Raw genomic sequence first — 56,822 nt, forward strand, 5'->3', positions numbered from 1 at the left:
GCGGCGGCCTATTCGGCACACCATCAGCACCGACAGCGTGCCCAGGACCGCCGTCATGAAGCGCCAGCCGAACGGGTTGAGGCCGAACATCCACTCGCCGAGGGCGATCACCCACTTGCCCGTCGGCGGGTGCACGACGAAGGACCCGGTGTCGGAGAGCGGAATCACCTGGGGGTCGGCCAGGATCTGCGGGTCGGCGATCTTGCGGTCCGGCCAGCTGCCTTCGTAACCGAGCCGCAGCAGGGCCCAGGCGTCCTTGGCGTAGTAGGTCTCGTCGAAGACGATGTCCAGCGGGCTGCCCAGACGCCAAAAGCGCGGCAGTCCGGCAAGGAGTGCCACCAGGAGCGGCCCGCCCCACCCCGACCAGCGCGCCAGTCGGCCCGCCGCTACCGGGGACAGCCCGAGCGTGCGCCACAGCCGTGACCCGGGTTCGGGAAACGGCACCACCAGGCGGTCGCGCACGGACGCACGCGGCCGCTCTGCGTACCCGAAGTGGCGCAACCGCCGCTCCCAGGAGGTCGGCCGGCGAGTCGCCGCCTTCTGCGGCACGTCGACGGACGCGGGCGCGTTCTCACGGATCACGTGGTGAGCTTTCAACTCGTGGAGAGCGGGACAAGCGGGGGATCAGCTGCCCGGCGGTCGGTGGTGGTCACGTCGGCTCAGGCAGCCCTGGCCCATCAGGCCCGCTTGAACCAGGCCAAGGCGCTACCTGGTGGTTGAGGTTCGCGTCGGCATCGGGACCGTCTCGGGAGTTGAGGGGCGGTACGGCATCGGCGCCGGCCTGGTAGTTGACGTGCAGGTCGGCATCGGCACCTCCTTGGTGGTGGAGGCGGAGCGGGCCGTCGACGGCATCGGCACCGGCCCGGTGGTTGACGTGCAGGTCGGCATCGGCACCTCCTTGGCGGTGGAGGCGGGGCGGGCCGTCGACGGCACCGAGGCCGACTCGGCAGAGGTGACGGGGCGGGGCTGAGGGCCGGCAGGCCCGCCCTGAGCGAAAGAGCTCGGCAGGACCACCAGTCCGACTCCAAGTCCGGCAACGGTCAGCACGGATCCGGTGGCCATCCAGGCCGCCCGGGCTCGCCGTCGGGCGCGAACGCCGGCTTGCAGTCGGTGTCGGTGCCGGTCCTCATAAGGCGTGTCCTCTTGGCTGTCACGCATCATCCGTGCCAGCTCCTGCTCGAAGTGATCCATGGCTCCCTTCTTCACTCCACCGGCTCGACTGCCTCAGTCAGAAGCTGCCGCAACCGTGCAACGCCGCGTGCCGTCAGCGAACGGGCGGTACCCACCGGACACCCCAGCACCTCCGCGACGTGCCGCTCGGGCAGGTCCTGGTAGTAACGCAGCACCACCGCAGCCCGCTGCCGCGCCGGCAGCAACGCCAACATGGTCTCCAACCGGGTCCGTTCATCCACGGCGGCGGTCTCGTCCCCCACCTCCGGCGGGTCGGGCAGCTGGTCCACGGGGAGCTCGCCCCACCAGCGACGCCGTGCCGAGCGAGCCGCGCCACGGACCAGGACCCTGCGCAGATACGCCTCGGGCGCCTGCTCGGCCACCTTCGGCCAGGCAAACCACAGCTTGACCAGCGCCTCCTGCAGCAGATCCTCGGCCCGGTGCCGGTCTCCGCCGGTGAGCAGCCGCGCCAGGTGAAGCAATGCCGACCACCGAGCCGCCACGAACCGGTCGAACTCATCGGCCGGCAACTGCCCCATCAGCGTTGCCCCTTACCCCCGTACGCCCCTACACCCTAAATAAAGGCACCGGCCCCTGCCCCGCTATGCACCCCCGGCATGTGGTCTGGCTCACATAGCCTTGGTCTCGCCATTGCCACGGCGCGCCCGCGAATGACCGGTGCCCTGCTCAAACGCGGCCCGCGCGTCCGCCTGAACGGGGGGCCTTTCCCCAACCCCACCCCTTCCCGAAACGGGGGCTTCGCCCCCAGGCCCCCACAACGGGGCCCACAAGGGGGTGGGGGTGACATGTCGTGTCGCGGCTGCGGGTTCGTCGTGGCTCGTCGCGCCCCGCGGCGGAGCCGCCCGCCCCGCCCGCAGTCTCCCACCGGCGGGAGAGGACGTGGGCCAGTGCGTCGTATGACGAACCGGTCGCGCTCAGGCGGTGGTGCCACCGTCGGCCAGGAGGGTGCTGCCGGTCATGAACATCGACAGGTCGCTGACGCAGAAGAACACCACGCGGGCGATGTCGTCGGGCGTCGCGATGCGGCCGATCGGGCTGGTCATCATGAGCGGCAAGCTGTCCTCCTGGACGGGCACGCCGGCGGCGGCCAGTTGATTCCCCTCGGTCGGGACATAGCTGGGAGCCACCCCGAGCACGCGGATTCCGTGCGGGGCCAGCTCCATGGCGCTCTGGCGGGTGATGCCGCGTACCGCGTGCTTCGACCCGACGTAGGCGGCGAGGCCCGGAGCGCTGCCCCGGAAGCCCGCGGTGGAGCAGATGTTGACGATCACGCCACCGTGCCCGCCGGCGCTCATGACCCGGGAGGCCTCACGGGTGCCCGCGAGGACACCTCGGGCGTTCACCGCGAACACCTTGTCCCACGTCGCGTCGTCCATCTCTGCGATCGGGACGCTGGGGAAGACCCCCGCGTTGTTGACCCACGCGTCCAGCCGGGCCCACCGATCCATGGCGAAGTCCGCCGAGCCGTGCACGCTGCCCGCATCCGTCACATCCATCTCGACGCCCACGACGTCGGCGCCGTACCGGTCGCCGAGCTCGGTGGCCGCGGCCTTCGCCAGCTCGGCATCCACGTCCCCGACGAGCACGCGGGCGCCCGCCTCGGCCAGCCGGGCGGCGATCGCTCTGCCGAGACCGCGCCCGCCACCGGTCACCACGACGCTGCGGTCGTTGAGGTTGGTGAGCTCGGCGATGGGACGGGCGGAGACATCAGGCATGGGCATGGGGCACTTCTTTCGGTGTCGGGTTCGTGTGCGTGCGAGTCGGTGAGAACGGCGCCTGGGCGAGAAGGCGGTCATGGAACGGGCAGCCCCCGTGAGGAAGGGACGGGGCACTCGGCGCGCACAGGTCCGGGGCCGGCGGGTATGGCCGTACCGTCCGGGAGGACGACGGTCGCCGTCGATCCGGGGGGTACGTCGACGTCGATCCGGAACGTGCCGTCGTCGAGCGCCCAATTCACGGCGATGGTGCCTTGAGGGCTCTCGAACGATCCGGACGCCCATGTGATGCCGGGGCCCGGGACGGGTGCGACGACGAACGAACTCCACGCCACCGATCCCGGTGTCTGGCGCAGACCGAGCGTGTGGGTGTGCAGGAACCGGACGACGGCGCCCTTGCTGTAGTGATTCAGCGATGCGGTGGCGTTGCCGTCGGCGTCGATGCCGTCCCAGTCCTCCCAGATCGTCGTCGCGCCCCGGTCCAGCATGGCGAGCCAGGACGGTTCCGTACGCCGGGTCAGGACGGCGTAGGCGACGTCGACATGACCGGTGTCGGCCAGTACGGGGAGCAGGTCGGCCGTGGACAGGAAGCCTGTGGTGAGGTGATCGCCCGCCTCACGGATCAGTGTCACCAGATGCGCCGCCGCCGCGTCCCGAAGCCGGGGAGGCACCAGGTCGAAGGCGAGGGCCCGCACATAGCCGGCCTGCGTTCCCGCGGTGGTACGCCCCTCGCCGTCCAGGAACTCGGTCTGCCAAGCGTCGCGGATGCGTTCCGCGAGCCTGCGGTACCGGCGTGCGTCGTCGTCCTTGCCGAGTACGCCGGCGATCCTGGCGAGGGTGCTCACCGAGCGGTACAGGTATGCGGTGCCGACCTCCCCCTTGTCGGTCATGAACCACGCCACGGGATCGCTCCCCACGGGGTCGATGAGCGATCCGTCCGCGGCGCGCTGCTTCGGCTCGCTCCACTCTCCCCAGTGGAAGGTGCCGTCCCACAGATACGCCTCGTGCGGCTGTGCGGACGGCGAGCGCTCGACGCGTGACGGGTGCCGCTTCGAGCGCGCGGCCCTCAGCGCGAACTCCACCCAGCGGACCATCGCGTCCCAGTTCTCAGTGAGCGCGACGTCGTCGCCGTAGGTCTCGTACAGCACCCACGGGACGTGGACGATGGCGTCCCCCCACCCGGCCGAGCCCGTGATGTGGTCGACCATCGCGTCGGGGTGCTTCTTGAGGTGGTTGGGGTCGGGGGAGGCGTTGACGATCCGGCCGTCGGGCAACTGGTCGTCCCGCACCGAGCGCAGCCACTTGCGTGAGAATCCGTCGATGTCGAACAGCCGCACGGCCGTCGAGACGAAGATCTGGTAGTCGCCGGTCCAGCCGAGCCGCTCCCGCGTGGGGCAGTCCGTCGGGACGTCCACGGCATTGCCGCGGAAGCTCCACCGCGCGACGTCGTGCAGTCGCGTCAGATCCGGATCGCTGCAGGCAAAGGTCCCGGTGGAGCGCAGGTCGGTGTGCACGACCTGCATGGAGATCGCCGAAGGGGCCGGCTCCGCGCCGTCGTCTCGCTGGACCTTGGCGTACCGGAATCCGTGGATGGTGTGCCGCGGTTCGAAGCAGCCGGCCGCCGCCCCGTCGGAGACGACCACGTCGCGCTGCACGAACGGGACGGGCGGCTCGTCCGGGCGGGCGCTGTCCAGGTGACTGGTCGTCAGGTCGCCCGAGGCGTCGACGTGTTCCCCGTGGTCGATCACCGTTCGGGTGCCGGCCGGGCCGAGGTCGGTGAGGGCGATCCAGCCGGACGCGTTCTGCCCGAAGTCGACGACGCAGGCGCCGGGCGAGGTCCGGGTCACGCCGGTCGGTTCGAGCCGCTCGATGCGTCGTACCGGGGGCGCGGGCGACCACTCGACCGGCGGCGCGTCCACGGCGTCGACCACGACGGGAGCCGGATCCCGCCGGACCGTGCCGAGGTCGGTCGTCTGCCCGTCCATGAGGTCGGCGCGGACGATGGCGCTGGGCCGGGACGACCACCGAGGCCCGGTGCCCGCGGTTGTCCAGGTGCCGTCGGGGTGCTCGATGTGCACCTCCAGGCGCGCGGCCGTCCGGGTGCCCCACCGGGCGGGCTTGCGCCACGCCCCTGACTTGCCCCGGTACCAGCCGTCCGAGAGCACGATCTCGATCTCGTTGCGTCCCCAGCGGACGTCGTCGGTGATGTCCTCGGCCTGTGCGTAGAGCGTCTCGGCGTACGAGGTCGACCCGGGCGCGAGTTCGGTGTCGCCGACGCGGCGGCCGTTGAGGTACACCTCGTAGACCCCCAGAGCGGTGGCGTAGAGCCGGGCCCTGGTGCAGGGGCGATCGAGGACGAAGGAGCCCTCCAGCGTGTACGCGGGCCTGTTCGCCTCGGTGGAGTCGGCCTCGGGCTCCGGCGGCGAGATCCAGGCGGCCGTCCAGTCCGGCGCCAGAAGGCCCACTTCGAACTCGTGCTGAGCCGACCACGGCGATGTGTCGTCACCCCGGCGACTGCGTACACGCCAGCTGACTCTGTCCCGGCTCGCCGGCGCCTGCCACGGCCAGGGAACGAACAGATGCCGGGGCGATGAGGCTGCTACAGAGGCCTGATCGATGCCGTTGATACGCGCTTCGAGCACGTATCCGTCCTGCTCCGGCCAGCCCGTGGGCAGCTGCCACGACAGGTGGGGTCGAGCACCGCAGACGACGAGTCGGCCGCCTCCGCTGTCGATCCTCAGGTTTACCGGTGCGTGATCGGACATGGTTCTCCGTATCGTTCCCATGCGTGTTTGCAGATGCCTGACAAGGGGCGGATCTCAGCGGACGGACCGTACGCGCGTGAAGATCAGCAGGCCGCCGACCAGGGCGAACACGGCACCTGTGAGATACAGGGCGGTGTAGTTCTTGACGTCGCCCGCAGTGCCGAAGGTGATGATGAACGGGGCGATCAGCGGGGCCAGCGCGCTCGGAATCTTCTGCGAGAACGCGACCACCGCCATGTACCGGCCCGCCTCGGTGCGGTTCGGTAGTACCGCCATGGCGATCGCCGAGTCCACGGCGGCGAACGCCGCGATGGCGAGCTGCATGAGCAGCGAGCCGACGAAGAGCATGGGGAAGGAGTGGGCGAACGCTTCCACGACGGCACCGCAGACGAACAGGAGCGCGCCGATGAGCGTGAAAAGCCTCCGGCGGCCGAGTTTGTCCGACAGGAACCCTCCGCCGACCGCGCCGAGGATGGCCGCGACGACGCCGACCGCGCCGACGACGGCGACGGCTCCCGCGACCTCCTTCACCGGAAGGTCGAGGCGCTGGGCGTAGAAGAAGGTGCTGAAGGTCGTGTTGAAGTACAGCCCCATGAAGAAGACGAACCGGCCCAGCCAGTTCCACCCGAAGTCGGGATACCGGCGCGGGTTGAAGACATAGCTGGCCAGGATCTCTTTGACGGACACCGGTCCGGTGAGGGCCAGGGGGCGCGAGTCGGGCTCCGACCCGCGGACCGCGAACACCACCGCGAGGACGATGCCGAGCACCCCCGGAATCACGAAGACCAGGAAGTGGCTGCTCAGGGCCGAGGCCAGCGCGACGCCGATGATGGGCCCCACCTGACCCGTGACCCCGGTCAGTCCGGAGACCTTGCCGCGCTGTTCCTCCGGGATGCGGTCGGCCTGGACGGTGAGGATCGCCTGGGACGCCGTCGCCCACCCCAGCATCGCGAGCACCCACCCGACCCCGATGAGCAGGAGGCCGGGCGCCACGGAGATGCCCGCCAGTGCCAGCAGGCCGAGGATGCTGCCGCCGAGCAGGAACGGACGCCGGCGCCCTAAGCGGCTGCGCGTCCGGTCGCTCCAGACGCCGATGAGCGGGCTGGCGATGAGGAAGACCACCTGGGCGGTCCCGGTGACGTAGCCCAGTACCTCCTCCCGGCCGGGAGCGAGCTCATCGATACGTAAGGTCAGCGTGTACGACAGGGGCAGGATGTAGGCCATGGCGACGCCGAAGTTGGCGGCCATCATCCAGAAGAGGTAGCTGGTGCTGACCGGCTCCAGCGCTGGGCCGGGCTCCTCGGGGCGTTGCTCGACGGGGGCGGTGGGCGGCTGAGATGCCGCAGATGTGTCCGGGTGACTGCCGGACAGGGGCTCGTCCTGCACGGTGACTCCATTGTCAAGGCGGCTCTAGAGCGTGCGGTGCCGGCGCGAGGGCTGCGGTGCCGTGCGACGCGGCGTCAGGTTGGGGACTTGTGGTTGCCGACGTGGGTCCGAAGCGTCCGCGTCGGCGTACCCACGGCGTTGAAGCGCGCGATCGTGGAGTCGCTCAGGGCCGGCCACGCCGGGCGACGTCACCGAGCCAGGCCAGGCTCGGCTTGGGGTGGCGCTCGAAGGTTTCCCGGTCGACGGCGATCAGCCCGAATGTGGGCTCCCAGTGCCCCCACTCGAAGTTGTCCAGGGCGCTCCAGTGCAGATAGCCCCGTACGTCGATGCCGTCGTCGGCGGCGGTGAACAGGTGGCGCAAGGCCTCCTGCGTGTACGCGATGCGACGCGTGTCGTCGCCGGTGGCGATGCCGTTCTCGGTCACCAGGATCGGAATCCCGCCCGTGACGTCCCAGGTGTGACGGACCGCCATGGCGAGAGCGTCGGGGCGGTACGCCGTCCCGACCAGCGTGTTGTCGGGGTGCGGCGGGTGCGGCTCGATGCCGTCCGGGCCGACCCACTGGCTGGAGTACGACTGGACCCCGACGAAGTCGTCACCCTGTGCGGCATCGAGGTAGAGGTCCTCCCAGATGTACTCGAGCTCGCGGAGCTTCTCCTCGGCGCCGGGCCGTGCGGCGAAGGCCCGGTTCGCCACCGTCCAGCCCACCGCCGCGTCGGTGTTCGCACGCACGATCTCGCGCGCCGCGTGGTGCGCCTTGACGAGGACGCCGCCGATCGCCGGGTCCGGGGCAGGCAGCGTCGGACGCGTGTCGTTGTCCACGGTCGGGCTCTGCCAGTCGTCCGCGGGACGCGACTGCATCTGGCGCTGGATGGTCATCATCATCGCCAGCATGTTGGGTTCGTTCATGGTGACGATCCAGGGAACGTCGCCCAGGATCCCCGTGACGGTCTCGACGTAGCGCGTGAACCGGTCGACCGCCCGTTCGCCGAGCCAGCCACCCTCCTCGGTGAACCAGTGCGGGTTGGTGAAGTGGTGCAGGGTGACCACAGGTGTCAGCCCGAGACCTCGCGCGGTGTCGATCATCCGCCGGTAGTGCGCGAGTTCGGCCCGTGAGAACTCTCCGGGGACCGGTTCGATGCGTGCCCATTCGACGCCGAACCGGTAGGCGTTGAGCCCGGCGTCCGCGAGCAGACGCATGTCCTCCTCGAAGCGGTGGTAGCTGTCGACGGCATCCCCGCTGCGCTCCATGCCGGGCATCTGTCCCTCGAGGACCCACCAGTCGCTGTTGATGTTGTTGCCCTCGATCTGGTGCGGGGCCGTCGAGGCTCCCCAGAGGAAAGTCTTCTTGCTGTCCATGGGCGGTCCTTGAGGTGTGGGCGTGTCGTATGCCGACAGCTGGGCTGGTCAGGCCGACGGGTACTTCAACTGCCGTACGAAAAGGGCGAATTGAAGGCCGTGGACGATCCGCGGCGCGGCTGCCGACGTCGGGTAGCCGTCCCGAGGGCCAGAATGTAACCACAGTGGATACATTTCGCGCTAGATTAAAATCCCGGGCAGCAGCGGAAGGCAAGCCCCCGTCCGGCGGCGAGCCACGGCGCAGGAGGCAGCATGAGTTCCCCCACCGGCACCCGTCGCCGAGGGCCGTACGCGACGACGCCGGCTCGGAGGCTGCAGATCGTTCGTGCGGCTCTGGCGGGCTTCGCCGAGCACGGGTACGAGCGCGCATCCCTGCGGGACATCGCCGCGCGGGCGGGCGTGACCCACGCGGCGCTGCTTCGGCATTTCTCGGGCAAGGAGGAGCTCCTCCTTGCCGCTCTGGCCCAGCGCGAAGCGGATGAGGAGGAGCAGGCCGCGCGGATCATCGCAGCGGGGACGGCGGGACCGGCGGTGCTCGGCGCGGTGCTGGCCGACGAGTTCGCGGACCCCGACTACCAGCGCAACTGGCTTGCCCTGGCGATCGCCGCGACCAGTCCGACCCACCCGGCGCACGAATTCTTCGCCGGACGGCGTGAGCGGATGCGTACGAGATTCCGCAGCGGCTCGCTGAACACGGCGTACGACAGCCCCGATCTGTCCGCCGACGACAAGGTCGTCATGGTGCTCGCGATGATGGACGGACTCCGGATCCAGACTCTCCTCGACCCGTCACGCGACTCGCTGCGCCTGCTGGAGATCTTCATGCAGTCGGTCATCGGCCCCGAGGGCGACGAGCAGCCTTCGAAGTGACAGTGCCGACGCGTCGCGCCGCGCATCAGCTCTGCGGTCTTCTGATGACGCCGCATCAAGTAACGCTGTGATTACGAATCCGAGCTGCACTCTTCCCGCCTCTTGCTGTGGCGGCTTACCTTCCGAGAGAAAACCAACCGCTTGGTAAGAGTTGGCGGTGTCGCGGCTTCGGCGGGCCGCATGCTCCAAGAGCACCCCGTTGTCCTGAACCCCAGCACGGTCACCGCGCCACCCCCCACAGGAGAGAAACCCGATGCTGAAACCCCGTTCCACCGCCACCCGCGAGTTGGTGAACCTCGACGGCCTGTGGAGGTTCGCCACCGCGACCGCCGTCGGTGAGCGCCCGTGGGCCGGACCGCTCGACACCCCACTCGAAGCCGCCGTACCCGCCAGCTACAACGACCTGTTCACCGACAGTGCGATCCGCGACCACGTCGGCTGGGTCTGGTACCAGCGCCTTGTCCGCGTACCGCGCGGCTGGTCCGAAGAGCGGGTGATCCTGCGCGTCGACGGCGCCACGCACCAGGGGCAGGTGTACGTCGACGACTCACTGGTCGCGGAACACGTCGGCGGCTACACCCCGTTCGAGGCCGACATCACCCAGTACGTCAGTGCCGGACAGGAGTTCCGGCTGACGATCGGCGTGAACAACGAACTGACCAACACCACCATCCCGCCCGGCAGGATCACCGTCACCCAGGACGGCCGCCGCAAACAGACGTACCTGCACGACTTCTACAACTACGCCGGGCTCGCCCGCTCGGTGTGGCTGTACAGCGTGCCGTCCGTCCACATCGAGGACATCAGCATCGTGACCGGGCTCGACGGCACCAGCGGCACGGTCGAGTACGAGGTCGAGACCAGCGCGCCTGCCACGGTCCGCGTCCGCGTCCTCGATTCCTCCGGGGCCGAGGTCGCCGCGTCCGAGGGGACGAGTGGCAGCGTGCGCCTGGAGGACGTGACGCTGTGGCAGCCCGGTGCGGCGTACCTCTACGAACTTGTCGCCGAGATCGTGGACGGCGACGGCGAAACGGTCGGCGACACGTACGCCCAGCCGTTCGGCGTGCGCACCGTCGAGGTCCGGGGGATGCAGTTCCTCATCAACGGCGAGCCGTTCTACTTCACCGGCTTCGGCAAGCACGAGGACACCGCCGTGCGCGGCAAGGGGCATGACGACGCGTACCTCGTCCACGACTTCCAGCTGATGGAGTGGACCGGCGCCAACTCCTTCCGCACCTCGCACTATCCCTACGCGGAAGAGGTGATGGACTTCGCCGACCGGCACGGCATCGTCGTCATCGACGAGACGGCGGCCGTGGGCCTCAACCTGGCCGTCGAGGCCGGCCTCACCGGAGCCCCGCAGCGCCCCACCTTCTCGCCCGACACGTTCAACGACGAGACCCGTGCCGCCCACGCCCAGGCGATCCGGGAGCTGATCACCCGCGACAAGAACCACCCCAGTGTCGTGATGTGGTGCATCGCCAACGAGCCGTCCTCCAACGAGGAAGGCGCACGTGAATACTTCGAGCCGCTCGTCGAACTCACCCGCAAGCTCGACCCCACCCGCCCGGTCACCTACGCCGCCGTCATGTTCGCGACGTCCGACAACGATCGCATCGCCGAACTCTTCGACGTCCTGTGCATCAACCGGTACTACGGCTGGTACATCGCGACGGGCGACCTCGCGACGGCCGAGACGTACATGGAGGGCGATCTGCGCGGCTGGGCCGAGAAGTTCGGCAAGCCCCTCATCATGAGCGAGTACGGGGCGGACACCATGCCCGGTCTGCACTCCGTGTGGGACCAGCCGTGGACGGAGGAGTACCAGGCGGCCTATCTCGCCGCGAGTCACCGCGCGTTCGACCGGATCGAGGCGGTCGTCGGCGAACACGTCTGGAACTTCGCCGACTTCCAGACCTCCCACGGCATCCACCGGGTCGACGGCAACAAGAAGGGCGTCTTCACGCGCGACCGGCGGCCCAAGGCGGCCGCGCACTCGCTGCGGCAGCGGTGGCGGGAGCTGGGCGGTCGCAAGCCGTCGGGGGAGGGGAGCTGAACATGCGTCACCGCCCGGAGGCCCGGCGCCGAGTTGGGCGACTATTCGCTCACTTGTCGGCGTCGGCGTCGGCGTCGTCAATGAGCAGGCGTACGAAATCGCTGACGGGTCCGACGATGTCGAGTTCCTGGTCGAGCACCCACTGGAGTTGGAGCCCGTTGAGCACGGCATGGAAGAGGACTGCGGCGTTCTCGGGGCTGACGCCTTCGCGCAGCCTGCTGCGGTCCGCCCTGTCGTGGAATCCCTCGACGAACTGCGCGCGCCCGCGTTCGTAGCGCTCGACGAAGTGGGAGTGGGCGGGATGATCCGGCCGTGAGGCCGCGGCGGCGAGCTCGATCCACAGGCGCATCAGTTCTGGCGCCTTCTGGTGGTGGCGGATGAGCTCGCCCAGGTAGGGGGCGAGCTGATCCAGGCTGTCCACCTCTTCCAGGCCCTGCCGCCATTCCTCCGTATCGCGTTCGGCGAGTACCTCGGCGAGGAGCTCGTCCTTGTTGCGGAAGTGATGCAGGAGGCCGGCGTGGGTGATGCCGGCTCGTTCCGCGATGTCGCGCAAGGAGGCTTTGATGTAGCCGTTCTCGGCGAAACTGTCGCGTGCCGCCCGTACGATCTCCGCCTTGCGGGCCGGTGTCTTGGCGTACGGCCCACGCGCCTTTGCCTGACCCACGGTGCGTTCACTCTCCTCGACGAAGCCGGTCCGGGACGGTCCTGCGCAGCAGCTGAGTCCTCAAAACTTACCACTGGTTGGGATTTGCGAGTTCGTCGCGCCCCGACAGCGGGCGGTCGAAAGGTAGCGCCGGAGGAGTGCCCATTCTGATCACCGCGCCGTCGACCGGGAGACCTTCGAGCGGCGCCCCAAGCCGAGTCTGGCCTGGATCGGCGAGGTCGCGCGCCGCGGACACCTCTGACGCATGCCGGCCCGACTGCACCCGCAGTCGGGTTAGGGCCCTGGGGTCACGTCAGCGCACCAGGCGGACTTCGCGCAGCCGGATGGTGGTTGCGGGGCCGGCCGCTTCGAACCGAACCTTGACGGGTCCGGAGGGACGGTCCGTGTCGAGCGGGAACACCTGGGAGATTTCCTCGCCCTCGCCCTCGCCCTCGCGATCTGGCGAGGGCGTGATCGTGCCCAGCGCTTGTCCGTCGACCAGCACGCGGGTCGGCCCCGCGCTTCCGCCTGAGAGGTGGACCGCCTGAAGCCCGGTGGCGGCGCCGTCCGGGTCTGCCAGGCGGTAGGACCACCATCCGGTGGCGGCCCGCCACCTCAGCCCGTCGGTGAGGCCCGACCACGTGTCGTTCCCCAGGAACCGGTGGTCGCTTTCGGGCTGTTGCTCGCCGGCGGCAACAGCGTCAATGGTGCGATCTTGCAGCGCGAGTGCCGCGTCGTCGGCCGCGCGCAGCTCAGCCCGCCGCTCCTGGAGGCGTTCTGGTTCTGCCAGGGGGAAGTAGAGGTGGTAGCGGGAGTCGTGGATGCCGGCGAACGGGACCAGCGTGACGGACTCACCCGGTCGCGCGTCCACGTGATCCAGGGCGAACTCCAAGCGGTCCGGGGCGAGTCGGCGCACGCCGGCCGTCAGATCGGAGGTGCCCTGGGCGAGCACGACGGGCAGGTGCTCCAGGGGGCGCAACGGGCCGCCGGCGACATGACCCATCCGGGAGTCGTCGGCGAAGAGCCCGACCAGGTCGCCCCGGTCGCCCTCGGCCGCGAGGACGGTGGGCCCGAAGCGGTACGACACCCACGGTGAGCCGTCGGGGAGCAGTTCGGCGCTGATGCGCGGGCGAAGGCGCACGGTGACCGTGTCCCCTTCGCGCCACTGCCGCTCCAGACGCACGTATGTCAGGGGCTGTCCGCCTGTTCCGAGGCGCGTCGTGAGCGGGGCCGGACCACCCTCGGGTGGTGCGCCGTTGATGCGGACCTGCGCCACCCCCTCGTGCCAGCCGGGCACGCGTAGGTGGATCGCCACAGGGCCGGCGGGAGCCCCGCGCACCACGAGTCTCACCTCATCGTCGTAGGGGGCCGTCCCGGTCTGCTCCAGCACCAGGTTCTGTTCGGGCCATCTGACTCGGGAGGCGATGAAGAGGTTGACGAACAGGTTGCCGCCCTCGGCGGTGTACACCAACTCGCCGTACTTGGCGTGGTTTTCCAGCCCGGTGCCGACGCAGCACCAGAAGCAGTTGTGGGGCGTCGACACCACGCGGTAGTGGCCCGGCCGCACCGGTGTGAAGTACACCAGCCCGCCCTTGGGATGCAGGGAGGAGAGGATGTGGTTGACCGTCGCGCGCTCGTAGTGGTCGAGCACCTCGGCGTCCGGTCGTTCGAGGAACAGCGCGCGGCTGAGCTTGAGCATGTTGTAGGTGTTGCAGGTCTCGGGGCCCTCCGGCGACTGGAGCGCGGAGCTGAAGTCGTCGCGGGGGTGCAGGTGCTCGCGTACGGAGTTGCCGCCGAAGGAGAACGTGCGGTGCCGGGTCATGGTCTGCCAGAAGAACCGTGCGGCGTCCCGCAGGCCGGGGTCGTCGCCGACCTCGCCGAGCCGCTGGTATCCGACGGCTTTGGCGATCTGCGTGTTGGCGTGCATCCCGTCGAGGACGTCACGGTGCTCGCGCAACGGGCCGAGCAGTGACTGGTCGAGGAACCGCCGAGCCAGGGCGGCGTACCGGTCCGTGCTGGTGACATCGGCGAGGTCCGCCAGCACCTCGCACATTCCCCCGAACTCCGTACGGAGCATGGCTTCGTGGGTGTCGTCGTCCATCCCGGCCGCCACCTGGTCCCACCAGTCGGCCAGCCGTCGGACGGCGGTCAGCGCCGGCTCCGAACCGGTGTGGCGGTGGGCGTCCAGCAGGCCGGCGAAGAGCTTGTGCAGGTTGTACCACGGCACCCAGGCACCACCGAGCTCGAACGAGTCCCGCTCCACCTGCCCCGCGGCGACCCGCTGCCACAGCCGCACACCGTCGGGGATGCCCCCGACGTAGCCGGTGCCCAGGGCGTCCTGGCACTCGACAACGCCCTGAACCAGACGCTCGACCATGGCTCTTGGCCGGGGATCGTCCGTCACCGCACTCATGAGAGCGGCGCCCGACAATGCGTGCCCGACGGTGTGGCCGTCGAGACCGGAGCTCTCCCAGTTGCCGTAGGACTCGGCAACCGGCGGCAGGCCTGCCTCGCGCCGCAAGGGCGCGAGGAGCCGGTCGGCGTCGAGGGACAGCAGGTAGTCCAGGGCGGTGGTCTGCGCGTCCAGGAACGGGCCGGGGAGAAGGCGCACCGCGTCGCGGGGGAGTGGCTGCATGACTGCTTGTTTCCTTCGTTCGAACACTTCGGCCCTGCGGGGAAGCGGCGTCGTGGTGCCGGCGATCGGCAGTCAGGGCGGGAACCGCCAGGCCTCCCGTGTCACCGGTCAGGCCCTTCGAGAGGGAGGATGGGGGCCTCAAGGGTTTCGTCGCGGTCGCACACGAGGGTGTCTCCGCTCACCCGCAGGCGGGCGACCTGGATCGAGCTCCGGCGGCCGTTGTGGTCGTTGTGAGGTCCGGGGGCGTCGTCGGATCGCCTGGGGTGCGAGAAATAGAAGATGAACGCGCCGAGTTCGCTGGTGACGACATCGGCGTGGTAGCCGTACCCCCCGTCGTCCGGGCCCTGCCCCGGACGATCGAGGATGAGTCCTCGCGGTTCCCATGTCTCCAGGTCCCGTGAGTGAAGAACCCGCTGTCCATGCCATTCGTCGACGAGCATCCAGTAGCTGCCGCCGAGCTCGAAGACGTTCGGGCCTTCGTGCTTCGAGCACTCGACGGCGGGCCCCCGGACGGTCCACCACGCCAGGTCGTCGCTGTCCGCCGCGTAGGTGTGCGCGTGATCGGCCTCGTCCTTGTACCACATGCGGTAGCCGCCTGTGGGGAGCCGAAGGACGCAGGCGTCGATCACTCTCTCGGACGAGAGCGACAAGGTGGAACGGTAGGTCCAGGAGAAGAGGTCGTGGCTCGTGTAGTGACGGATCACGCGTGCATGGCCCTCCCACTGGGTCGGCACACCGCGGATCACGCTGACGAACATGTGGTAGTCGGTTCCGTCGTCGACGATCTCAGGCGCCCAGTAGGTATGCCGCCCGGGCTCGATGTCCAGCCCCTCGGCGATTCCCCGGTACAGCCAGGTGGCTCCGCCGTCCGCGGAGGAGGCGATTCCGATGTCGGTCCCGTGTATCCAGCTCACGTCGTCCATCGGCGGCGCGTCGGCGCGCCGGCTCGTGTAGAACATCCACCACTCGCCGGCCTGCCGGTTCCAGATGACAGTGGGGTCGGTCGCACCGTCGTGCATGGGGTCTCGGAACAGGGGGCGGGCAACGGTTGTCATCGGTTCTTCCCAGGCGTGAGTGTGATGGTGCCGCATGACACCAGGTGGCCTTGGCCGTGGCCGGCAGGCCCATGAGCCGGTGCCCGCGACGTGGACGACGGCGGTGGCAGCGGCCCATGGGCAGCCGGGACGTCGGGCGTGGTCAGTCCTGCCGGTTCGTCAGCCGGATCATGTTCCAGGAGAGCGGCTCGAGTTCGGCGTGGAGGACACCGTCGGTGACGGTGGTGCCGGTGGCGGGGTGCGGGGTGACCCGGTCGGGCTGGTCCGCGGTGTTCGTTGCCTCCGGGTCGCTGTCGGCCAGGACCAGGTGCTCCGCCAGGGCGTGGGCGCCGACGCCGCGCAGGTCGATGCTCAGCGGCAGAGTGTCCGTCTGGCTGCGGTTGACCGCGAAGACGGTGACGGCTCCGGTCTCGTCGTCGACCACGGCGGTGGCGTGCAGCAGCGGTACGTCACCGAAGCGGGCGGTGGGGTACGTCGGGCTGTCCACGTCGACGCGCAGCACCCGGCCCCGCCCGTACGTCGACGCCTGGGCGAAGGGGAAGAACGTGGTCTGCCGCCAGGCCGGGCCGCCCGGCTCGGTCATGATCGGCGCGATGACGTTGACGAGCTGGGCCAGGGAGGCGGCGGTCACCCGGTCGGCGTGCCGCAGCAGGGCGATGAGCAGCGAGCCGAACACCACGGCGTCGGTGACGGTGTAGACGTCCTCCAGCAGGCGCGGGGCCTGCTGCCAGTCCTCGACCTGGTGGGGGTTGGGCCGCTTCTGGTACCAGACGTTCCATTCGTCGAAGGAGAGGTTGATCCGCTTCTTCTCCTTGAGCCGCGCCCGGACGTGGTCGCAGGTGGCGACGACCGACTCGATGAAGTGCTCCATGTCGACGGCGGAGGCCAGGAAGGAGTCGCGGTCGCCGTCGATCTCCTCGTAGTAGGCGTGCAGCGAGATGTGGTCGACCTGGTCGTACGCGGCTTCCAGGACGGTCGCCTCCCAGGAGCCGAAGGTCGGCATGGAGGACGCCGAACTGCCGCAGGCGACCAGTTCCAGGCCGGGATCGATCATTCTCATGGCGCGGGCGGTCTCGGCGGCGAGCCGCCCGTACTCCTCCGCCGTCTTGTGCCCGGTCTGCCAGGGCCCGTCCATCTCGTTGCCCAGGCACCACATCTTGATGCCGTACGGCTCCTTGTGGCCGTGGGCGGCACGGCGGTCGGACAGCTCGGTGCCGCTCGGGTGGTTGCTGTACTCCAGCAGCCGCAGGGCGTCCTCCACCCCGCGGGTGCCGAGGTTGACGGCCATCATGGGTTCCATGCCGGTCTTGGCACAGAAGTCCATGAACTCCCCGAGGCCGAACTCGTTGGTCTCGGTGGACTTCCAGGCCAGATCCAGCCGGACCGGGCGCTCCTCGCGCGGTCCCACGGAGTCCTCCCAGCGGTAACCGGAGACGAAGTTGCCGCCCGGGTAGCGCACGGTGGTGACGCCCAGTTCCCGGATCAGCTCCAGAACGTCCCGGCGCAGGCCGTCGGTGTCGGCCTGCGGGTGGCCGGGTTCGTAGATGCCGGTGTAGACGCAGCGGCCCAGGTGCTCGACGAACGATCCGTACAGCCGGGGGTGGACTGCGCCGATGCCGAACGCCGAGTCGAGGGTGAAGCGGGCGGGGGTGGGGCGGGACATGACTGCCTTTCGTTGGCTGTTCTGAGGCTGTCCGGCGTTTGCGGACGAGGTGTTCGGGGCGAAGCGGGTGTCAGAGGACGAGCGCGCAGACCACCGACGGAACGGACAGCGCCGGGCCCGCCTGCCGCAGCGCCCCGTCGTCCAGGACACGCAGCGCGACGAGCGTCCCGCTGTGCTGGTTGGCGACCAGCAGGTGATCGTCCGCGTGGGTCAGGCCGCGCGGCCAGGTGCCGCCGGCGGGCATCTCGTCGATCGGTTCCAGTGTTGTGCCGGTGACCCGGAACGCGGCCACCGTGTCCGCGCCCCGATTGGTCACCCACACGAAACGGCCGCAGGGCGAGGTGACGATGCCGCCCGGCTGGTTGGTGACGTCCTGGACCGCCGTGGCGGGCACTGAGGAGAGTCCCGTCAGGGTGCCCGAACCGGCGTCGTATCGGTGGCAGGTGACCGTCGAGGACAGTTCGTCCGCGCTGAACACCAGCTCACCCCCGGGAGCGAAGGCGAGGTGGCGAGGACCGGAGCCGGGGCGCAGCCGGTTCACCGCGACCCGCTCCAGGGTGCCGGTCCGGCTGTCGAGCCGGTAGGTGAAGACCGCGTCGGCGCCCAGGTCGGTGGCGAGGACGTAACGGCCCGCCGGGTCGACGAGCACCTGGTGGGCGTGGCTGCCCTCCTGCCGCCCGACGACCGGGCCCGCCCCTTCGTGGACGGCGACGTCGGTCAGCTCCACCGGGCGTCCGTCCGCGTCGAGGCGGTGCACGGCCACGCTGCCGGGCGCCTTGTCGCTGCCGTAGTTCGCGGTCAGCAGCCAGCCCCCGTCCGGGTGGACGGTGAGGTGGCACGGGTTGGTGCCGCCGCTGCTCGACGGGTCGCCCAGCGGGGACAGTTGGCCGTCGCCGTGCCGGACCAGGGCGCTGACGGTGCCAGGATCGGTCTCGTTCGTGCTGTAGACGACGCCGAGCGAGGGATGTGCCGCCAGGAAGGACGCCCCGCTGACGCGCAGCGGCGGCACTTTGGTGTCGTGCGCCAGGCGGCCGGTGGCCGGGGCGAGTTTCAGGGCTGCGATCCCGGCACCGTCCCCGCCGGAGTCGGGTGTGTAGGAGCCGATGAGGACGGCGACCTCATCGGTGGAGGAAGGCGTGGGCATGGGTGGTCCCTGGAAGTTCCTTGAGCGGGTGGGTACTTGCGCGGATGCGGCGCAGGGAAGGGATCAGCGCACGATGTCGTCGTAGTGGTCCAGCAGATCCAGTTCGTTGCGCCTGGGCAGGCCTTCCCAGTCGCCGGTGGTGCTGACGGCGAAGGCGCCGAGCAGGGCCGCCGTCCGCAGGCGCTTCTCCGGCGGTTCACCCGCGAGCAGTTCGGCGAGGTATCCGGCGGCGAACGCGTCTCCCGCGCCCACGGAGTCGTGCAGGGTGACGGGCACGGCGGGCTGCCGGTGTTCCCGGCCGTCGAGGAGGGCGTACGCGCCCTCGGCGCCCAGTTTGATGACGGCTCCGGCGGGGCCGAGATCGCAGATGCGCTTGGCGAGCTCCTCCGGGCCGTCGGCGTCCGGCACCATGAGACGGGCCTCGTGCGGTCCCGCGAAGACCAGGTCGCTTCTGCGTAGCAGCGGCAGCAGCGTGCGCCCGGCCTCCTGCTCGTGCCACAGCAGCGACCGGAAGTTGATGTCCAGTGAGACCGGTACGCCGGCGTCGACGGCGATGTCCACCGCCCGGGTGACGGCACGCGCCGGACCTTCGCCCAGCGCCGGGGTGATCCCGGTGATGTGCAGGACCGCCGCGCCGGCGACCAGGTCCTCGGGGATGTCGCCGGGGGACAGCCGGGCACCCGCCGTGTGGGTGCGGTAGTAGCGCGTACGGCTGTGCGTGGCCGTACGGCGTTCGCGCAGCAACAGCGAGGTGGGGGCTCGGTCGCGTGCGGCGACCGTGGTGACGCCTTCCGCGCGCAGCTCGCGGAGGATGAGGTCGCCGAGTGCGTCGTCGCTGACACGGCCGATCCAGGTGGCGGACCCGCCGAGCCGGCTGACGCCCACGGCGACGTTCGACTCGGCTCCGGCGAGCCCGAGACGCAGGTCGGAGCCGAGGGCCAGTGGGCCGGTGTCCGACGCGGCCAGGACCGCGAGGACCTCGCCGACGGTCACCAAGTAGCCTTGCTGGGAAGGGTCGTTCACAGGCCGATCTCCTGATGACTGGATGTGGCCCGGATCGCGTCGAGCAGCGTGCGAGTCCTCGCCGTGAGGGCGTCCAGGGTCTCCGGTGCCGGGTTCCGGTCCGCTCCGCGCAGCAGCGGGGAGCCGATGCCGACGGCGAGGGCGCCCGCGTCGAGGTAGTCGCGGGCCTGGTCGATGCCGACTCCGCCGACGGCGACGAGCGGGATGTCCGGCAGCGGCGCCCGCAGCTGCCGCAGGTGGTCGGGGCCTCCGGTGCTCGCGGGGAAGAGCTTGACGGCGGCGGCACCCGCCCGCCAGGCGGTGGACACCTCGGTGGGTGTCCAGGCGCCCGGGTAGAAGGGGATGCCCCTGCCGGCGGCGTCGCGGATCACGTCGGTGTCCACGGCCGGGGCCACCAGGAACTCGGCCCCGGCCGCGAGCGCTTCCCGGGCCTGCTCGGTGGTGATCACCGTGCCGGCGCCGACCGTCACCTCGGGCCCGAGCTCGTCCCGGATGGCGGCCAGCGCGTCGAGGGCACCCGATGTGGTGAGGGTGACCTCCAGGCAGGTGATGCCACCGGCCGCGAGGGCCCGGGCCACGGCGGGCAGTCCCGTCGCGTCGGCCGACCGCAGGATGGCCATGACCCGGGTCCGGCCCAACTGCGGGGTGAGAGCGGGACGTTCCGTCATGACCTCGCCGCCGCAGGGGAGTTGCCGGTGCCCAGGGTGTTGGTCATGGGAAGTTCCTTTGCAAGATGGTGCGTCGGTAAACGGCGTTACCTGAGTCCGGACGTGGAGATCCCGGAGATGAAGCCTCGCTGCATGATCAGGAAGAGCACCAGCACGGGTACGACGTACATCACCGCGCCGGAGGCGACCACGTTGCCGAGCTGGGCACCGTGCTCGTTTACATAGCCGGTGGCGAGCTTGACCGCGAGAGTGGTGCGGGCGTCGTCCAGCAGCAGGGCCGGGGCGATGTAGTCGCCCCAGGTCCAGGAGAAGGACAGGATCAGGCTGGTGGCGATGACCGGCCAGGACTGCGGCAGGAAGATCCGCCAGAAGATGCGGATCTGCCCGCAGCCGTCGACGATCGCCGCCTCCTCCAGTTCCTTGGGCATGTTGCTGAAGAACTGCCGGAACAGGAAGACGAGGTACGGCGCGCCGGACAGACCCCACAGCACCCACGGCATGTAGGTGTTGAGGAGGTGGAGCTTGGCGAACATCAGATAGGTCGGGATGAGAGTGATCACGCTCGGCAGCATCATCGTCGACAGCAGCACGGCGAAGATGGCCTTCTTGCCCGGGGCGTCCAGCCGGGCGAAGCCGTAGCCCGCCCAGGCCGAGGCGAGGGTGACCAGCACCGCGTAGACGGTGGCGATCGTCAGGGAGTTGCGGGCGTAGCCGATGTAGTCGAAGAGGGTCAGAGCCTGGTGGAAGTTGCCGAGGTTCGGTTCGTGGGGCCACCAGTGGATGGGGAAGGCGCGCAGCTCGGACGCGTCCTTGAGCGCGGTGATCGCGAGCCAGCCGAAGGGGCTGAGCATCAGCGCGAGGATCGCGATCAGGAGCATGTAGACGGTGCTGCGCCGGGAGAGCACGCTCATCGGCTGCCTCCGATCGTGCGGGCCTTGGGCTTCGCCTGCTCCGGCTCCACCGAGTAGAAGACCGCGCCCTTGCTGAGCTTGAAGATGAGGAAGGTGACGACGCAGATGATCGCGAAGAGCACCCACAGCAGGGCGGAGGCGTAACCGTAGCGGCCGTTGGCGAAGTACTGGGCGAAGACGTTGATCATGTAGAAGTAGTTGCTCTCGGGCACGGACGAGACGCCCTTGGGCGTGGGGTCGAGCGCGATGAGCAGCGGCATGAAGGTCTGCAGCGAGCCGATGATGCCGGTGACGACCTGGAAGAAGATCACCGGGGAGAGGAGCGGCAGGGTGATGCGGGAGAAGGACTGCCAGGGACTCGCGCCGTCCACCCTGGCCGCTTCGTTCAGCTCCTTGGGGATGTCCTGCAGCCCCGCCAGCGAGATGATCATGCCGTTGCCCACGCCCCACAGCGTCAGGACGATCAGCACCCAGCGGGCGTAGGGGTCGACCAGCCAGGTGACGCCGTTGATACCGGCGAGGTCCAGGGCGCCGTTGGCCGCTCCCGAGTCACGGTCGAAGATCAGCTTGAAGGTGAGGGCGGCGCCGACCGGGGGCACCACGGCGGGCAGGTACAGCAGGGTGCGGAACAGTCCGCGGGCGCGTATCGGCTGGTTCACCAGCACCGCCAGGAGCAGTCCCGCCACGATCGTCAGCGGCACCGTCACCGCGGTGAAGACTCCGGTGCGCCACAGGGAGGACATCGTCTCCGGGTCGGAGAAGACCTCCCGGTAGTTGTCCAGCCCCACGAAGCGGGAGTTCTGTGACAGCCCGTCGGCGTTGGTGAAGCTGAGCCACAGCGCGTACCCCAGCGGGAAGGCCGTCAGGGCGAGGAAGCCCAGCACCCAGGGCACGGTGAACACATAGAACGCGCGTGCCCGGCGGGCCCGCAGCGAAGCGGGCCGGCGAGCGGGGCCGGCCGGCCGGGACGGGGACGACGACGCCCCCGCCCCGGGGGCCTGCTCAGTGAGCTGGCTGGTGCTCACCCCACCAGCTCCTTGCCCTTGGCGATCTGCTCGTTCATGAGCTTGTTGAGCTCGTCGGCGACCTTGCCCGCGGACGTCTTGCCCTTGATGGCCTTCGGCAGCACCTTGCTGATCACACCGTCCAGGGCGGCCAGCTGGGCGTACGGCGTGAACGTCAGCACCGAGAAGTGCTCCAGCTCCTGCTCCTGCACCTTGAACGCCTGCTTCTGGTACGGCTGGCCCTGCGGCATCTTCGAGCGCAGCGACTTCAGGCTGGGGATGCCCCAGCCGCCCGCGGCCCGCTCCTCGGCGGCCTTGCCGCCGAAGAAGTACTCGAAGAACTTCCAGGCCGCATCCTTGTTCTTGGCGTCCTTGGGGATCCAGTAGCCGGTGGCGCCGAAGCAGGGGCTGATGCGGTTGCTGCCGAGCTGGGGGGCGGGTGCGAAGCGCGACACCTCGGCGACCTTCGGGTCACCGCCGATCGCCCCGCCGAACCAGTAGCCGTCGGAGGCGATCGCCATGCGTCCGGCCTGGTAGGTGGGCCAGTCCCAGCCGTCCGGGTTGGGGTTGGCGACGTTCGGGCCGATGTCGGCCCGCGCGTACTGCAGGTACCACTCCAGCGCCTTGAGCGCCTCGGGGGACGAGAAGTCGACCGAGGCCAGGTCTTCGGCGAACACGCTCCCGCCGGTCGAGGCGGTCATGCCCATGAGCTGCGAGAAGGTGCCGAGACCCGAGGCGCTCAGCCCGTAGACCTTGACCTTGCCGAGCCTGCGCTTGGTCAGCTTCTTGCCCAGTTCCAGCAACTCGTCGTACGACAGCGGCTCGGTCTCGCTGAGCAGATCCAGCTTCGCCGCCTCGAACAGGTCCGTGCGGTACCAGAGCATCTGGTCCTGCGAGTAGTCCTTGGCCAGGCCGTAGCGAGGTCCCGCGCCCTGCTTCTTGCCGTCGTAGCGCCAGACGTCGTTGACCGGGTCGATGTCGGAGACCTTGAGCGCCGAGCTCTTGGCGAAGTACGGGTCCAGGTCGGTCATCAGCCCGCGTGCGGCGAAGTACGGCGTCTCCACCGCGCCCAGGCCGCGCACCACGTCCGGCGGGTTCTTCGCCGCCAGCATCGCGTTGAGCTTGGTCTCGTCCCGGGCGACGAAGTTGATCTTTATGCCCAGCGCCTTCCCGACCGCCTGGAGCTCTTTCTTCTCGTCTTCGCTGGACATGACGGTGAGCGTCTTCGAGCCGGTCTTCGTATCGCCGTCGCTCGAACCGTCGTCGACGGAAGCGGCACAGCCGGGCAGGGCTGTCGCGGCGAACGCGGCGCCGGCGGAGACGGTGAGGAAACGGCGTCTGTCGAAGGACCCTGTGGTCGAGACGGACATGCTGGTGAGCCTTTCGTGCGGGGACACAAGGGCGTGCGGACGTATGCGGCGTTGCCGCGAGGAGGAGTGACAAAGGGGGCCATGGGGGGTGCGGAGCCGGGCTGGGGAGGAGCACCGGGCCCGCTCGGCCGTCGTGCGGGATCTCCCGAACCGAGCGCGCACACGTCTGTCGTAGACGTGTGCAGGCACCGGCATCGCCCCGTCGGATTGCGACGGTGGTCGCGTTCGTGGTGGGCCTTTCGGGGCGCCTCGAGGCACACCCCACCCATGGCTGACTGTGGCTGGATTGCTGTCGTGGAGGTTGCGACCGGTTTCTCTGGCTCTGCCCAGACGTATCGCTTATTTCCGCCTGAGGAAACCGGTTGACTGAAACTTCGGCGAACGTTAAGTTGCGGCGCCAGAGGGTGTCAAGAGTTCTTACAAGAGTCGGAATGCGCCACCGAAAGACACACCCGAGCGGTCGGAGGCGCCCAGCGGAAAGAGGGAACACACGTGCCGGAACAGCCCGTCAGGGCAAGGCTGGTCGACGTGGCGGAGATGGCCAAAGTCTCCAAGGCCACCGTGTCCAAGGTGCTCAACGGCCGGCAGGACCTGTCCGTCCGGCCGGAGACCCGGCAGCGCGTTCAGGAGGCCGCCGCAGCGCTGGGCTACCGTCCCCACTCCGGAGCCCGGGCCCTGGCCGGTGCCCGCACGCACGCCCTGGCGCTGCTGGTTCCCGCCCTGGACAACCCCACGTACGTCACCATCGCCCGAGGCGCCTACCAGCGCGCCCGCGAGCTGGGCTATCTCTCCCTGCTGGCCGAGGACTTCGACGGGCAGGAGGCCGACGAGTCCTTCAACGACCTGGTCCAGGAGGGCCGGGTCGACGGGCTGCTCATCGCCTCCGCGCGCCCCGGCCACCCACTGCTGGACGCCCTGAGCCGCACCCCGGTCCCCCATGTCTTCCTCAACCGCTCGGTGGAGGACTCCGGCCGGAACGTCACCATGGACGTGGCCCGTTCGAGCATCACCGCCCTCGACCACCTCTACGGTCTCGGCCACCGCGCGGTCGGCCACATCGCGGGCCCGCCCGGCATCACCCCCAGTGAGGACCGCAAGAAGGCGTTCCTGCGACACGCCGGGGAACTCGGGCTGTCCGCCTCCCCCGTGGCGTCCGGGGATTTCACCGAGGACGGCGGCGTGTCCGCGGCGCTGCAACTGCTGCGTCCGGCCGACGGTAATACGCGTCCGCCGGTCACCGCGCTCTACACCAGCTCCCTCGCCCAGGCGATGGGCGCCATGACAGCCGTCCGGGACCTCGGCCTGCGGATCCCCGAGGACGTCTCCGTGGTCGGGAACGACGACCTGCCCGTCGCCGGTCACCTCTCCCCGCCGCTGACCACCGTGGCGATGCCCCTGTACGAGCTGGGCACCGCGGCCGTGGAGGCCTTGGTGGCCGCCATCCAGGGGGCACCCGTGGGAGACGTCGTCGTACCCACCGAGCCGCGCCTGGTGCTGCGCGGTTCCACGGCAGGTCCAGGAGCGACACCATGAGTCGTGCCGGTCTCACGCGCTTCACGGGCTGTACGGCCCTGCTCACCGCGGCCGCCTCCGGCATCGGTGAGGCGACCGCCCACCGCCTCGCCGCGGAGGGGGCGTCGGTCCTCGTCACCGACGTGGACGCCGAGGGCGCCCGCCGGGTGGCCGAGGAGATCGGCGCCCAGGGCGGACGGGCCCGGCACCGCGCACTCGACGTCACCTCGGTCGACGCGTGGACCGAGGCCGTCGAGGCGGTGACGTCCTGGACCGGGCACCTCGACGTCCTGCACCTCAACGCCGGCCAGAACTTGCCCGGAGCGGCACACGAACTGGACGACGCCGCCTGGCACGACCAGCTGCGGCTCTGCCTCGACTCCGTCTTCTACGGTGTCCGGGCCGCCGTGCCACTGCTCAGTACGGCCAGAGGCGCGGTGGTGATCACCTCGTCCATACACGCGGTCATCGGCTTCAAGGGTTTCCCCGCGTACGCGGCGGCCAAGGGCGGGATCAACGCCCTCGTACGCCAGCTCGCCGTCGAGTACGCCGGGCAGATCAGGTTCAACGCCGTCCTGCCCGGAGCCGTTGCCACCGCCCTGTGGGCCGAGACACCCCCGGAGTACAAGGCGCAGACCATCGCACGCACCCCCGTCGGCCGGCTCGGCACCCCCGAGGACATCGCAGCCGCCGTCGCGTTCCTCGCCTCCGAGGACGCCTCCTTCGTCACCGGCCAGAACCTGCTCGTGGACGGTGGCCGCAGCATCAGCTCCCAGGAGTAGGCCGCCTCGCCCGTTCGAGGCGGGACTCCTGCCCGCTCCAGGCGCGACCCGGCTCCGCATCCCGGTGGGCCGCGCCCGCGGGCGTCACACACAGCAGCCCCTTCCTCCAGCTCGCCTCTCTCCGGAGCGGGCACTTCCTCTCACCCGCCCCGACCACACCGACTCACCAGCCCGCCGTCTCGCCCAGGCCCCGCCCGGCGGTACACGGCACAGGACCGGAGGTCCACCCCATGAAGATCACTGGATACGAGCTTTTCCTCGTCGAACCGCGCTGGCTCTTCCTGCGCGTCGACACCGACGAGGGCATCTCCGGCTGGGGCGAGCCCATCGTCGAGGGCAAGGCCCACACCGTCGCCAAGTGCGTCGAGGAGATGTTCGACTACCTCCTGGGGCAGGACCCGGCCCGTATCGAGGAGCACTGGCAGGTGCTCGCCAAGAGCGGTTTCTACCGTGGAGGCGTCGTGCTCAACAGCGCCTTGGCCGGTATCGACCAGGCCCTGTGGGACATCGCGGGCAAGACCCACGGCGTCCCGGTACACCAGCTGCTCGGCGGGCACGTCCGCGACCGGGTGCGCGTCTACGGCTGGGTCGGCGGCGAGACCCCGGAGGAGCTGGGCGAGTCGGCGGCCGCGCAGGTCGCCAAGGGCATGACGGCGGTCAAGCTCAACCCCTGCGGTCAGCTGGAGCCCCTCGCCACGCCCGCCGCGATCAACGCCATCGTGGACGGGGTGACCGCGGTGCGCGAGGCCATAGGTCCGGATCGCGACCTGGCGCTCGACTTCCACGGCCGGTTCAGCGGGGCGATGTCCCGCCGCGTGCTGCCCCTGCTCGAGCCCCTGCTGCCGATGTTCGTCGAGGAGCCGGTGCTGCCGGAGTTCTCCCAGGACCTCGGCGCCGTGGTGCGCTCCACCTCCATCCCCATAGCCACCGGTGAACGGCTCTACTCCCGCTGGGACTTCCGCTCGGTGCTCTCCGACGGCATCGCCGTGGCCCAGCCCGACATCAGCCACGCCGGAGGCATCTCCGAGACCCGCCGGATCGCCGCGATGGCCGAGGCCTACGACGTCGTGGTGGCCCCGCACTGCCCGCTCGGCCCGATAGCCCTCGCGGCCAGCCTCCAACTCGACTTCGCGATCCCCAACTTCCTCATCCAAGAACAGGCATTGGGTATCGGCTACGGCGACAGCAGCGGACTGCTGGACTACCTCGCCGACACCACGCCCTTCACTTTCCGCGACGGCTACATCGACCGCCCGACCGCGCCCGGTCTCGGCATCACCATCGACGAGGACGCGGTCCGGGCAGCCGCCGAACGCGGCCACCGCTGGCGCAACCCGGTCTGGCGGAACACGGACGGCTCACTGGCCTCCTGGTAGTCCGGGACAGGCCGCTTGGGCAGTGTGCCACCTATACGTGAATTGGAACTCACGTAAAGTTCACATACGGCCGCCAAAAGTCCACATACAGCCCATCGCTCATCGAGAGCTGTGCACGCACTTGTGTGCGGCGCCGAGCCGAGGGCTCAGGGGCCTTCCGCGGAGCCGAGGAGGTAGGAGATGACCGCCGTCTGGAGGTGGCTGCGCAGCTCGTCCCAGGGCAGTGGGCGCTCGGACTCCAGGAACTCGCCCTGCGTGATGCGGTGCGCGATCGTCGCGTAGACCAGGCGGAAGGCGAAGTCCAGCGCGGCCTCGGGGTCCCGATGCGCGATGGGCGTGTGACGCAATGCCTCGGCGAAGTGGCGGTTGCCCTGGACGCTCACGCTGGAGCCCTCGGCCTGTACCGCTTCGTGCCGCGTGCCGAGCAGTAGGAAGACGCGCAACAGGGCTTCGTGCGCCCGGAAGGCGTCGGTGATCGCGCCGACGGCCTCGGCGATCGCCACGGCCGGATCACGCAGGGGGCGCAACCGCTCCGCGGACATACGTTCCGTGATCTCGGCCTGGAGGTTCTCGGTGAAGGAGTGCTGGATCGCCAGCAGGAGCCCCTCCTTGTCGCCGAACCGGCGGTAGATGCTGCCGACCGCCATGCCGGCCCGCTCGGCGACGGCGGCCACTGTGAGCGCGTCCACTCCGCCCTCTGTGAGCAGTGCGGTCCCGGCCCGCAGGATGTCCTGCTGCGAACGGCGGCTGCGTTCCTGGAGGGCGGCGGGCCTGCTCGTGGGGGACTCGGTCACTCGCGCATCTTATCGACCGGACTCTTGACGTCCACGTTGCCGCTATGTGAATCTCTATTCACATCAAATGTGAATCCAAGCTCACATGATGCCCTCGGCGCGCACCGCCGTGCCCGCCTCTTACTTCTCACCCCCTCGCAATGGCGCGGGAGTGTTTCCGGAGGTGTCTCATGGTTCCGCTCTATGACGTCGCGGTCGTCGGCTACGGACCGACCGGCCTCACCGCCGCGTCCCTGCTCGGCCGGCTCGGCCACCGGGTGGTGGTCTGCGAGCGCTGGCCCGGTCTGTACGGGCTGCCGCGCCTCACCCACATCGACGACGAGACCGCCCGGACCGTCCAAGCGTCCGGTGATGTCGACGAGGCGCTGCGGGACTCGTCGATGTGCCAGTACGTGTGGGTCAACGGCAAGGGCGAGAACCTTGTGAAGATCCCGGCGAACCCCGATGGCCCGATGGGGTATCCAGATCACATCTCCATGTACCAGCCGGACGTGGAGAGCGCGATCGACAGGCGGTTGCGCGGCTACGGCACGGTCGACGTCCGTCAGGGCTGGGCGGTCACAGGCCTCGACCAGGACGACGACGGTGTCACTCTGCGTCTGCGCGGTTGGAACGCCGATGCCGTGTGTGTGGACGGACCGCACGACAGCGTTCGGGCCCGCTATGTGATCGCCGCCGACGGCAGCCGCAGCGGGATCCGCGAACTGCTCGGCGTGGAGCGCCAGGACCTCGGCTTCAACGAGCAGTGGGTCAACGTGGACGCCATGTGGCTGCGTCCCCAGCCCCCGGAGTTCGCGTACGGCACCCAGTACTGCGATCCGGCGCGCGGGCACATGACCATCAACATCGGCGCGACCCGCCAGCGCTTCGAGTTCGCCCTCCTCCCGGGCGAGACCCGCGATGAGATGACCACCCCGGAGACCGCCTGGCGGCTCCTGGGCGAGTACCACGACCTGGGCCCGGACGACGTAAGGATCACCCGGCAGCTGGTCTACGGCTTCGAGGCCCGCATCGCCACTCGCTGGCGGACCGGCAGGGTCTTCCTGGCCGGCGACGCCGCCCACACCATGCCCCCCTACCTTGGCCAGGGCGCGTGCAGCGGGCTGCGCGACGCCACCAACCTCGCTTGGAAGCTGAACCTCGTCCTCGGCGGCCAGGCGCCCGACGCACTCCTGGACACCTACGAGAGCGAGCGCCGCCCGCACGTCACCGCCCTCACCCACGCGGCGATCGCCCTCGGCAAGATCGCCAACACCCATGACACCGAGGCCGCAGCCGCCAGGGACGCCGCCTTCTTCGCCGGCAGGACGCCTCCGCCGCCCCCGTTCCCGTCCCTCACTGACGGAGTGCTGCGCCAGGGCACGGTCGCGCCGGTCGGCACCCTCACACCGCAGGGCCGCATCCGTCTGGCCGACGGCCGCACCGAACGCCTCGACGACCTCACCGGATACGGCTTCACCCTGGTCACGGCCGAGGATCCCACCGCCGCCCTCGGGCCGGAGCGGCTCGCCCGGCTGGAGCGCCTGGGCTGCGCCGTGGTCGCCCTCGACACGGTGGACGACCTCGATGGACGGCACCGGAAGTACCTCCAACTGCTCGGCGCGGTCGCGTATCTGGCGCGCCCGGACTTCGTGCTGTTCGGCGCGGCGGTCGACAGTACGGACCTGGGCGCGCTGGTGGACGACCTCGACGCCGCGTTGTCCGGAACAGTGGGAGCGGCCGTATGACGACCGGAGACCCCGGAGCGGAGGCCGCGCTGCCGCCGCTGGTCGCCGCCCAGCACCGGGCCATGCCCTTCACCCGGCTCACGGACTGTGGCATGGACCCCGCTGACGCCCGACAGCTGCTCGCCGACACCACTGCCGGAATCCCGTGGCAGGAGGCCGCCGCGACCATTGCCGACGTACAACTGGAGCGTGCGCGGTCGGCGGAAGCCGTGGGGCACAGCGCCACTGCCCGGCAGGCATACCGGTTCGCCTCCGCGGCCCTTATGTTCGCGCAGATGGCGCACCAGAGTGACACCGAGCGGAAACGGGAGCTGTATGCCCGGCACACCGCCGCGACCGCCGCTCTCGCACCAGACGTGGAGCGGGTGGAGATCCCGCACCGCGACGGCGTCCTCGGCGGCTGGCTGTGCCTGCCGGACACTGCCCCGCCCTGGGCCACCGTCATCGTGTGGGGCGGCCTGAGCGGTTGGGGAGCCGCGTATCTGCCCCTGGCGGAGGCGTACACCGCCCGCGGCCTGGCCTGTCTGCTCGCGGAAGGGCCCGGCCAGGGCGAGTCACGGCTGCGGCACGGGCTGTACGTCGACGAGCACGTCACCGACGGCTTCGCCCGCTTCGTCGACCTGGTCGAGGCCGAGCCCCGCCTCGGCGGTGCCATCGGCGTCCAGGGCGTCAGCTTCGGCGGCCTGTTCGCCGCCCATCTGGCCGCCGCTGATCCGCGCGTCGGCGCGGTGGTCGTCAACGGGGCTCCGGCGACACCGAAGGTCCCCGAATTCCGTACCGCCCGCGAGCAGATGGGAGCCGTGGTCGGCACAGACGACCCGGAGCGGGTGGCCGAGGTCATGGACGGCCTGCGCTTTGACCCGGACAAGCACCGCATCAGCTGCCCGCTGCTTCTGCTGCACGGCGGCCAGGATCCGCTCGCCCGGTACGAGGATCAGGAGCCCTTCCTTCGCGCCGCGGACCCGGCCACAGCGACCGTCCGCGTCTGGCCCGACGGCGAGCACACCCTCTACAACCACGTGGCCGAACGCGACGCGCTCACCGGCGACTGGTTCACCGACCACCTCGCCGGCCGGGGCTCCCCGAACGCGTAGGAATCACTGTGGACTTCACCATCGAGACCCGCCACCGGCGCGGTTGTGGACAGCTTCCGGGAACCAAGGACCAGCGGCTGCGTCTCGGGGACGGCAGGCTCCGCACCGGTTTCGCCCGCACCGGCACCTTCACCACGGACAACGCCCTGCTCAACCGCCTCCAGCGCAACATGGAATGGGTCGAGCAGAGCAACCTCGTGCAGAAGCCCACCGACACTCCGTCACGGGAGAAGAAGCGCAGACCGCCGCACCGTACTGAGTTGTCGCCTTCTGCACGGTGCGGCTTCGGCCGGCTGGACGGGCCCCGATGGCCGTCCGCGCGAGATGAAGTCGGGGCTGTCAGTTCATGCCCCTTCGGCGGATGTGCGGGCGGGTGCCCCTCTTGACCTGTCTGAAAGTAATCCGATGATGACGAGGTGAGGACACAGAACGGCGAGTCGGTTCTGGCGAGGGCCGTACGGATTCTCGAGGCGTTCACGCCGGAGGAGTCGGCCCTGACCGTTTCGGAGATCTCCCGGCGTACGGGGCTGCACGTGGCGACCGCGTCGCGCCTGGTGGCAGAGCTGGTCTCGTACGGGTTCCTGACCCGGGACGCCGACCGCCGGGTCCGTGTCGGCATGCGCCTGTGGGAGCTGGCGACACGGGCCTCGCCCTCGCTGTCGCTGCGCAACGCGGCCATGCCGTTCATGGAGGGCGTCCACGACGTCGTCGGCCACCATGTGCAGCTCGGCGTGCTGGACGGCGACGAGGTGCTGTTCCTGGAGCGGCTGACGGCACCGGGCGCGGTCATCAACTACACCCGCATCGCGGGCCGTCTTCCCCTGCACGCCTCCTCCAGCGGCCTGGTCCTCCTGGCCCACGGCCCCGCCGACCTGCGGGAGCGGGTGCTCGACGGGCCCCTGCAACGCTACACCCCGGACACTCCCGCCACCGCCGCGCGGCTGCGGGCCGTGCTGGCCGAGGTCCGCCGGCAGGGGTACGTGTACTGCCCGGGATACGTCCACCCGGACGCCCTGGGCGTCGCGGCGCCGGTGCGCGACGCGAGCGGTGACGTGGTGGCCGCGCTGGCGGTGATCGTCCCCAACGAGGCGGGGGCCTCCTCCGTCGTGCCCGTGGTGCGGACGGCGGCACGTGGTGTCTCCCGTGCGCTCGGGGCACCGGACGCCCCGCGGCGGCGAGACCCGGGTGACACGCGTGACGGCAGTGCAACAGCCGTATGACAGCCGACTGAAGTTCGTCTCTCACTGATTGAGAATGCCGTCGCGGCCGTCCGCCGTCGCCGCGCATCCTTCGTGCAACCCAACGACGGGAGGCGACAACGTGGTCGGAACCAGCGTGGTTGCGGATGCCAAGTCCGGTATAGGTAAAGGGCAGTTGGCGGCGACTCTGACGGTCTCCGTGAAGGAGGACGTCGCTGAGGGCGTCGTAGCACTCACCCTCACCCACCCGAGCGGTGCCCGGCTGCCGGACTGGACGCCGGGTTCCCACATCGACCTGGCACTGCCTGAGGGGACGACCCGGCAGTATTCCCTGTGCGGCGACCGATGGGACGCGTACACCTACCGGATCGCCGTGCTGCGGGAGCCCGCGGGCGGGGGAGGATCCACGTACGTGCACGACCGGCTGCGACCGGGGGACCGCGTCGGGGTCGGTGGCCCGCGCAACCACTTCCCCCTCGTACCGTCGGAGAAGTACCTCTTCGTCGCGGGCGGCATCGGCATCACCCCGCTGTTGCCCATGGTGCGCCAGGCCGAACTGCTCGGCGCGGACTGGCAGTTGCTGTACGGCGGGCGTACGCGGTCGTCGATGGCCTTTCGCGAGGAGCTGACGGCGGCCTACGGCGAGCGGGTGCACGTCATCCCGCAGGACGAGCTCGGGCTGCTGGACCTGGCGGCCTGGCTGGGAACACCGCGACCGGACACCAAGGTGTACTGCTGCGGCCCCGGCCCGCTGCTCGCCGCCGTCGAAGGGGCGTGCGCCGCCTGGCCGCCGTACGCCCTGCGCGTCGAGCGCTTCACCGCCGGCGCGCAGACCGCGCCGGTGCGGGACACGCCGTTCGAGGTGGAGCTGCGCCGTACTGGACGCACCGTCACCGTCACTCCGGACGTCTCCGTGCTGGAGGCGGTGCGCCGGGCCGGCGCCGATGTGCTGTCCTCCTGCGAGCAGGGCACATGCGGCACGTGTCTGACACCGGTGCTGGACGGGCAGCCGGACCACCGGGACTCGGTGCTGGCCGACCACGAACGGGCTGCGAACGACTGCATGTTCCTGTGCGTGTCGCGCTCCTGCGGCGACCGCCTCGTCCTCGACCTCTGAGTCGATCTCCGATCTCGAAGACCTTCCCTTCCCAAGGAGCCGCCATGACCGAGGCACTGGAGCGTGCCGTCGTGCCGCCCGTCAGTGACGCCGACCCCTTCGCCCACGACGTCCTCGTGGACCCCGAACCGCTGCACCAGGCCCTGCGCGAGGCCGGTCCGGTCGTATACCTTTCGCGCTACGACGTCCACGCCCTGGCCCGCTACGAGCAGGTGCACGTCGCTCTAGTGGATTGGCAGCACTTCGAGTCGGGTTCGGGAGTGGGCCTGGCCAACTTCCGGCACGAGAAGCCGTGGCGGCCGCCGAGCCTGCTGCTGGAGGCCGACCCACCCCGGCATGACGCCCCACGGCGGGTGCTGCGGGAGATCCTGGCCCCGCCCGCTCTGCGCCGTCTGCGCGAGACGTGGCACGCGGTGGCCGAAGACCTGGTCGACCAACTCCTCGCCGGGGGAGCTGAGTTCGACGGCTTCTCCGAGCTCGCGGAGGCATTCCCGTTGCGTGCCTTCCCGGATGCGGTCGGTCTCGGCCCCGACGGCAGGGAAAACCTCCTGCCGTACGGCAACATGGCCTTCAACGCTTTTGGCCCGCGCAACGACCTCGTCGCGGCAGACGCGCACCGGGTGGCCGAGCTGTCGGTATGGGTGAACGCCCAATGCGAGCGGGAGGCGTTGACCGAGGACGGCTTCGGGGCTGCCATTTGGGCCGCCGCCGACCGTGGCGATCTGACGTACGAACAGGCGCCGTTGGTGGTGCGCTCCCTGCTCACAGCAGGCGTCGACACCACCGTGCACGGCCTGGCGGCCTGCCTGTACGCCTTCGCGACCCACCCCGAGGAGTGGCAACGGCTGCGGGAGCGGCCGGAGTTGGCGCGGGCGGCGTTCGACGAGGCGGTGCGCTGGCAGTCACCGGTGCAGACGTTCTTCCGTACCGCCACCACCGACGTCACCATCGTCGGCACCCTCATCCCCGCGGACACGAAGATCCTCATGTTCCTCGGCGCGGCCAACCGCGACCCGGACCGCTGGGCCGACCCCGACCGCTTCGATCTCACCCGCGACCCGTCCGGCCATGTCGGCTTCGGCATGGGCCTGCACCAGTGCATCGGTCAGCACGTGGCCCGACTGGAGGCCGAGGCACTGCTGACCGCCCTGGCCCGCCGCGTCGAGCGCATCGAACTCACCGGCACACCGCACCGCCACCCCAACAACACCCTGCGCGCGTGGGAGTCCCTGCCCGTGCGCGTCCAGCCCGCTACTGCTGGGAGTCCTGCGCGGCGCCGGCGCGCTGCAGCATGGTGAGCCATTGGGTTACGACGGCGTCGATGAAGGTGTCGGTGACTTGGCCGCGGTCGAGGAAGAGCCGGGCGAGGACGGGTCCGTACAGCAGGGTGAACTCGTCTTCGCTGATCTGGACGCCTGAAGGCTCCAGCAGCCTGTTGAAGCCGGCGTAGCGGTCTTCGCCGATGCGGACGAGTGCCCGGGCGCTGTCGGGGTCGTGGTCGGCCTGGGCGGTGACGGCCAGAGCAGCGGTGCGCACGGCCGGCACGCTGACGCCGGCGCGCAGGCTCTTCAGCCAGGCGGTGGCCACGGCGCCCACGTCGCTGCCCGGTTCGGGGTAGGTACCGAGGTCGGGGCCTTCGAGGACGAGGTCGAAGAGCAGTGCGGCCCGGGTGGGCCAGTGCCGGTAGAGGGTCTGGCGGGTGACGTCTGCCCGCTCGGCCAGCAGGGCGTAGGTCAGCCCGGCCGGTCCGACCTGAGGCAGCAGTTCTCGCGCGACGGCCAGCACGCGGTTGCGGGTGCGCTGCACGCGCGGGTTGCCCGGGGTCGGCTGACGGCGATGGAGGGGCTGCTTCATGCCGCCACCCTACCGGCTAATCATACGCTGCGCGTGATTGACGTCACAGCTTGAATCATACGCTGCGTGTGATACACATGGAGGGTAATCACACACATTGGATGATTCTTGTGTGTCGGTCTGCATCCGAAAGGCACCTGGCCATGTCACCTCGCAACCTGCTCGAGCCCACGTTCGCCCGCACTCGCCTCGGTTCCGGCCCCGGCCTGCTCCTCGCCCACGGCGCCGGCAGCAGCCTGGCCGGCACCTACGGCCCCGTCCTGGAAGCTCTCGCCGCCCGCTACACCGTCGTCGGCATCGACTACCCCGGCAGCGGCGACACCCCCCGTTCCACCACCCCGCTGTCCGTCGACGACCTTGCCGACCAGCTCATCGCCGCCGCCGACGCAGAGGGCCTCGACCGCTTCGCCGTGTCCGGCTACTCCCTCGGCGGCCCGGTCGCCATCCGCGCCGCCACCCGCCACCCCGAGCGCGTCACCGCACTTGTCCTGACCGCCGCCTTCCCGCACCGCGACAACCGGCTCGCTCTCGCCTCCTCGGTCTGGAGCAAGATCGCCGCGTCCGGCGACCGCGAGCTGCTCGCCGAATTCCAGCTTCTGATGGCCCTCGGCAGCCAGGCACTGGAATCGATGCCGGCCGAGCAGCTGCGGCAGACCCTCGGCTACGTCGCCGCCGGCGCGGCCGACGGCAGCTCCGAGCAGACCGACCTCGTCGGCCAGGTCGACGTCCGGGACGACCTCGCCGGCCTCAAGGTCCCCACCCTGGTCGTCTCGACCACCGACGACCGGCTCATCTCCACCGCCCTGCACCGCCACCTCGCCGAGACCATCCCCGGCGCCCAACTCGCGGACATCCCCACCGGCCACCTGCCGATGCTGGAGCGGACCGAGGAGTGGTTGCAGCTCATCACCGACTTCCTCGGCAAGTACAACGCCTGAAAGCACACCACGGGTGGGGCCACGCAGCGAACAGCGGCGTAGCCCCTCACCCGGACCGCCCATTGATCACGACTCACCAACACGCCCTAGCGGCGAAATTGGCCGCCTCCCGGTCTCGGATCACTTGAATCTCGGTGGGTTCGTAGACCTACTTCCCCTCACCCGCTCGATTTCATGGAGGAATCATGCTCAACTTCGGCAACCTCGACGAGTCCACCCGCTTCCGCGACCAGCAGCAGGAGAAGACCGGCCCGGTCACTGTCATCAACACGTTTGTCGCCCCGGAAGGCAAGGAGGACGAGGTGGTGGCCGCCTGGGCGGACGACGCGGAGTACATGAAGAAGTCGGGGAGCCTCCGCTCGGTGCAGTTGTACCGCGGCATCGGCGGCAGTCGGCTGTTCACCAACATCGCGGTCTGGAAATCCACCGAGCACCTCCGTGCAGCGCTCGGCACGCCGGAGTTCGCCTCGCACCTGGAGCGCTACCCTGCTGGCACCGTCGCCTACCCGCACCTCTACCAGAAGTTCGCTGTCGAGGGCGTCTGCGAAGGGGAATGATGACCGCTCCCCGATCCGGGCTGCCATTCGCCCCAAGCCTGACCCAGAGTTGCTCATTCGTAAGGTCGGCGGACCCAGGGGGTCTGGGTATGGCTGTAGCTGGTCGTCGAGGAACCCCTAGGTTGCCGAACAACTCGCGCTGATAGCAGGGCAGTTCAGAATCAGGTCCTCAGGCATTCCATGGATCCGTTCACAGGTGACGGTCGAAGAAGCGCTCGATCAGCGCGGGGGTCAGCAGTACGGAACGTTCGGCGTCCGGGGCGTGGGAGGACCGCACGGTGGCTGTCATGGGGTTCAGTTCCCAGTCGCCGGTGTTGAGGAAGCCGTGGTCGGCGCCGTGGACCAGCAGCCGGTGGGACTCGGCGCGCGCGGCGATCAGGGCGTCGTGGAGTCGGCGGCTCTGTTCGGGGCCGATGAGGAGGTCGGTGTCGCCGTGCAGGAGGAGTACGGGAGGCACTCGCGGGTGGGCCTGTCGGGCCGGGCTGGCCGCTGCGCCGGTGCCGGACCGGTCCGACGGGCGTGCTCCCGGCAGACCCCGGGCCGGGTCGGACGGGTCCACGCCCAGGACTCCGCCGGGCAGCGCGTCGTCGTTGAGATGCAGCAGATCGGTGGGGGATAGCCCGCCACCACGGCTCGTACGCCCGGCGCTGCGGGGGAGCCGTCGCCGTCGGCGGCGACAGCTGCGAGCAGCGCGATGTGCGCGCCGGCGGAGCGGCCCCGGAGCCCGATCGACGTCGGGTCCAGGCCGTGGGTGCCCGCGATGTCGTGCAGGTGGCGCAACGCGGCGAGGACATCGTGCAGTTGGATTGGCCAGAGAGGCCAACTACTGCCGATCCGCTCGATCCACGTGCTCGGCACGTGCCGCGGCACCATCGCACTCTGCCGCAACCGTTGACACAGGTATGTATGGAGATACATTAATACCTGTCCAGATCGTCGGCGGTGACGCCGTCCCTTGTGGAGGTTCCCCATGTCGCTGCGCGTGGCCCTGCTCGCCCTGCTGGCCGCCCGGCCGATGACGGGCTTCGACGCCATGCGGCAGTTCGACGCGTCCGTCGACTACCTCTGGCACGCGCCGCACACCCAGATCTACCCCGAGCTGCGCAAGCTGGAGTCCGCCGGTCTCATCGAGGGCGAGGAGGTGCCTCGCGGCGAGCACGCGAGGAAGCGCCGGTACAGCATCACCGAGGCCGGGCGAGAGCAGTTGCGGGCCTGGGTGGAGGACGTCGAGGAACCGCGGCGCGAGCGTGACCCCCAGCGGCTCAAGGCGGCGTACTTCGAATGGGCGAGCCCCGAGGCGGCGCGTGCCCAACTGGAGGCGCACGCGCGGTTCTACGAAGACGCCCTGGCGTCGTACGAGAAGCAGCGCGAAGACATCCTCGCGCGCCGAGTGCCCCTGCTCCTGGCGCGGCTGGAGCGCACACCGCCGGGCGAGCAGGAAGCGGTCGTGGAGTTCAAGGCCTTCGCGTACAGCGGTCTCATCGCCCGCGCCCGCGCGGAGGTCGAGTGGGCACAGGAAGGACTGCGGTTGCTGGACCGGCTCCACTCGGGCCGGTCCCAAGAAGCCGCCGAGCAGCCGGGCGCATGACCGCACGGTCAAGGGACGCGCCAGGCGAATGCCGGCGGCAACCAGAGACGGAGATCTCGATGAACGAGGATCAGGCGAAGATCAGGCAACTGGTGGAGAACTGGGCGCTGTGGCGGGACGCCGGCGACTGGGATCGGTTCGCCACCGTCTGGCATCCGGACGGGTGGATGAGCGCCACCTGGTTCCAGGGCCCCGCCGCGGAGTTCATGGCCGCCAGCAAGCAGGGCTTCGAGAACGGCGTCAGCATCCTGCATTTCCTGGGCGGCCACACCTCGGACGTGGCGGGGGAGCGGGCGATCGCGCAGACCAAGATGACGATCAGTCAGCGGGCAGAGGTGGACGGCGTGTTGGTGGACGTGGTGTGCACCGGCCGGTTCTACGACTTCCTGTCCCGGGACGGCGGCGAGTGGACGATCGTCCGCAGGCAGCCCATCTACGAGAAGGACCGCCTCGACGTCGTCGATCCAGCCGCCTCCCTCAAGCTCGACCCCGAACTGCTCACCCGGTTCCCGGCGGGGTACCGCCACCTCGGCTACGTGCAGTCGAAGGCCGGATTCACGGTGAAGCCCGGCCTGCCGGGCCTGGTCGGCGAGGCGGTCGACCGGCTCTACGCGGAGGGCGCCGCCTGGCTGGCCGGCAGCGAGCGGCCTGGAGTTCCCCAGTGAACTGCCCCTCGCCGGGAGGGACTTCCCGTATGTATTCCCTCAACGCCTGGTACGCGGCGGCCTGGGACACCGAGATCGGCCGGACGCTTCTCCCACGCACGATCTGCGAACGCCCCGTCGTTCTGTACCGCACGTCCGAGGGAACCCCCGTCGCCCTGGCCGACGCCTGCTGGCACCGGCTCGTCCCGCTGTCCATGGGCCGGCTCGACGGCGACAACCTGGTGTGCGGCTACCACGGCGTGGCGTACGGCCCCAACGGACGATGCACGCGGATGCCGGCCCAGGAGACGCTCAACCCCTCGGCGGCCGTGACCGCCTACCCGGTCGTCGAACGGCACCGCTACATCTGGATCTGGCCCGGCGACCCCGACAAGGCCGACCCGGATCTCGTCCCCGACCTGCACTGGAACGACGACCCCGCGTGGGTCGGCGACGGCGAACGGATCGAGCTCGACTGCGACTACCGCCTGGTCGTGGACAACCTCATGGACCTGACGCACGAGCAGTTCCTGCACGCCGACAGCCTCGCCAACGACGAACTGTCCGACGCCGAACCGGACGTGGCACACGACGAGGACTCGGTCACCCTCACCCGCTGGATGCACGGCATCGAGGCGCCACCGTTCCTGGCCATGCAGCTGAGGCGGAAGGCACCCGAGTACCGCGGCCCCGTCGACCGCTGGCAGATCATCCGCTTCACCGCACCCTCGACGGTCACCATCGACGTCGGCGTCGCGCCCGTCGGCACGGGAGCGCCGGAGGGAGACCGAAGCGCGGGCGTCAACGGTCACGTACTCAACACCATCACGCCGGCCGGCCCCGGCCGTTGCCACTACTTCTGGGCGTTCACGCGCAACTACCACCTCGGCGACCAGGGGCTCACGAACCTGCTGCGGCAAAACGTCTCCCGCGTCTTCGGCCAGGACACCGACATGCTCAACGCCCAGCAGCGGGCCATCGAGGCCAACCCCGACCACGAGTTCTACAACCTCAACATCGACATCGGCGGCATGTGGGCGCGGCGCATCATCGACGCCAAGGTCGCCGCCGAGCAGGGCCGCGAACGCACCCACCCCACCGCGCTCGCGTCCGTCGCCGCCACGACACGGCGGTCGGCATGAACGGCGGCACGAAGCACGTGGCGACTGTCGAAGCCCGCGACGACGCGGCGCCGGACATCGTCCTGATCACGCTGCGCCTGCCGAACCCGGCCCCCGTGCCACCACCCGGCAGCCACCTGGACGTCACCGTGCGCCTTCCAGGCGGCGACGACACCCGGTCGTACTCCCTCGTCGATCTCGGCCACGACGACGGCCTCCTGCGCATCGCCGTACGCCGACAGTCAGACGGCCGGGGCGGATCGATGTGGATGCACTCCCTGACACCGGGCGACGAGCTCCAAGTCGTGGGCCCTTTAGACGAGTTCCCGCTCAACCCGGGATCTGCCCCCAGTGTGCTGCTCGCCGCCGGAATCGGCATTACCCCCGTCCTCGGACTCGCCCGCGCCCTGCGCGCCCGAGGCAGCGACCACCGGATCGTCTACGCCGGCCGGTCCCGCGAACACATGGCGTTCACGCAGGAGCTGGAGGCCGCCCACCCCGGCCTGGTCACCCTGGCCGAATCCGCACGCGGAGCTCGCGTGAGCCCCGCCGAGGTGGTCGCCGGTGTTCCCCAGGACGGCGTGCTCTACGTATGCGGTCCCATGGGACTGCTCAAGGACGTCCGCCAGGCCTGGCAACTGGAGGAACGGTCGCCCGCGGACCTGCGTTTCGAGACCTTCGGCACGAGCGGCGACCATCCCGCCCGGCCGTACCGGGTCACCGTGGAGCGCCTTGGTGTGACGGTCCAAGTCCCCGTCGGCACCAGCATGTTGGACGCTTTGCAGTCAGCAGGTGTCGAGATCATGTACGACTGTCTGCGCGGCGAGTGCGGGCTGTGCCGCGTCCGGATCCTGGAGAGCGACGGGTCCGTCGACCACCGTGACGTGTTCCTGTCCCCACGGCAGCGGGCCGAGGGCCGTCAGATGTGCGCCTGCGTGTCCCGGATCGCCGGGCCCGGGGTCACCATCGACTGCTGATACGCCGAAGCAAGGAGGGCTATATTCGAAAGGTGATCGACAAGGACGAGCACGCCCCTGACCCCGCAGGGCAGCGCAAGCCGCATCGGCGCCCTGCCGATCCTCGCCGTCGACACGATCCGGAACGCACGCGCCAGAAAATCATGGACGCGGCGAACGAGGAGTTCGGCGAGCACGGTTTCAAGGGGGCACGGGTCGAGCGGATCGCCGCCGCGGCCGGAGTGAACCATTCGCTGATCACCTACCATTTCGGTGGCAAGAAGGGTCTCTACGACGCCCTCACCGAGCGCTGGATCACCAAGGGCGCGACCATGATGAGCGGCGTGGAGACGTTCGCCGAGATCGTCCGGGACTACGTGCGCTGGGAACACGACGACAAGGTGCCGATCGTCCGCACGCTGATGCGCGCCGAACTCGACGGCAAACCCGCTCCTCCCGAGGCATGGGCGAGCCGCCTGCTCGACGTCGTCGACGAGACACGGAAGAGGCAGGCCAGGGGCGAGATCCGCGCCGATCTCGATGTCGGCGCGTTGACGCTGGCGTTCTTCGCCGCGGCGATCGCGCCGGAAGCGCTGCCGCAGCTGGCCGCCGCCGTCACCGGCGCGGACCCGGGTTCCCCCGAGTTCATCGACCGTTACGCCGAACAACTGGCGCGCGTGATGTACGCGCTCGCCGAAGCCCCCGAGGAGGGACCGGGGAGTCGGACGATCCCCCCTCCGGACGTCGACGAGCTACAGGACGGGGAGCAGCCCGGCAGTTGACGGCGCCCCGGCTGTATTCGGCTGCCTCGCCCGCGAGGTCGATCACCGCGATGCACAGGGCTGCGGAGGCGTGGCAGACAGCCGCCTCTTCCGCGCACGTCACCATCCGCTTGGGACCGGCGTGGGCGTCAGCTCAACGGGGCGTGCCGGAACGCTTTTCGTTGAACGGAACGCGCCGTATCGCCGCGAGTGGAAGCCACGCATCATGGCCGGTCAAGGGGCTGCGCCGCATGCCCGGCGGCGGGGGTCAGGTGCGTCGTTCCCCGTGGAGGCGGCGCTTGGCTTCTCCCGTCGATCGAGCCGGGAAGTGGGCGCGGGGTCACTCGTATTGAGGGCCGCGGATGGCTGAACGGGCAACGCTCACGGACATCTCCGGCCCGCGGAAAAGGAGTTGTGTCATGGCGGGACGTCTGGCGGGAAAAATTGCCGTAGTGACCGGCGGTAGTGCCGGGATCGGTCAGGAGATCGCCCGGAAGCTGTCGTCCGAAGGCGCCGATATCGCGGTTGCCGATGTAGACGCGGCGAACGATACGCAGGGGTTTGTCGAGGGGAACGGCCGCCGGTTCTTCAGCACGAAGGTCGACGTCTCCGACGAGGCACAGGTGAACGCCTTCGCCGCGGAGGTCCGGGATGCGCTGGGCCGGGTCGACATCGTCGTGAACAACGCGGGCATCGTGCCCTTCGCAGACATCGACGACGTGACGTTCGAGCAATGGAACAAGGTGTTCGCGGTCAACGTGAACGGAGCCTTCCTGACGGTCAAGGCCTTTCTCGAGGACCTCAAGCAGTCCGACACCGGCCGGGTCATCAACATAACGTCCGGGAGCTACTGGACGAGTCCGCCGCCGTTCGTCGCGTACGTCTCTTCCAAGGGCGCCCTCAACGGGTTCACCAGCGTACTCGCGGCGAACCTGGCGAAACACGATGTCACGGTCAACGCGGTCGCCCCCGGTCTGGTCCCGACGGCCAAGGCACTCCAGAGCGCCGGCGAGCAGTTCTTCGACATGACCGTACAGATGCAGAATCTGAAGCGGCGGCAGACGACGGCGGACGTCGCCAACACGGTGGCATTCCTCGCCGGCGACGAAGCCGCATTCATCACCGGCCAGATCCTCGCCGTGGACGGAGGACTCACGCGCCGATGACACCTTGACGTCGCAGGTGGTCCAGCCCGTACCGGCGGGTGTCAGAGGACGTCCTCTTTCGGCAGCCTTCACGGGGGTGGCCTGATCCCCCGTACGAGTAGTCAGCCTGGCCGGAGCGTGGGTTCGCGGCTGTTGGACCTGCTCTTCGCGTTCCGGCCCGGCCACTCCCGGCTCACCCTCGCCGACCTGACCCAGGGAGACCGGCCTGCTCCGGCTCGACGGTGGAAGCGCCCCCCGGTCGGCCGCGGCCGGCGGGAAGGTGGGGAACTCGGTCACAAGTCCAGCTCCAGGGTGGGGGAGAGCGCTCGGGACGAGCAGGTGGCGAACATGCCTTCGGCGCGTTCGTCCGGGGTGAGCACGTCGTCGCGGTGATCGGGGTCGCCCGCCAGCACACGCACCACGCACTCCCCGCAGATGCCCAGCTGGCACGAGTGCGGTGCGTCGACGCCGTTCTCCAGCAGGATGTCGAGCACGCTGCTCCCGCCGGGGACGAGGTATTCGGCTCCCGTGGAGGCCAGTCGTATGGTGAAGCCGCCCGATCCGTCCGCGTCGCGTTGCGCGGCGGCGCGGTCGTTGCTGAACCGTTCCTTGTGCAGGACCTGCGGCGGCCAGCCCATGGCTTCGGCTTTGCCCAGTACGTGGTCGATGAAGCCTGCCGGGCCGCAGACGTAGACCGCTGTGTCCGGTTGCGGTTCGCCGAGGTCCCGGGCCATGTCCAGCATCTGGGCGGGGCCCTCGTCGTCGAAGTGGAAGGTGGCGTGGGGGTTGTCGGTCAGTTCCGGGACAAAGGCTGCGTGGGTGCGGCTGCGGGCGCAGTAGTGCAGCGTGTAGTCGCCGCCCTCGGCGTCCAGTTGGTGCGTCATCGCCAGCAGGGGAGTGATGCCGATCCCGCCGGCGAACAGCAGGTGCCGGCGGGCCGTGACGAGGGGGAAGCGGTTGCGCGGTGCCGAGATCCGTAACCGGTCGCCCACCTTGAGCGCGTGCATCGCCCGCGAACCGCCGCGGGAGCCCGGCTCGTTGAGTACGGCCAGGCGGTAGTGTCCGTTCTCGGGCGGACCGCACAGTGAGTACTGGCGGAGCGGTCCGGAGTCGGTCTGGACATCGATGTGCGCGCCGGCGGTGTAGGCGGGGAACTCGGTTCCCTCGTCCGGGGCGAGGTCGATCACCGCGATATCGGGGGTCATCAGGAAGTGAGAGACGACCACCGCTTCTGTCCACGTCACGGCCGCGTCCTTCCTCAGGCTTCGGCCGCGGGCGCTGTCGCCGCGGTCTGTGCCGTACCCGTGGAGAGGGTGTAGATGCCGGCGTCGACGTGGCGTGGAGGGCTGTCGAGGGTGCTCACGCCCAGTGGGTCGCGGCCGGCCTCGACGTCGGCGGCCATGGATTTGAGCATGCGGCGGAGCATCACCACGCCGCGGTCGGTGGTTGCCAGGGTCTCCTCGGAGTGCATCGGGATCGCTCCCTGCGAGGCCTGTGCCTCACCGTCACCGGGGAACCGCTGCCGCTCCTCCTCGGCCAGCTCCCAGGGGTCCTTGCCGTTCTGCTTGAGGCCGAAGGCGAAGCGGATCACGCGCTCGGGGTCACTGGAACGGATGGAGAAGAACACCCGGTGGTGGGTGTCGTCCATCGGGACGACCCACAGCATCTGGTCGGGCCCCTGGTCCGTGGCCAGGCTCACGTAGTCCGGCAGCCCGAAGGCGTTCGGCAGGTGGAGTTCCGCACGGAAGCTCCGTAGGGCGTCGCCGCCTGCCGCCTTGTCCCGGATGAGATGGTCGTACTTGGCTCCGAACTCCGTCCTGGTGTACGTGATGTTGTCCTGGACGGCCTCCGGATCGAAGAAGGCCTCGGGCAGTCCGGTGGTGGTGTCCGACCCCATGACCTGGTTGCCGCTGTGGTTGGAGTGCAGCCAGCACACATGCGACGGGTCCAGCGCATTCTCGTACATGTTCAGCCAGCTGAAGTCCGACACCAGGCCGGTCGGCGGCAGCCCGGGAATCGGCCATGCAGCGTAGTACTGCTCGCCCTCTCCCAGGGGTTCCAGGGCGTCGTAGCGAGGGAGGGCGGGCTTGCGCTCAGGCGGTCCCATGTAGACGAACACCAGACCGTACCGCTCCTCGACCGGATACCAGGGCTGCCGCGCGACCTCGCGACGCCGGCCACGGTCCGGTTCCAGGATCTGCTCCAGGCAGTGACCCTGCACGTCGAACTTCCAGCCGTGGTAGCAGCAGCGGATGCCGTCCTCCTCGACACGGGCGTAGTAGAGGCTGCTGCCGCGGTGGGCGCACCGTTCGAAGACGGCGCCGGGGCGGCCCTGGCCGTCGCGGAAGACGACCAGGTTCTCGCCCAGGATCCGCGTGCGGTGCGGCGTGTCGGAGGTGAGCTGTGCCGACACGGCGATGGGCTGCCAGTACCGCCGCAGTACCTCGCCCATCGGTGTGCCCGGGCCGACCTCGGCCAGCCGCGCGTCGTACGACGGTGTCTCGCGGCCGTAGCCGGTACCGGTGTCCACAGTGCTGGTTTCTGCCATGTCGATCTCCTCGACGTTGAGGGGGTGATGAAATTCCCGGCTGAATGTCGTCGCCGTCGCTTCGCGAGGGCCAAGACGAGCAGTCCTCCGGCGAGTGGGAGGTGCCTCATGCAATCCGCCCGCCGGCGCGCACGTCGGCGGGCGGAGCCCGGAGTCTGAGCAGCGCCGATAGCAGACTGCGACTGGTGTCGTGATTGGCTCCACAATCCGCCGTGACCGTTCACTTCAGCCGACGGATGGCGTGTTCCTCGGCGTAAGCGGACAGCCCGGTGGTGCTCCACTCCCGGCCGATCCCGCTTTGCTTGACACCGCCGAACGGCATGCGCAGATCCAACGACTCGAACGAGTGGGTGTTGATGAACGTACTGCCGGCCTCGATACGGCGGGCCATCGCGAGCCCACGGTCCGGGTCCGTGGTCCACACCGACGAACAGAGCCCGTATTCACTGTCGTTGGCCCAGGAGACCACCTGCTCCTCGTCGTCGTAGGCGATCAGCGGGACTACGGGGCCGAACTGCTCCTCACACGACACCGGAGCGGAGTGATCGACGTCGCGAACCACGTGAGGTAGCAGGTAGTAGCCGTTGTCCCAGGAGGACGGGTCGAGCTTCCGGCCCAGTTCCACCAGGGTCGCCGAGGAGCTGCGGGTACGGTCCAGCAGGCCGAGTACCTTCTTGAACTGCGCTTCGTTGTTGAGCGGACCGAAGGATGCCTGCGGGTCCAGGCCGTGGCCGACGGCGTACTCGTTGACCCGGTCGCACAGCGCGTCGGCGAACCGCCGGTACCTGCCGCGCGGCACGTAGATGCGCTTGACGGCGAAACAGATCTGGCCGCTTCGGGTGTAGACGCCTTTGAGTATCCGGTCGAGGACGGCGTCGGTGTCGGCGTCGTCCAGGACGATCGCCGGGTCGTTGCCGCCCAGTTCCAAGGTGACGTTCTTGAGCGTTGAGGCGGTGGCCTCGACGACCTTCCGGCCCGTGGTGGTGCCGCCGGTGAACACCACCTTCCGCACCAGCGGGTGGCTGCACAGCGCGGCCCCGACATCGCCCTCCCCGTGGACCACGTTGAGCACGCCGGGCGGCAGAGTGTCCGCGATCTTGTGCAGGACCAACGTCAGGGCGGCCGGGGCGAACGGCGACGGCTTGAGCACGAGCGTGTTGCCGGTGGCCAGTGCGGGCCCGAGCTTCATCATCGTCAGGACCACGGGCATGTTCCACGGCACGATCGCCGCCGTGACGCCCCGGGGGACCTTCTCCACGCTGATGAAGCTCTGCTCGTCGTCGAACTGGACGGGACGGAGGAATTCCTCCGCCAGGCTCACGGTGTACTGGAGGCTCCCGGCGCCCAGGGCGAAGTCGGTCTGCGCCTCCCCGAGCACACCGCCGTGCTCGCGCACGAGCAACGGGGCGAGTTCGTCGGCGCTGCCCGCGACGAGTTCCGCGGCGGCCAGCAGTTTCTGGACACGCTCGGCGACGGGCGTGTCACGCCAGCCGGGGAAGGCCGCGTGCGCGGCGCGGACCGCACGGTCCACGTCCTCCGCCGTGCCGACGGCCACTTGGGCGACGACCTCGTCGAGTCGCCCCGGATCGTACGCGTTCCGGAGATGGGGGGCCGATATCTGTCCGCCGATCAGATGCCCGATCTGCGGCACGGTGGTCTGGCTCGTCACGTGGGAGCCCCTTTCGGTGTGGAACGGCGCTGTTCGTCACACTGCCGACCTGGCCACACGCGTATCGATGTGGACGGCCGGCGACCGCCGTAGAAGCGCGAGTCTCCCGATGCTGAAGACGGGCCTGGGGCTGTGTCAAAGCGTGTTTTTGATGAACGGAATGTGCTGTTTCCGACCTGATGCCGCAGGTCGGAAACTCACGGGAGACTGCCCGCCACTGCGGCCGGCAGCCGATCTCGACGAGGAGACGCCAGCTGCTGCACAAGTGACTCGTCCGCCTCACCACATAGGACACGCTTTTGTTCATCGGCGGATGAGGGCTAAGCACTCACGACGAAGCTCGTGTCGGTCAGTTCCTCGGACAGCGCCCAGAGGCGCTTCGCCGCCGCCGGATCGCTCGCGGCCGCGGTAGGGCTGACCAGGGTTGGGCCGCCACGCATCCCCGAGATGCCGTCCGGCCCGACGTAACTCGCACCGGGAAGATCCTGGGTCGCGGCGAAGAGCGTCGGCAGGGCACCGGCCTCGGCATCCTGCGCGACCACTCGGACGAACATGCGCAGCACCGGTTTTGGGGTGCGCAGCAGATTTGTCGCCGCGAGGCCGGGATGCGCGGCGAGCGCACGCACAGGTGATCCGATCTCGCTGAGCCGTCGCTGCAGCTCAAGCGTGAAGAGCAGGTTTGCCAGCTTGGACTGGCCGTATGCCTGCCGGGCGTTGTAGGCGCCGATGAGGTCCGGGTTGTCGAAGTTGATTCCGCTCACCCACCGGTGCGCAGCGGCGGAGACCGTCACGACGCGGTCGGTGATATGCGGCAGCAGCAGATTGGTGAGCGCGAAGTGGCCGAGGTGGTTGGTGCCGAAATGCGTCTCGAAGCCGTCCTTGGTGCGCCCCTCCGGCGCCATCATCACGCCCGCATTGTTGATCAGCAGGTCCAGATCACCGTCCCAGGAGGTGGCGAACTGACGCACCGATGAAAGGTCGGCGAGGTCGAGGTGGCGGACCTCGTGGCTACCAGGGACCGTGGCCGCGGCCTGTCTGCCCTTGTCGAGGTCGCGCACGGCGAGCACCACGTGCGCACCGGCCTTGCCCAGCGCCTGGGCTGTAGGGATGCCCAGGCCGCTGTTCGCGCCGGTGACGACTGCGGTGCGCCCGGTCAGGTCGGGCATCTGGCTGATGTTCCAGGTGCTTTTCATAGGGTCAATGCCGCGGTACAGCGCCTGATCCGGCGACTAGTCCTTGTCACGGAGCCACTTTTGACCGGCCTCGCCGACTGACGCCAGCGAGCCTTTCGGTCATCGAAATCCAGACCTCGAGGAGCGTCAGGCGTTGGCGGGAAGGCGCCGTGAGATGGCATCCGCAGCTCTGCGCACCTCGGGTGCCAGCCGGTCCACCTGCTCCGCTTCCGGTGCCAGAACGCCGAGCGCCGCGACGAACCGGCCCTCGGCGTCGAAGACGGGCGCGGCGACCGAAGTCGTTCCGACCGTCAGCTCACCCCGCGAGTAACCGACCTGCGCATCCCGCACCCCGGCCAGCTCGGCTGCCAGTCGGCCGGGACCGGCGATGGTCCGTGCCGTGTACCGGCGCAGCGACGTGCACTGCAGGACGGCGCAGACGTCCGGGTCGTCCGAGTAGGCCAGGATCACCTTTCCCACGCCGGTCGCATGCAGCGGGAGGCTGCCGGCCACCTCCGCCACATTCGAGACCGCCCGGGGCCCGGCGACCTTCTCGACGCACACGGCCTCATGATGGCCGGCGACGGCCAAGTGAACGACCGTGCGGGTATGGCCCGCCAGCGACTGCATGACCGGGCGTGCCGCGTGGCGGAGGCCACGCTGTCGCGGTGCGGCGGAGCCCAGTTCCCACAGCCCGATCCCGATCTGGAGGCTACCGTCGTCGTTCCGCTCCAGGGCGCCCTCGGCTATCAGCTCCCGTGACAGTCGGTAGGCGGTCGCCACCGGGATCCCCGACCGGCGTGAGATTTCGGTGAGCGTCATCGGGGCGGTGCTGCGCCGGCAGGCGTGCAGAATCGCGAAGACACGGCTGGTGCTGCTGCGGCCCGGCTCATTCGAGGTTGGCATGATTCCCCCGACGCCGTCTCAGAGGACCACTCGAAGGTTGAGGCGCCGATGATCGGCCTTGCGGGGCGCAGGCGCGACGAAGACGCGGATGCGCCTCTCAGGACCGCCAGGGTTGCCCCAGCCGACAGTGACCTCGGTACCAGGCTCGGCGTACTGGACGTCGATCGGGCACAGCGCGGGCATCCGCCGGAAGCAGTAGCTGTACTTGCGCGATGTCGTGAAGTGCTCGTCCGACTGCGGCCGTGTGCTGTGAAGATCGAAGGCCACGGGTTCTCCCTCTCTCGGATCGCCAGGAAGAGGCAGGCCAGGGGGCGAGATCCGGGCGAAGGCCCCGCGCCGACGATGGGGGTGCCTCCGGCGGGCGTGGTGGGTGGGTTGGTGGGGGTGGGTCCAGCTCCAGGGGGAGCGCCAGGGATGAGCAGGTGGCGAGCCGGGGCGCGAGCATCGAAGCGCCGCGGTGAGTCTCAGAGCACGACGTCGAGCCGAGCCGGGCGGCGGACCATGACCAGGCCAGGAGCGGGCTCACGGCGATAGCCGGGAGCGAGCCGCAGTTCGGGGAAGCGCTCCAGCAGCTGCTCCAGGACGACGCGGGACTGCAACCGGGCCAGTGGTGCGCCGAGGCAGGTGTGGATGCCGTAGCCGAAGGCCATGGGAGTAGCCTGCCCCGCCGGGCGGTCGAGTGAGTAGTCCGCGGCGTCGGCGCCCCAGGCCCGATCGTCCCAGTTGGCCGACTGGAGGCTGGCGGCCAGGCGGTCGCCGGGTTCGACGGGGCAGCCGGAGATCTCCCGCTCCTGCGTCACGGTGCGCAACACGTACTGCAGGGGCGCGTCGTGGCGCAGTGACTCCTCGATCGCCGTGGGGATGAGGGACCGGTCGGCGAGCAGCCGTTCCCAGTGGCTGCGGTCTGCCAGTAGTTCGTGGAGGAGGTTGGTGATCAGACTGGCAGTCGTGTCCGTGGCGGCCACGATCAGCTGGAAGGCGTGCATGACGGCTTCGGCCGGCGTGAGCGGCGGCTGGCCGTCAGCGGGGTGCGCGAGACCGTCCAGGACGCCCTCTCCGGTGACCGGGGCGGCAGCCCGGGCGGCGAACTGCTCTCCGAGATAGCGGCAGAGTGCCACGAACTCCGGCATGTCGATCGGCACTATTGGGACGACGTCGTCGATTGCGTCGGCCCACTGGTGCAGGCGGTCCCAGTCCTCCTCCGGCAGACCGAGGAAGGCATACACCACCCGGGTCGGTACCTGACGGGCCAGGTCGTGATAGATCTCGGCCTTCTGGCCCGGCTGCCACGCGTCGAGGACATCGGTGACGATGTCGCGGACGCGTGGTTCCTGCTTGCGGATCACGGCGGGAGCGAACCAGCGCCTGAGACGAGCGCGCAGTGCCGTGTGGTCGGGCGGGTCCAACATAGTGATCGGTGCCGCCGGCAGGTCGGCTGTCTTGGCACCGCCTTCCAGGGCGAAGTTGTCGACGGACGAGTACACCTCATGGGCGGTGAGGACGTCCCGTACGTCGTCGTGGCGGGTGAGGAAGTGCACGCCGGGGCGCGGCTGGGACACCGGGCAGCGGTCGCGGGCCTCGGCGAGCCGGGCCGCTGGATCGGCGTTGTGGGCGGGGTCGAGCGGATCGTAGGGGGCGAGGTGCGGGAGAGTCATGGTCACGTCCTCACATATGGGTTGTCGTACGGGCGGGGGCTGGGATCGGCGCTCCGGCTCCGAGGCCCTTGAGTTTGATGACGGGGAGGCGGTGATTGACCGCGACGGCTGTGGCCGTGCCCCCGTCGTGCCGCCATCTCAGCAGCGCACTGCGGTCGTCCACCGAGCCGGCGAGGACTTCGGGGGGTCCGGTGAGGGGGAGTTCGCCGCTGATCTTGATGTCGAGTCCGGACTGCTCGGTCCAGAAATACGGGTCGGGCCGGTAGGGCCGCGCCGACTCCCCGTGCAGCATGCTCGCCGCGGCCGCCCTTCCCTGCTCGACCGCGTTGGTCCAGTGCGGAGTTCGGCGTCCCTGCCGGGACACGACGTCCCCGGCGGCGACCACGCCCGGAGCGACGCGGCAGCACGTGTCGGCGACGAGGCCGCCGCCGGCGTCCAGGGTCAGGCCCGAGTCCTTCAGCCAGCCGGTGTTCGGCACGTCTCCGACCGCGCACACGATCACGTCGGCCTCCACGACCGACTCGCCACAGCGCACGCGGTGTTCGCCCAGGACGTCGACGCCGTCCGGCTCGACCCGGACCCGTATGCCGTGATCCCGCGTGGCCGCGACGGCGAGACCGGCCAGCCATGGCCCGAGCAGCCTGAGCAGCGGCGGGACGAGGTCGATGACGGTGACCTCCAGGCCCAGGGCGCGGCAGGTCGTGGCGATCTCCATGCCGAGGAAGCCACCGCCCAGCACGATCGCGCTGCGGGCGTCGGCAAGCCGGGAAGCGAGGGCCGATGCGTCATCCAGGGTGCGCACCACCAGATCGCCGCCGCCGGTCAGGCGACGGGCTCGGGCCCCAGTGGCGACGACCAGCCCGTCGTACGGGACTTGCGTGCCGTCGGTCAACGTCACCGCACGCCCGCGGACGTCCAGTTGTACGGCCCGCGCCCCGGTACGGAACTCGATGTCCTCGCCCGGCGGGGGAAGCAGAGCCGACTCCACGGACTCCCGGCCTGCCAGCACGCCTTTTGAGAGTGGAACGCGCGAGTAGGGCGGATGAGGCTCCTGGGAGAGCACGGTCACCTGGCCGTCGTAGCCCTCGGTACGCAGGCTCTGCGCCGCCGTGACCGCGGCGATGGACCCACCGACCACGACGATCCGCTTCACGGCTGCACCTTCAACGCCGCGACGGGACATACCCGAACGGCGGCCGCGACGACACTTTCGTACTCCCCGTCCACCTCGTCACGCGTCAGGTGCAACTCGCCCTCGTCGTCGAGCCGGAACACCGCGGGCGCAGTCTGTTCGCACAGGCCGTGGCCCTCGCAGCGCTCGAAGTCGACCACGATCCGGGTCATCTCACTGTCCTTCCATGCGTACGGTGACGGGATGTGAAGCGGTGGCGGTCCCACCGCCGCGCTGGTTCGAGGCCTGCCGGCCTCCGCCGACGAACGGCGGCTGAGGGGAGCTGGGGCGCGACGCCGCCCGCCGTACGAGCTGCCGACGCGGTTCGGTGGATCTCGGACATGCGAGGGTTCTCCGCGCAGGAGTCGGGCGAAGAACCGCTCGATCAGACAGGAGATGAGGGCGACGTCCCTGACTCAGGGAAGCCTTCATGACGTTGCATTTCGTCGGGCGGCACCGTGGATTTTCCGGCCTCGGCGGCCACTCGGCCTCTGCTGAAAAGGCAACGTAGCACCCAGATGTCGCTTTGATTAATACCTTCGACAAAAGTTTGTCAGAGCGGCTTGGTGTGGGTCGGCGGCTCGAAAGATCGAATGTGGCTGGGTTCCGAAACGGCGGCGCAATCCATGGCTGCCCCGCCCGAAACGGCCCTGGTGACATGAACTCAGCGCAGTTCGGATCACCGGCAGATCTTGTGGTGCAGGCCCCAGCCGGCTGAGGAGAACGCCACGGACGGCAGGTACGCGCCGTACAGGAATTCTTCGCGGCCCTCGGGCGCGCTGGGGTTGGCCGTCACGGTGGGCATTCCGGCCGCGAGCGCGCGGATGCCCTCGCCTGCCAGTGCCTGTCCACCGGGTCGGTGCTCGGCCCCCATAGGGAGTCCACGCAGTGGGCTAGTGCGCTGAGTCCCGAGGCGACGTTCATGGCCACCGGCAGCGACAGGGTGAGTGTCGCGTCGTAGACGATCGTGCTGGGCGGAACCCGCGGGTCGGCTGCAGTGGGTTTTGCGTGCCCTTCGGTCAGTCCTCAGACGCTGGTGGCTTCCGAACCCGCTTAGGTCGTGGGGACGGTGATGACGGGGATGCCGGTGGTCAGGGCGATCGCCTTTGCCAGGCCGGTCGTTGAGGCTCCGTCGACGCCGACAAGGAGGTCCACGTCGTGGGTGGCTGCGGCGGCGCGGGCCCGTCAGCCGAGGCGAGGTGATCGTGCATCACCACCTCGCCGTGGCGGAGTGCGACGGGCAGCTCCGCAGTGACCTTCTCGGCCAGGTCGGCCTCGGTCGCGGCCGCGATCACAATCACCTGGCAGCCGGCCAGTCATTCCGTCGCGGCGCGTACCGTCGCCGGCGCGTCACCGGGCGCGAAACACGCGCGCTGGGCCAGAGTTCCTGCTCGAACCGCACGGGAGCCTTCTCCTTCTGTCGCGGGAGGACGATCTCGAACCGCTCACGCGACCAGGGCTGCTGGGCCAGGTCGCGCCCGTCGGAGGCGGGGTGCCGGCCGGCTGCCGGCGGAACCGCTTGACGAGCGACGGTGCCGCTCCTCGACCGTCGCCCGCGGGACCATCGACAGTAACCGTAGCGTCCTGACAAATTTTTGTCAGGGCTGTTCAGCGAGGCGAGTCGCGGTGCTACGTTGTTCGAGTCGCGGAGGTGGGGCGGTCGATGATGCCCCCTCTGACGGCGCCGAGCCCTCGGTGCGTCTTCCTCCGAGAGACCGTGACGACTGAGGAACGTCGCCCTGGGCGGGATCACAGTCGCCGATAGAAGCCAGCCGGGCGGCGCATGGATGTCCCGGCCACCTCCGGCCGCCCAACGACAACAACAACGCCGCTGTCATCACCGGTGTCGAATGGCGTGCGGCCTGACCATTTTTCAGCTGACAGAACCGGTCGTGAAACCGGTAACACGCATGGAAAGGCAACGACATGAGGGAACCACTGAGCTACGAGATCGCCCGCCGAGCCACCGAGGCGGCCCTCGACGCAGCGCGCGCCGAGGGAGAGCGCATCAGCGTCACTGTGGTCAACCGCAGCGGTATCACGAAGGTCGTGCTCGCTGACGACGGCGCCGGGCCGATCGCGGTCTCGACGTCGCGCCTGAAGGCTTACACGGCCGCGGTCATGGGGATAACGACCGGCGAATTCGCCGAGGTGGCCGCGAGCCCGGTCATGGCAGCGAATCCGGTACATCTGGTCGATCCTCAGCTGCACCCGGTGCCGGGGGGATTCCCGATCATCACGGGCGACGGCGAAGTCATCGGCGGCCTGGGAGTGGGCGGGGCCCATGGGGGTGTGGACGCCCGCATCGCGGGGGCGGCGCTGAAGAGCATCGCGGACCTGCTGACTTGAGGGCCAACCGTAGGCAGAAACAAAGGGTGATCGAGAACGTCCTCGTGACCATGTCCTGAGCACTCGATGTGCCCAGGACATGGCGACAGAAGGGATGAACGGCATTGACCGCCAAAGTGCAGCGTCGGCTGCCACGCCCAGCTGAGCTTCGTGAGTTGTTGCGCCCCGCTCCGATCCAACTCAACGGCACGGAGCGACGGTTGGCGCGAGCGGCTTCCATCGCCGACCTTCGCGCTCTGGCACGACGACGGGCGCCCAGGGCGGTCTTCGACTTCGCCGACGGAGGGGCCGGGGTGGGGGAGCTCGCTCTGCACCGAGCTCGTGAGACCTTCCGGCGCCTCGAGTTCCATCCGTCGGCGCTCCGCGACGTCTCCCATGTGAGTACGGAAACGGTGATCCTCGGCAAGCCGTCCGCCCAGCCTTTCGCGTTCGCGCCCACCGGCCTTACGCGCATGATGCACACCGGAGGGGAACGAGCCGTCGTCGCCGTCGCCGAGCAGGCCGGGATTCCCTACGCCCTCTCCACGATGGGCAGTACCACGATCGAGGACACCGCGACGGCCGGCCCTCAGGCGCGGAAGTGGTTCCAGCTGTTTCTGTGGCGTGATCGGAGCTCGGCCAAGGAGCTGGTCGACCGTGCGGCCGCGGCCGGGTACGACACGTTGATCCTCACCGTGGACACCCCGGTCGCCGGGACTCGGCTGCGCGACGTACGCAACGGGCTCACCGTGCCGCAGCAGCTCACGTTGCGCACCTTCGTCAACGGAGCCCTTCACCCCCGCTACTGGTTCGACCTGCTGACCACCGAGCCCCTCACCTTCGCCAACCTGGCAACCTCCGAGGGCACGATTGCCGACCAGATCGACCGCGTCTTCGATCCCGCGATCACGGTGGCCGACCTCGAATGGCTCCGCGGCCACTGGCAGGGCAGTCTCGTGGTCAAGGGCATCCAGTCGGTGTCTGATGCCCAGCGAGTGGTCGACGCCGGCGCGGACGGCATCGTGCTCTCCAGCCACGGGGGGCGGCAGTTGGACCGGGCCCCCGTACCCGTCGAGTTGGTCCCGGCCGTGCGCGAGAGACTGGACGGGCAGGCGGAAATCCTGGTCGACACCGGTATGACGACCGGTGCTGACGTCGTGGCCGCCCTGGCGATGGGTGCCAACGCCGCGCTGGTGGGTCGTGCCTTCCTCTACGGCTTGATGGCCGGCGGTCAGCGTGGGGTCGCTCGTGCCACGGAGATCCTGTCGCGTGAGGTCGTCCAGACCATGGCACTGCTCGGGGTCAACAGCGTCACCGAACTACGCCCGGAGCACGTCTCGATCCGCTTGCCCTGACCATCGGGCGAGCGCGCCAGGCGCATGGGGAGGCCGATCGAGCCGCCTGCGCCGCAGACGGGGCGGCCGCCTTCGGGCCCTGAGTACGACCCACTGACTGACAACTGTTCACCAAGCTCGGCAAGAGAGTAGCGAGAGTATGGCCAACGAGATCAGTACCCCCATCGCCCCCAGCGCCGCTGACGTCCCGTGTGCTGGTGAGGACGTCACCGTGGCCGGGCTGAACGCGTATCTGTCCCGCCCGCGGGAGGCCTCCACAGGCGGAATGTTGCTGTTGCCGTCGATCACCGGGATCTCGCCGCAGTTGCGCGAGTTCGCCGACGGTCTGGCCGCCGCTGGAGTCAACGCGCTGTCCTGGGACATCTGGCGCGGTCGGCCCGGCAGCGATGGCCCATCACAGATGGAGACCCAGTTTCAGTGGGCGTCGGAGCTGGATGACGAGTCAAGCCTGACCGAAATGGGCCAGCTGCTCGACCACATGTTTGGCGAGCTGGGTTGCCGACGGGTCGGTGTGATCGGCTGGTGCATAGGCGGCCGGTTCGCGCTGCTGCTCGGTGGACGGGAAAGCCGGATGGCGAATGTGGTCGCCTATCACCCCACCGTGCGAGACACCCCGGCACCGAACCACACCCTGGATGCCACGGAGTTCACCACCCGGATCGCCGCGCCTGCCATGATCCTCTATCCAGGCGCGGACGAGGTCGTGTCGGTGGAGAGCTTTCATCGGCTGCAGGCCGCTCTGCACTCGCGGACCACCGGGCCGAGCATCGCGCATGTCTACCCCGGAGCCGGGCACGGCTTCACCGCCCGCGCACAGCACCACAACCCGATCAACAAGGCGGCCACCGACCTGTCCTGGCCCCAGGTCATCGCGTTCATCCGGGCGACCACCCTCGTCTGACAGGACATCCACCATCGCCGATGACCGATGCCCCCTTCCGCGGATCCGCGGAAGGGGGCATCGACGTAGCAGGCGCTTCCCCGACCACTGCTACCTGAGTGCTCCCGTGGTCACGGTGACCGGGAGGCTTTCCAGACCCCGGATGACGTTGTTGAGGTGCCGCCGTGGCGGGCCGGCCAGGTGGATCTCCTCTACATGATCCAGCAGCGCCGACAGGATTGCGTTGCCCTCCACCCGCGCCAGTCCCTGACCGGCACAGGCGTGCACGCCGGAGCCGAACCCGACGTGGTCCATCGGCGCCCGGCCCACGTCGAACCTGTCCGGCTCCGGCCACTTGCGCGGATCCCGGTTGGCCGAGCCGAACAACATCGCCACCTGAGCCTGCGGCGGGATCGTGACGCCGTCGATCTCGACCGGTCGCGTCGTGCGGCGGAAGAACACCTGCACCGGTGATTCAAAACGCACGACCTCCTCGAAAGCGGAACGGAGCAACGTC

The 56,822-nt window shown here is 69.5% G+C and carries 54 protein-coding genes and 1 pseudogene (2 of these 55 cut by a window edge); 23 read left to right on the top strand and 32 right to left on the bottom strand.

The window, feature by feature from the left end:
* On the bottom strand, positions 1-549 hold the beginning of the coding sequence (locus tag ACGFNK_RS22985; protein WP_393418862.1) for a dolichyl-phosphate-mannose--protein mannosyltransferase. The gene continues 1,143 nt to the left of window position 1, outside the view; 549 of the gene's 1,692 nt are visible here — the first part of the coding sequence; it begins with the start codon at positions 547-549; its stop codon lies off the left edge, out of view.
* A gap of 163 nt (positions 550-712) precedes the next feature.
* Between ACGFNK_RS22985 and ACGFNK_RS22990 the strand changes: the two genes are divergently transcribed.
* Entirely contained in the window at positions 713-970 is a 258-nt protein-coding gene (locus ACGFNK_RS22990) for a hypothetical protein (RefSeq protein WP_393418604.1), read from the top strand.
* Positions 971-1,202: 232 nt separating this feature from the next.
* Here ACGFNK_RS22990 and ACGFNK_RS22995 read toward each other — a convergent pair whose 3' ends face one another.
* From ACGFNK_RS22995 to ACGFNK_RS23015, 5 genes are all read right to left on the bottom strand, one after another.
* The gene (locus ACGFNK_RS22995) at positions 1,203-1,709 is read right to left on the bottom strand and encodes a SigE family RNA polymerase sigma factor (protein ID WP_393418606.1); all 507 of its coding nucleotides are present in this window, start codon (positions 1,707-1,709) and stop codon (positions 1,203-1,205) included.
* A 396-nt stretch (positions 1,710-2,105) separates the two neighbouring features.
* Complete coding sequence (locus ACGFNK_RS23000) at positions 2,106-2,912, bottom strand: SDR family NAD(P)-dependent oxidoreductase (RefSeq protein WP_393418608.1); 807 nt, start codon at positions 2,910-2,912, stop codon at positions 2,106-2,108.
* A gap of 71 nt (positions 2,913-2,983) precedes the next feature.
* Positions 2,984-5,371: a family 78 glycoside hydrolase catalytic domain gene (locus tag ACGFNK_RS23005; protein WP_393418610.1), complete on the bottom strand. Its 2,388-nt coding sequence runs from the start codon at positions 5,369-5,371 to the stop codon at positions 2,984-2,986.
* 354 nt (positions 5,372-5,725) lie between these two features.
* A complete protein-coding gene (locus ACGFNK_RS23010; RefSeq protein WP_393418612.1) occupies positions 5,726-7,057 on the bottom strand; it encodes an MFS transporter in 1,332 nt (443 codons plus the stop codon).
* Positions 7,058-7,220: 163 nt separating this feature from the next.
* On the bottom strand, positions 7,221-8,414 hold the full coding sequence (locus tag ACGFNK_RS23015; RefSeq protein ID WP_393418614.1) for a family 1 glycosylhydrolase: 1,194 nt from the start codon (positions 8,412-8,414) through the stop codon (positions 7,221-7,223).
* 252 nt (positions 8,415-8,666) lie between these two features.
* Between ACGFNK_RS23015 and ACGFNK_RS23020 the strand changes: the two genes are divergently transcribed.
* Positions 8,667-9,284, top strand: coding sequence for a TetR/AcrR family transcriptional regulator (locus ACGFNK_RS23020; protein WP_393418616.1), 618 nt, complete (start codon positions 8,667-8,669; stop codon positions 9,282-9,284).
* Positions 9,285-9,537: 253 nt separating this feature from the next.
* Positions 9,538-11,340 carry a beta-glucuronidase gene (gene uidA, locus ACGFNK_RS23025; protein WP_393418618.1) on the top strand — a complete coding sequence of 601 codons (1,803 nt, stop codon included), beginning with the start codon at positions 9,538-9,540 and terminating at the stop codon, positions 11,338-11,340.
* Between the two features lie 49 nt (positions 11,341-11,389).
* Here the strand turns inward: uidA and ACGFNK_RS23030 are convergent, their stop codons facing one another.
* The 10 genes from ACGFNK_RS23030 to ACGFNK_RS23075 form a co-directional block, all read right to left on the bottom strand.
* The gene (locus ACGFNK_RS23030; RefSeq protein WP_393418620.1) at positions 11,390-12,004 is read right to left on the bottom strand and encodes a TetR/AcrR family transcriptional regulator; all 615 of its coding nucleotides are present in this window, start codon (positions 12,002-12,004) and stop codon (positions 11,390-11,392) included.
* Positions 12,005-12,296: 292 nt separating this feature from the next.
* Positions 12,297-14,618, bottom strand: coding sequence for a beta-L-arabinofuranosidase domain-containing protein (locus ACGFNK_RS23035; protein WP_393418622.1), 2,322 nt, complete (start codon positions 14,616-14,618; stop codon positions 12,297-12,299).
* Between the two features lie 101 nt (positions 14,619-14,719).
* Positions 14,720-15,673: a glycosyl hydrolase gene (locus ACGFNK_RS23040; protein WP_393418624.1), complete on the bottom strand. Its 954-nt coding sequence runs from the start codon at positions 15,671-15,673 to the stop codon at positions 14,720-14,722.
* Between the two features lie 142 nt (positions 15,674-15,815).
* Entirely contained in the window at positions 15,816-17,336 is a 1,521-nt protein-coding gene (locus ACGFNK_RS23045) for an alpha-N-arabinofuranosidase (RefSeq protein WP_393418626.1), read from the bottom strand.
* A gap of 70 nt (positions 17,337-17,406) precedes the next feature.
* Complete coding sequence (locus ACGFNK_RS23050) at positions 17,407-18,480, bottom strand: lactonase family protein (protein WP_393418628.1); 1,074 nt, start codon at positions 18,478-18,480, stop codon at positions 17,407-17,409.
* A gap of 63 nt (positions 18,481-18,543) precedes the next feature.
* A complete protein-coding gene (locus ACGFNK_RS23055; RefSeq protein ID WP_393418630.1) occupies positions 18,544-19,503 on the bottom strand; it encodes a sugar kinase in 960 nt (319 codons plus the stop codon).
* Positions 19,500-20,171, bottom strand: a complete 672-nt coding sequence (locus ACGFNK_RS23060) for a bifunctional 4-hydroxy-2-oxoglutarate aldolase/2-dehydro-3-deoxy-phosphogluconate aldolase (RefSeq protein ID WP_393418632.1) — start codon at positions 20,169-20,171, stop codon at positions 19,500-19,502. The genes ACGFNK_RS23055 and ACGFNK_RS23060 overlap by 4 nt, the downstream gene beginning before the upstream one ends.
* 86 nt (positions 20,172-20,257) lie before the next feature.
* Positions 20,258-21,082, bottom strand: coding sequence for a carbohydrate ABC transporter permease (locus ACGFNK_RS23065; RefSeq protein ID WP_393418634.1), 825 nt, complete (start codon positions 21,080-21,082; stop codon positions 20,258-20,260).
* Positions 21,079-22,107: a carbohydrate ABC transporter permease gene (locus tag ACGFNK_RS23070; protein ID WP_393418636.1), complete on the bottom strand. Its 1,029-nt coding sequence runs from the start codon at positions 22,105-22,107 to the stop codon at positions 21,079-21,081. The genes ACGFNK_RS23065 and ACGFNK_RS23070 overlap by 4 nt, the downstream gene beginning before the upstream one ends.
* Complete coding sequence (locus tag ACGFNK_RS23075) at positions 22,104-23,456, bottom strand: extracellular solute-binding protein (RefSeq protein ID WP_393418638.1); 1,353 nt, start codon at positions 23,454-23,456, stop codon at positions 22,104-22,106. Before ACGFNK_RS23075 ends, ACGFNK_RS23070 begins: the two co-directional genes overlap by 4 nt.
* A gap of 492 nt (positions 23,457-23,948) precedes the next feature.
* Here ACGFNK_RS23075 and ACGFNK_RS23080 point away from each other — a divergent pair, with 492 nt between their 5' ends.
* The 3 genes from ACGFNK_RS23080 to dgoD all read left to right on the top strand — a co-directional run bounded on the left by ACGFNK_RS23080 (position 23,949) and on the right by dgoD (position 27,126).
* Entirely contained in the window at positions 23,949-24,989 is a 1,041-nt protein-coding gene (locus ACGFNK_RS23080) for a LacI family DNA-binding transcriptional regulator (protein ID WP_393418640.1), read from the top strand.
* Entirely contained in the window at positions 24,986-25,750 is a 765-nt protein-coding gene (locus tag ACGFNK_RS23085; RefSeq protein ID WP_393418642.1) for an SDR family NAD(P)-dependent oxidoreductase, read from the top strand. The genes ACGFNK_RS23080 and ACGFNK_RS23085 overlap by 4 nt, the downstream gene beginning before the upstream one ends.
* A 230-nt stretch (positions 25,751-25,980) precedes the next feature.
* The gene (gene dgoD, locus ACGFNK_RS23090) at positions 25,981-27,126 is read left to right on the top strand and encodes a galactonate dehydratase (RefSeq protein ID WP_393418644.1); all 1,146 of its coding nucleotides are present in this window, start codon (positions 25,981-25,983) and stop codon (positions 27,124-27,126) included.
* A gap of 146 nt (positions 27,127-27,272) precedes the next feature.
* On the opposite strand, the gene ACGFNK_RS23095 is transcribed toward dgoD, so the two are convergent.
* Positions 27,273-27,920, bottom strand: a complete 648-nt coding sequence (locus ACGFNK_RS23095; RefSeq protein WP_393418646.1) for a TetR/AcrR family transcriptional regulator — start codon at positions 27,918-27,920, stop codon at positions 27,273-27,275.
* A 170-nt stretch (positions 27,921-28,090) separates the two neighbouring features.
* On the opposite strand from ACGFNK_RS23095, the gene ACGFNK_RS23100 reads away from it, so the two are divergent.
* The 6 genes from ACGFNK_RS23100 (at position 28,091) to ACGFNK_RS23125 (ending at position 34,355) form a co-directional block, all read left to right on the top strand.
* Positions 28,091-29,647: a bifunctional 3-(3-hydroxy-phenyl)propionate/3-hydroxycinnamic acid hydroxylase gene (locus ACGFNK_RS23100; RefSeq protein ID WP_393418648.1), complete on the top strand. Its 1,557-nt coding sequence runs from the start codon at positions 28,091-28,093 to the stop codon at positions 29,645-29,647.
* Positions 29,644-30,741, top strand: coding sequence for an alpha/beta hydrolase family protein (locus ACGFNK_RS23105; protein WP_393418650.1), 1,098 nt, complete (start codon positions 29,644-29,646; stop codon positions 30,739-30,741). Before ACGFNK_RS23100 ends, ACGFNK_RS23105 begins: the two co-directional genes overlap by 4 nt.
* 8 nt (positions 30,742-30,749) lie before the next feature.
* A complete protein-coding gene (locus ACGFNK_RS23110; protein ID WP_393418652.1) occupies positions 30,750-31,127 on the top strand; it encodes a hypothetical protein in 378 nt (125 codons plus the stop codon).
* 30 nt (positions 31,128-31,157) lie between these two features.
* On the top strand, positions 31,158-31,961 hold the full coding sequence (locus ACGFNK_RS23115) for an IclR family transcriptional regulator (RefSeq protein WP_393418654.1): 804 nt from the start codon (positions 31,158-31,160) through the stop codon (positions 31,959-31,961).
* A 100-nt stretch (positions 31,962-32,061) separates the two neighbouring features.
* Positions 32,062-33,057 (top strand): PDR/VanB family oxidoreductase, encoded by a 996-nt coding sequence (locus ACGFNK_RS23120; protein ID WP_393418656.1) that lies wholly within the window; start codon positions 32,062-32,064, stop codon positions 33,055-33,057.
* Between the two features lie 44 nt (positions 33,058-33,101).
* Positions 33,102-34,355, top strand: a complete 1,254-nt coding sequence (locus tag ACGFNK_RS23125) for a cytochrome P450 (RefSeq protein ID WP_393418658.1) — start codon at positions 33,102-33,104, stop codon at positions 34,353-34,355.
* Here the strand turns inward: ACGFNK_RS23125 and ACGFNK_RS23130 are convergent.
* On the bottom strand, positions 34,309-34,911 hold the full coding sequence (locus ACGFNK_RS23130) for a TetR/AcrR family transcriptional regulator (protein ID WP_393418660.1): 603 nt from the start codon (positions 34,909-34,911) through the stop codon (positions 34,309-34,311). The genes ACGFNK_RS23125 and ACGFNK_RS23130 overlap by 47 nt on opposite strands.
* Before the next feature lie 143 nt (positions 34,912-35,054).
* Here ACGFNK_RS23130 and ACGFNK_RS23135 point away from each other — a divergent pair, with 143 nt between their 5' ends.
* Positions 35,055-35,849: an alpha/beta fold hydrolase gene (locus tag ACGFNK_RS23135; RefSeq protein WP_393418662.1), complete on the top strand. Its 795-nt coding sequence runs from the start codon at positions 35,055-35,057 to the stop codon at positions 35,847-35,849.
* A gap of 185 nt (positions 35,850-36,034) precedes the next feature.
* A complete protein-coding gene (locus ACGFNK_RS23140) occupies positions 36,035-36,406 on the top strand; it encodes an antibiotic biosynthesis monooxygenase family protein (RefSeq protein ID WP_393418664.1) in 372 nt (123 codons plus the stop codon).
* A gap of 190 nt (positions 36,407-36,596) precedes the next feature.
* On the opposite strand, the gene ACGFNK_RS23145 is transcribed toward ACGFNK_RS23140, so the two are convergent.
* Together ACGFNK_RS23145 and ACGFNK_RS23150 are read right to left on the bottom strand one after the other, a co-directional pair.
* The gene (locus ACGFNK_RS23145) at positions 36,597-36,965 is read right to left on the bottom strand and encodes an alpha/beta hydrolase family protein (protein WP_393418873.1); all 369 of its coding nucleotides are present in this window, start codon (positions 36,963-36,965) and stop codon (positions 36,597-36,599) included.
* An 83-nt stretch (positions 36,966-37,048) separates the two neighbouring features.
* Positions 37,049-37,441 (bottom strand): annotated as a pseudogene (locus ACGFNK_RS23150) (alpha/beta hydrolase); the annotation flags it as partial.
* Here ACGFNK_RS23150 and ACGFNK_RS23155 point away from each other — a divergent pair.
* From ACGFNK_RS23155 to ACGFNK_RS23180, 6 genes are all read left to right on the top strand, one after another.
* On the top strand, positions 37,377-37,994 hold the full coding sequence (locus ACGFNK_RS23155; RefSeq protein WP_393418666.1) for a PadR family transcriptional regulator: 618 nt from the start codon (positions 37,377-37,379) through the stop codon (positions 37,992-37,994). The pseudogene ACGFNK_RS23150 and the gene ACGFNK_RS23155 sit on opposite strands and share 65 nt — an antisense overlap.
* A 59-nt stretch (positions 37,995-38,053) precedes the next feature.
* Entirely contained in the window at positions 38,054-38,659 is a 606-nt protein-coding gene (locus tag ACGFNK_RS23160; protein WP_393418668.1) for a nuclear transport factor 2 family protein, read from the top strand.
* A 29-nt stretch (positions 38,660-38,688) separates the two neighbouring features.
* The gene (locus ACGFNK_RS23165; protein ID WP_393418670.1) at positions 38,689-39,780 is read left to right on the top strand and encodes a Rieske 2Fe-2S domain-containing protein; all 1,092 of its coding nucleotides are present in this window, start codon (positions 38,689-38,691) and stop codon (positions 39,778-39,780) included.
* Positions 39,777-40,736, top strand: coding sequence for a PDR/VanB family oxidoreductase (locus tag ACGFNK_RS23170; RefSeq protein ID WP_393418672.1), 960 nt, complete (start codon positions 39,777-39,779; stop codon positions 40,734-40,736). The genes ACGFNK_RS23165 and ACGFNK_RS23170 overlap by 4 nt, the downstream gene beginning before the upstream one ends.
* Positions 40,737-40,768: 32 nt before the next feature.
* Complete coding sequence (locus ACGFNK_RS23175; protein WP_393418674.1) at positions 40,769-41,497, top strand: TetR/AcrR family transcriptional regulator; 729 nt, start codon at positions 40,769-40,771, stop codon at positions 41,495-41,497.
* Positions 41,498-41,895: 398 nt separating this feature from the next.
* Positions 41,896-42,642, top strand: coding sequence for an SDR family NAD(P)-dependent oxidoreductase (locus ACGFNK_RS23180; RefSeq protein WP_393418676.1), 747 nt, complete (start codon positions 41,896-41,898; stop codon positions 42,640-42,642).
* 272 nt (positions 42,643-42,914) lie between these two features.
* Here ACGFNK_RS23180 and ACGFNK_RS23185 read toward each other — a convergent pair whose 3' ends face one another.
* The 11 genes from ACGFNK_RS23185 to ACGFNK_RS23235 all read right to left on the bottom strand — a co-directional run bounded on the left by ACGFNK_RS23185 (position 42,915) and on the right by ACGFNK_RS23235 (position 52,765).
* On the bottom strand, positions 42,915-43,865 hold the full coding sequence (locus tag ACGFNK_RS23185) for a PDR/VanB family oxidoreductase (protein WP_393418678.1): 951 nt from the start codon (positions 43,863-43,865) through the stop codon (positions 42,915-42,917).
* 14 nt (positions 43,866-43,879) lie between these two features.
* Positions 43,880-45,169, bottom strand: a complete 1,290-nt coding sequence (locus ACGFNK_RS23190) for a Rieske 2Fe-2S domain-containing protein (RefSeq protein ID WP_393418680.1) — start codon at positions 45,167-45,169, stop codon at positions 43,880-43,882.
* A 220-nt stretch (positions 45,170-45,389) separates the two neighbouring features.
* Complete coding sequence (locus tag ACGFNK_RS23195) at positions 45,390-46,838, bottom strand: aldehyde dehydrogenase family protein (RefSeq protein ID WP_393418682.1); 1,449 nt, start codon at positions 46,836-46,838, stop codon at positions 45,390-45,392.
* A gap of 320 nt (positions 46,839-47,158) precedes the next feature.
* On the bottom strand, positions 47,159-48,031 hold the full coding sequence (locus ACGFNK_RS23200) for an oxidoreductase (RefSeq protein WP_393418684.1): 873 nt from the start codon (positions 48,029-48,031) through the stop codon (positions 47,159-47,161).
* 126 nt (positions 48,032-48,157) lie between these two features.
* Positions 48,158-48,916 carry an IclR family transcriptional regulator gene (locus tag ACGFNK_RS23205; protein WP_393418686.1) on the bottom strand — a complete coding sequence of 253 codons (759 nt, stop codon included), beginning with the start codon at positions 48,914-48,916 and terminating at the stop codon, positions 48,158-48,160.
* Between the two features lie 18 nt (positions 48,917-48,934).
* Positions 48,935-49,183, bottom strand: coding sequence for a hypothetical protein (locus tag ACGFNK_RS23210; RefSeq protein ID WP_393418688.1), 249 nt, complete (start codon positions 49,181-49,183; stop codon positions 48,935-48,937).
* Between the two features lie 197 nt (positions 49,184-49,380).
* On the bottom strand, positions 49,381-50,571 hold the full coding sequence (locus ACGFNK_RS23215; protein ID WP_393418690.1) for a cytochrome P450: 1,191 nt from the start codon (positions 50,569-50,571) through the stop codon (positions 49,381-49,383).
* 10 nt (positions 50,572-50,581) lie between these two features.
* Positions 50,582-51,724 (bottom strand): NAD(P)/FAD-dependent oxidoreductase, encoded by a 1,143-nt coding sequence (locus tag ACGFNK_RS23220; protein ID WP_393418692.1) that lies wholly within the window; start codon positions 51,722-51,724, stop codon positions 50,582-50,584.
* Positions 51,721-51,915 (bottom strand): ferredoxin, encoded by a 195-nt coding sequence (locus ACGFNK_RS23225; RefSeq protein WP_393418694.1) that lies wholly within the window; start codon positions 51,913-51,915, stop codon positions 51,721-51,723. Before ACGFNK_RS23225 ends, ACGFNK_RS23220 begins: the two co-directional genes overlap by 4 nt.
* A 506-nt stretch (positions 51,916-52,421) precedes the next feature.
* Positions 52,422-52,616, bottom strand: coding sequence for an iron-containing alcohol dehydrogenase (locus tag ACGFNK_RS23230; protein ID WP_393418696.1), 195 nt, complete (start codon positions 52,614-52,616; stop codon positions 52,422-52,424).
* A complete protein-coding gene (locus ACGFNK_RS23235; RefSeq protein WP_393418864.1) occupies positions 52,535-52,765 on the bottom strand; it encodes an iron-containing alcohol dehydrogenase in 231 nt (76 codons plus the stop codon). Before ACGFNK_RS23235 ends, ACGFNK_RS23230 begins: the two co-directional genes overlap by 82 nt.
* A 903-nt stretch (positions 52,766-53,668) precedes the next feature.
* Here ACGFNK_RS23235 and ACGFNK_RS23240 point away from each other — a divergent pair.
* The 3 genes from ACGFNK_RS23240 (at position 53,669) to ACGFNK_RS23250 (ending at position 56,326) form a co-directional block, all read left to right on the top strand.
* Positions 53,669-54,091 carry a heme-binding protein gene (locus ACGFNK_RS23240; RefSeq protein WP_393418698.1) on the top strand — a complete coding sequence of 141 codons (423 nt, stop codon included), beginning with the start codon at positions 53,669-53,671 and terminating at the stop codon, positions 54,089-54,091.
* A 200-nt stretch (positions 54,092-54,291) separates the two neighbouring features.
* Complete coding sequence (locus tag ACGFNK_RS23245) at positions 54,292-55,425, top strand: alpha-hydroxy acid oxidase (protein WP_393418700.1); 1,134 nt, start codon at positions 54,292-54,294, stop codon at positions 55,423-55,425.
* A 139-nt stretch (positions 55,426-55,564) separates the two neighbouring features.
* On the top strand, positions 55,565-56,326 hold the full coding sequence (locus ACGFNK_RS23250; protein ID WP_393418702.1) for a dienelactone hydrolase family protein: 762 nt from the start codon (positions 55,565-55,567) through the stop codon (positions 56,324-56,326).
* 90 nt (positions 56,327-56,416) lie between these two features.
* Here the strand turns inward: ACGFNK_RS23250 and ACGFNK_RS23255 are convergent, their stop codons facing one another.
* Positions 56,417-56,822, bottom strand: the end of a protein-coding gene (locus tag ACGFNK_RS23255) for a cytochrome P450 (protein ID WP_393418704.1). It continues 788 nt past the right edge of the window; only the last 406 of its 1,194 coding nucleotides appear in the window; its start codon lies off the right edge, out of view; its stop codon occupies positions 56,417-56,419.

This window comes from Streptomyces sp. NPDC048825 (assembly GCF_043198355.1).
GTDB lineage: Bacteria > Actinomycetota > Actinomycetes > Streptomycetales > Streptomycetaceae > Streptomyces > Streptomyces xiangluensis.

Bases quoted from the DNA above. Each gene is read 5' to 3' on its own strand.
- ACGFNK_RS23250 (WP_393418702.1), top strand. From the start codon at position 55,565: ATGGCCAACGAGATCAGTACCCCCATCGCCCCCAGCGCCGCTGACGTC.
- ACGFNK_RS23105 (WP_393418650.1), top strand. From the start codon at position 29,644: ATGACGACCGGAGACCCCGGAGCGGAGGCCGCGCTGCCGCCGCTGGTC.
- ACGFNK_RS23130 (WP_393418660.1), bottom strand. From the start codon at position 34,911: ATGAAGCAGCCCCTCCATCGCCGTCAGCCGACCCCGGGCAACCCGCGC.
- ACGFNK_RS22995 (WP_393418606.1), bottom strand. From the start codon at position 1,709: ATGGGGCAGTTGCCGGCCGATGAGTTCGACCGGTTCGTGGCGGCTCGG.
- ACGFNK_RS23000 (WP_393418608.1), bottom strand. From the start codon at position 2,912: ATGCCCATGCCTGATGTCTCCGCCCGTCCCATCGCCGAGCTCACCAAC.
- ACGFNK_RS23190 (WP_393418680.1), bottom strand. From the start codon at position 45,169: ATGGCAGAAACCAGCACTGTGGACACCGGTACCGGCTACGGCCGCGAG.
- ACGFNK_RS23040 (WP_393418624.1), bottom strand. From the start codon at position 15,673: ATGACAACCGTTGCCCGCCCCCTGTTCCGAGACCCCATGCACGACGGT.
- ACGFNK_RS23225 (WP_393418694.1), bottom strand. From the start codon at position 51,915: ATGACCCGGATCGTGGTCGACTTCGAGCGCTGCGAGGGCCACGGCCTG.
- ACGFNK_RS23160 (WP_393418668.1), top strand. From the start codon at position 38,054: ATGAACGAGGATCAGGCGAAGATCAGGCAACTGGTGGAGAACTGGGCG.
- ACGFNK_RS23065 (WP_393418634.1), bottom strand. From the start codon at position 21,082: ATGAGCGTGCTCTCCCGGCGCAGCACCGTCTACATGCTCCTGATCGCG.
- ACGFNK_RS23100 (WP_393418648.1), top strand. From the start codon at position 28,091: ATGGTTCCGCTCTATGACGTCGCGGTCGTCGGCTACGGACCGACCGGC.
- ACGFNK_RS23180 (WP_393418676.1), top strand. From the start codon at position 41,896: ATGGCGGGACGTCTGGCGGGAAAAATTGCCGTAGTGACCGGCGGTAGT.
- ACGFNK_RS23085 (WP_393418642.1), top strand. From the start codon at position 24,986: ATGAGTCGTGCCGGTCTCACGCGCTTCACGGGCTGTACGGCCCTGCTC.
- uidA (WP_393418618.1), top strand. From the start codon at position 9,538: ATGCTGAAACCCCGTTCCACCGCCACCCGCGAGTTGGTGAACCTCGAC.
- ACGFNK_RS23060 (WP_393418632.1), bottom strand. From the start codon at position 20,171: ATGACGGAACGTCCCGCTCTCACCCCGCAGTTGGGCCGGACCCGGGTC.
- ACGFNK_RS23205 (WP_393418686.1), bottom strand. From the start codon at position 48,916: ATGCCAACCTCGAATGAGCCGGGCCGCAGCAGCACCAGCCGTGTCTTC.
- ACGFNK_RS23020 (WP_393418616.1), top strand. From the start codon at position 8,667: ATGAGTTCCCCCACCGGCACCCGTCGCCGAGGGCCGTACGCGACGACG.
- ACGFNK_RS23125 (WP_393418658.1), top strand. From the start codon at position 33,102: ATGACCGAGGCACTGGAGCGTGCCGTCGTGCCGCCCGTCAGTGACGCC.
- ACGFNK_RS23050 (WP_393418628.1), bottom strand. From the start codon at position 18,480: ATGCCCACGCCTTCCTCCACCGATGAGGTCGCCGTCCTCATCGGCTCC.
- ACGFNK_RS23035 (WP_393418622.1), bottom strand. From the start codon at position 14,618: ATGCAGCCACTCCCCCGCGACGCGGTGCGCCTTCTCCCCGGCCCGTTC.
- ACGFNK_RS23155 (WP_393418666.1), top strand. From the start codon at position 37,377: ATGTCGCTGCGCGTGGCCCTGCTCGCCCTGCTGGCCGCCCGGCCGATG.
- ACGFNK_RS23170 (WP_393418672.1), top strand. From the start codon at position 39,777: ATGAACGGCGGCACGAAGCACGTGGCGACTGTCGAAGCCCGCGACGAC.
- ACGFNK_RS23230 (WP_393418696.1), bottom strand. From the start codon at position 52,616: ATGGGGGCCGAGCACCGACCCGGTGGACAGGCACTGGCAGGCGAGGGC.
- ACGFNK_RS23015 (WP_393418614.1), bottom strand. From the start codon at position 8,414: ATGGACAGCAAGAAGACTTTCCTCTGGGGAGCCTCGACGGCCCCGCAC.
- ACGFNK_RS23165 (WP_393418670.1), top strand. From the start codon at position 38,689: ATGTATTCCCTCAACGCCTGGTACGCGGCGGCCTGGGACACCGAGATC.
- ACGFNK_RS23240 (WP_393418698.1), top strand. From the start codon at position 53,669: ATGAGGGAACCACTGAGCTACGAGATCGCCCGCCGAGCCACCGAGGCG.
- ACGFNK_RS23045 (WP_393418626.1), bottom strand. From the start codon at position 17,336: ATGTCCCGCCCCACCCCCGCCCGCTTCACCCTCGACTCGGCGTTCGGC.
- ACGFNK_RS23140 (WP_393418664.1), top strand. From the start codon at position 36,035: ATGCTCAACTTCGGCAACCTCGACGAGTCCACCCGCTTCCGCGACCAG.
- dgoD (WP_393418644.1), top strand. From the start codon at position 25,981: ATGAAGATCACTGGATACGAGCTTTTCCTCGTCGAACCGCGCTGGCTC.
- ACGFNK_RS23075 (WP_393418638.1), bottom strand. From the start codon at position 23,456: ATGTCCGTCTCGACCACAGGGTCCTTCGACAGACGCCGTTTCCTCACC.
- ACGFNK_RS23215 (WP_393418690.1), bottom strand. From the start codon at position 50,571: ATGACTCTCCCGCACCTCGCCCCCTACGATCCGCTCGACCCCGCCCAC.
- ACGFNK_RS23135 (WP_393418662.1), top strand. From the start codon at position 35,055: ATGTCACCTCGCAACCTGCTCGAGCCCACGTTCGCCCGCACTCGCCTC.
- ACGFNK_RS23200 (WP_393418684.1), bottom strand. From the start codon at position 48,031: ATGAAAAGCACCTGGAACATCAGCCAGATGCCCGACCTGACCGGGCGC.